General features: G+C 60.0%; 46 protein-coding genes, 1 other RNA gene and 2 pseudogenes (2 of these 49 running past the window's edge). 23 read left to right on the plus strand and 26 right to left on the minus strand.

Features of this window, described 5'->3' with window-relative positions:
* From ACI2KB_RS01845 to ACI2KB_RS01885, 9 genes are all read right to left on the minus strand, one after another.
* Positions 1 to 1,624 carry the 5' portion of a hypothetical protein gene (locus ACI2KB_RS01845; protein ID WP_404630821.1) on the minus strand. Its footprint begins 341 nt before the window's first position, so the window shows 1,624 of its 1,965 coding nt (coding positions 1–1,624); the start codon lies at positions 1,622 to 1,624; its stop codon lies off the left edge, out of view.
* Positions 1,625 to 1,630: 6 nt separating this feature from the next.
* Positions 1,631 to 2,038 carry a hypothetical protein gene (locus ACI2KB_RS01850; RefSeq protein ID WP_404630823.1) on the minus strand — a complete coding sequence of 136 codons (408 nt, stop codon included), beginning with the start codon at positions 2,036 to 2,038 and terminating at the stop codon, positions 1,631 to 1,633.
* 186 nt (positions 2,039 to 2,224) lie between these two features.
* Positions 2,225 to 2,321, minus strand: an RNA gene (ffs, locus tag ACI2KB_RS01855) — signal recognition particle sRNA small type.
* A gap of 146 nt (positions 2,322 to 2,467) precedes the next feature.
* Positions 2,468 to 4,273: a putative bifunctional diguanylate cyclase/phosphodiesterase gene (locus ACI2KB_RS01860; RefSeq protein WP_404630825.1), complete on the minus strand. Its 1,806-nt coding sequence runs from the start codon at positions 4,271 to 4,273 to the stop codon at positions 2,468 to 2,470.
* A gap of 165 nt (positions 4,274 to 4,438) precedes the next feature.
* Positions 4,439 to 5,605: a putative zinc-binding metallopeptidase gene (locus ACI2KB_RS01865; RefSeq protein ID WP_404630827.1), complete on the minus strand. Its 1,167-nt coding sequence runs from the start codon at positions 5,603 to 5,605 to the stop codon at positions 4,439 to 4,441.
* 284 nt (positions 5,606 to 5,889) lie between these two features.
* A complete protein-coding gene (gene ligA, locus ACI2KB_RS01870; RefSeq protein ID WP_404630829.1) occupies positions 5,890 to 8,250 on the minus strand; it encodes an NAD-dependent DNA ligase LigA in 2,361 nt (786 codons plus the stop codon).
* Positions 8,251 to 8,356: 106 nt separating this feature from the next.
* Entirely contained in the window at positions 8,357 to 9,214 is an 858-nt protein-coding gene (zipA, locus tag ACI2KB_RS01875; RefSeq protein ID WP_404630831.1) for a cell division protein ZipA, read from the minus strand.
* A 264-nt stretch (positions 9,215 to 9,478) separates the two neighbouring features.
* Positions 9,479 to 12,967, minus strand: a complete 3,489-nt coding sequence (gene smc, locus ACI2KB_RS01880) for a chromosome segregation protein SMC (protein ID WP_404630833.1) — start codon at positions 12,965 to 12,967, stop codon at positions 9,479 to 9,481.
* A 3-nt stretch (positions 12,968 to 12,970) separates the two neighbouring features.
* The gene (locus tag ACI2KB_RS01885; protein WP_404630835.1) at positions 12,971 to 13,630 is read right to left on the minus strand and encodes a GntR family transcriptional regulator; all 660 of its coding nucleotides are present in this window, start codon (positions 13,628 to 13,630) and stop codon (positions 12,971 to 12,973) included.
* Between the two features lie 309 nt (positions 13,631 to 13,939).
* On the opposite strand from ACI2KB_RS01885, the gene xdhA reads away from it, so the two are divergent.
* From xdhA to guaD, 4 genes are all read left to right on the plus strand, one after another.
* Positions 13,940 to 15,397 (plus strand): xanthine dehydrogenase small subunit, encoded by a 1,458-nt coding sequence (xdhA, locus tag ACI2KB_RS01890; RefSeq protein ID WP_404631713.1) that lies wholly within the window; start codon positions 13,940 to 13,942, stop codon positions 15,395 to 15,397.
* A complete protein-coding gene (xdhB, locus tag ACI2KB_RS01895) occupies positions 15,390 to 17,807 on the plus strand; it encodes a xanthine dehydrogenase molybdopterin binding subunit (RefSeq protein ID WP_404630837.1) in 2,418 nt (805 codons plus the stop codon). Before xdhA ends, xdhB begins: the two co-directional genes overlap by 8 nt.
* 88 nt (positions 17,808 to 17,895) lie before the next feature.
* Entirely contained in the window at positions 17,896 to 18,732 is an 837-nt protein-coding gene (xdhC, locus tag ACI2KB_RS01900) for a xanthine dehydrogenase accessory protein XdhC (RefSeq protein WP_404630839.1), read from the plus strand.
* 24 nt (positions 18,733 to 18,756) lie between these two features.
* A complete protein-coding gene (guaD, locus tag ACI2KB_RS01905; RefSeq protein WP_404630841.1) occupies positions 18,757 to 20,061 on the plus strand; it encodes a guanine deaminase in 1,305 nt (434 codons plus the stop codon).
* Between the two features lie 175 nt (positions 20,062 to 20,236).
* On the opposite strand, the gene ACI2KB_RS01910 is transcribed toward guaD, so the two are convergent.
* The gene (locus tag ACI2KB_RS01910) at positions 20,237 to 21,001 is read right to left on the minus strand and encodes a GntR family transcriptional regulator (RefSeq protein WP_404630843.1); all 765 of its coding nucleotides are present in this window, start codon (positions 20,999 to 21,001) and stop codon (positions 20,237 to 20,239) included.
* 374 nt (positions 21,002 to 21,375) lie between these two features.
* Between ACI2KB_RS01910 and ACI2KB_RS01915 the strand changes: the two genes are divergently transcribed.
* Positions 21,376 to 22,707 carry an NCS2 family permease gene (locus ACI2KB_RS01915; protein WP_404631715.1) on the plus strand — a complete coding sequence of 444 codons (1,332 nt, stop codon included), beginning with the start codon at positions 21,376 to 21,378 and terminating at the stop codon, positions 22,705 to 22,707.
* A 180-nt stretch (positions 22,708 to 22,887) separates the two neighbouring features.
* Positions 22,888 to 23,514 (plus strand): LysE family translocator, encoded by a 627-nt coding sequence (locus ACI2KB_RS01920; protein WP_404630845.1) that lies wholly within the window; start codon positions 22,888 to 22,890, stop codon positions 23,512 to 23,514.
* A gap of 195 nt (positions 23,515 to 23,709) precedes the next feature.
* On the opposite strand, the gene uraH is transcribed toward ACI2KB_RS01920, so the two are convergent.
* The gene (uraH, locus tag ACI2KB_RS01925; RefSeq protein WP_404630847.1) at positions 23,710 to 24,063 is read right to left on the minus strand and encodes a hydroxyisourate hydrolase; all 354 of its coding nucleotides are present in this window, start codon (positions 24,061 to 24,063) and stop codon (positions 23,710 to 23,712) included.
* 380 nt (positions 24,064 to 24,443) lie between these two features.
* Here uraH and puuE point away from each other — a divergent pair, with 380 nt between their 5' ends.
* From puuE to ACI2KB_RS01960, 7 genes are all read left to right on the plus strand, one after another.
* A complete protein-coding gene (gene puuE / locus ACI2KB_RS01930) occupies positions 24,444 to 25,370 on the plus strand; it encodes an allantoinase PuuE (RefSeq protein WP_404630849.1) in 927 nt (308 codons plus the stop codon).
* A complete protein-coding gene (gene uraD / locus ACI2KB_RS01935; protein WP_404630851.1) occupies positions 25,367 to 25,882 on the plus strand; it encodes a 2-oxo-4-hydroxy-4-carboxy-5-ureidoimidazoline decarboxylase in 516 nt (171 codons plus the stop codon). The genes puuE and uraD overlap by 4 nt, the downstream gene beginning before the upstream one ends.
* 42 nt (positions 25,883 to 25,924) lie before the next feature.
* Positions 25,925 to 26,920, plus strand: a complete 996-nt coding sequence (gene alc, locus ACI2KB_RS01940) for an allantoicase (RefSeq protein ID WP_404630853.1) — start codon at positions 25,925 to 25,927, stop codon at positions 26,918 to 26,920.
* 194 nt (positions 26,921 to 27,114) lie between these two features.
* Positions 27,115 to 27,615 carry an ureidoglycolate lyase gene (locus ACI2KB_RS01945; RefSeq protein ID WP_404630855.1) on the plus strand — a complete coding sequence of 167 codons (501 nt, stop codon included), beginning with the start codon at positions 27,115 to 27,117 and terminating at the stop codon, positions 27,613 to 27,615.
* Positions 27,616 to 27,665: 50 nt separating this feature from the next.
* On the plus strand, positions 27,666 to 28,958 hold the full coding sequence (locus tag ACI2KB_RS01950; protein WP_404630857.1) for a urate hydroxylase PuuD: 1,293 nt from the start codon (positions 27,666 to 27,668) through the stop codon (positions 28,956 to 28,958).
* Between the two features lie 217 nt (positions 28,959 to 29,175).
* The gene (locus ACI2KB_RS01955; protein ID WP_404630859.1) at positions 29,176 to 30,531 is read left to right on the plus strand and encodes a nucleobase:cation symporter-2 family protein; all 1,356 of its coding nucleotides are present in this window, start codon (positions 29,176 to 29,178) and stop codon (positions 30,529 to 30,531) included.
* A 359-nt stretch (positions 30,532 to 30,890) separates the two neighbouring features.
* On the plus strand, positions 30,891 to 31,679 hold the full coding sequence (locus ACI2KB_RS01960; RefSeq protein ID WP_404630861.1) for an outer membrane protein OmpK: 789 nt from the start codon (positions 30,891 to 30,893) through the stop codon (positions 31,677 to 31,679).
* Between the two features lie 47 nt (positions 31,680 to 31,726).
* Here the strand turns inward: ACI2KB_RS01960 and ACI2KB_RS01965 are convergent, their stop codons facing one another.
* Positions 31,727 to 32,020, minus strand: a complete 294-nt coding sequence (locus ACI2KB_RS01965) for a hypothetical protein (protein ID WP_404630863.1) — start codon at positions 32,018 to 32,020, stop codon at positions 31,727 to 31,729.
* A gap of 277 nt (positions 32,021 to 32,297) precedes the next feature.
* Between ACI2KB_RS01965 and ACI2KB_RS01970 the strand changes: the two genes are divergently transcribed.
* Complete coding sequence (locus ACI2KB_RS01970; RefSeq protein WP_404630865.1) at positions 32,298 to 33,056, plus strand: hypothetical protein; 759 nt, start codon at positions 32,298 to 32,300, stop codon at positions 33,054 to 33,056.
* A 164-nt stretch (positions 33,057 to 33,220) separates the two neighbouring features.
* Here the strand turns inward: ACI2KB_RS01970 and ACI2KB_RS01975 are convergent, their stop codons facing one another.
* Positions 33,221 to 33,442: a hypothetical protein gene (locus tag ACI2KB_RS01975; protein WP_404630867.1), complete on the minus strand. Its 222-nt coding sequence runs from the start codon at positions 33,440 to 33,442 to the stop codon at positions 33,221 to 33,223.
* A 185-nt stretch (positions 33,443 to 33,627) separates the two neighbouring features.
* On the opposite strand from ACI2KB_RS01975, the gene ACI2KB_RS01980 reads away from it, so the two are divergent.
* Positions 33,628 to 34,236, plus strand: a complete 609-nt coding sequence (locus ACI2KB_RS01980; RefSeq protein WP_404630869.1) for a TetR/AcrR family transcriptional regulator — start codon at positions 33,628 to 33,630, stop codon at positions 34,234 to 34,236.
* On the opposite strand, the gene ACI2KB_RS01985 is transcribed toward ACI2KB_RS01980, so the two are convergent.
* Positions 34,237 to 34,626, minus strand: a complete 390-nt coding sequence (locus tag ACI2KB_RS01985) for a response regulator (protein ID WP_404630871.1) — start codon at positions 34,624 to 34,626, stop codon at positions 34,237 to 34,239.
* Positions 34,627 to 35,458: 832 nt separating this feature from the next.
* Here ACI2KB_RS01985 and ACI2KB_RS01990 point away from each other — a divergent pair.
* Both ACI2KB_RS01990 and ACI2KB_RS01995 read left to right on the plus strand, forming a co-directional pair.
* Positions 35,459 to 36,145 (plus strand): annotated as a pseudogene (locus ACI2KB_RS01990) (cache domain-containing protein); the annotation flags it as partial.
* Positions 36,146 to 36,268: 123 nt separating this feature from the next.
* The gene (locus tag ACI2KB_RS01995; protein ID WP_404631717.1) at positions 36,269 to 37,003 is read left to right on the plus strand and encodes a methyl-accepting chemotaxis protein; all 735 of its coding nucleotides are present in this window, start codon (positions 36,269 to 36,271) and stop codon (positions 37,001 to 37,003) included.
* Positions 37,004 to 37,028: 25 nt separating this feature from the next.
* Here the strand turns inward: ACI2KB_RS01995 and ACI2KB_RS02000 are convergent, their stop codons facing one another.
* From ACI2KB_RS02000 to ACI2KB_RS02010, 3 genes are all read right to left on the minus strand, one after another.
* Entirely contained in the window at positions 37,029 to 37,415 is a 387-nt protein-coding gene (locus ACI2KB_RS02000) for a lysozyme inhibitor LprI family protein (RefSeq protein ID WP_404630873.1), read from the minus strand.
* A 156-nt stretch (positions 37,416 to 37,571) separates the two neighbouring features.
* On the minus strand, positions 37,572 to 38,174 hold the full coding sequence (locus ACI2KB_RS02005; protein ID WP_404630875.1) for a glutathione S-transferase family protein: 603 nt from the start codon (positions 38,172 to 38,174) through the stop codon (positions 37,572 to 37,574).
* A 49-nt stretch (positions 38,175 to 38,223) separates the two neighbouring features.
* Complete coding sequence (locus tag ACI2KB_RS02010; protein ID WP_404630877.1) at positions 38,224 to 39,390, minus strand: PLP-dependent aminotransferase family protein; 1,167 nt, start codon at positions 39,388 to 39,390, stop codon at positions 38,224 to 38,226.
* An 81-nt stretch (positions 39,391 to 39,471) separates the two neighbouring features.
* Between ACI2KB_RS02010 and ACI2KB_RS02015 the strand changes: the two genes are divergently transcribed.
* Positions 39,472 to 39,915 (plus strand): MarR family transcriptional regulator, encoded by a 444-nt coding sequence (locus ACI2KB_RS02015; protein ID WP_404630879.1) that lies wholly within the window; start codon positions 39,472 to 39,474, stop codon positions 39,913 to 39,915.
* A 146-nt stretch (positions 39,916 to 40,061) separates the two neighbouring features.
* Positions 40,062 to 41,249, plus strand: coding sequence for a benzoate/H(+) symporter BenE family transporter (locus tag ACI2KB_RS02020; protein ID WP_404630881.1), 1,188 nt, complete (start codon positions 40,062 to 40,064; stop codon positions 41,247 to 41,249).
* Positions 41,250 to 41,389: 140 nt separating this feature from the next.
* On the opposite strand, the gene ACI2KB_RS02025 is transcribed toward ACI2KB_RS02020, so the two are convergent.
* From ACI2KB_RS02025 to ACI2KB_RS02045, 5 genes and pseudogenes are all read right to left on the minus strand, one after another.
* Positions 41,390 to 42,271, minus strand: a complete 882-nt coding sequence (locus tag ACI2KB_RS02025) for a methyl-accepting chemotaxis protein (RefSeq protein WP_404631719.1) — start codon at positions 42,269 to 42,271, stop codon at positions 41,390 to 41,392.
* A pseudogene (locus ACI2KB_RS02030) lies at positions 42,251 to 43,360 on the minus strand (HAMP domain-containing protein); the annotation flags it as partial. The gene ACI2KB_RS02025 and the pseudogene ACI2KB_RS02030, both read right to left, overlap by 21 nt.
* 339 nt (positions 43,361 to 43,699) lie before the next feature.
* On the minus strand, positions 43,700 to 44,629 hold the full coding sequence (locus ACI2KB_RS02035; RefSeq protein ID WP_404630883.1) for an LD-carboxypeptidase: 930 nt from the start codon (positions 44,627 to 44,629) through the stop codon (positions 43,700 to 43,702).
* A 117-nt stretch (positions 44,630 to 44,746) separates the two neighbouring features.
* A complete protein-coding gene (locus ACI2KB_RS02040; RefSeq protein ID WP_404630885.1) occupies positions 44,747 to 46,219 on the minus strand; it encodes a mechanosensitive ion channel domain-containing protein in 1,473 nt (490 codons plus the stop codon).
* Positions 46,220 to 46,322: 103 nt separating this feature from the next.
* A complete protein-coding gene (locus ACI2KB_RS02045) occupies positions 46,323 to 47,084 on the minus strand; it encodes an SDR family oxidoreductase (protein ID WP_404630887.1) in 762 nt (253 codons plus the stop codon).
* 335 nt (positions 47,085 to 47,419) lie between these two features.
* Between ACI2KB_RS02045 and ACI2KB_RS02050 the strand changes: the two genes are divergently transcribed.
* The 3 genes from ACI2KB_RS02050 to ACI2KB_RS02060 all read left to right on the plus strand — a co-directional run bounded on the left by ACI2KB_RS02050 (position 47,420) and on the right by ACI2KB_RS02060 (position 50,670).
* Positions 47,420 to 48,424, plus strand: coding sequence for an NADP-dependent oxidoreductase (locus ACI2KB_RS02050; protein ID WP_404630889.1), 1,005 nt, complete (start codon positions 47,420 to 47,422; stop codon positions 48,422 to 48,424).
* 235 nt (positions 48,425 to 48,659) lie between these two features.
* On the plus strand, positions 48,660 to 50,003 hold the full coding sequence (gene pssA / locus ACI2KB_RS02055; RefSeq protein WP_404630891.1) for a CDP-diacylglycerol--serine O-phosphatidyltransferase: 1,344 nt from the start codon (positions 48,660 to 48,662) through the stop codon (positions 50,001 to 50,003).
* Positions 50,004 to 50,016: 13 nt separating this feature from the next.
* Positions 50,017 to 50,670, plus strand: coding sequence for a TetR family transcriptional regulator (locus ACI2KB_RS02060; RefSeq protein WP_404630893.1), 654 nt, complete (start codon positions 50,017 to 50,019; stop codon positions 50,668 to 50,670).
* A gap of 261 nt (positions 50,671 to 50,931) precedes the next feature.
* Here the strand turns inward: ACI2KB_RS02060 and ACI2KB_RS02065 are convergent, their stop codons facing one another.
* From ACI2KB_RS02065 to ACI2KB_RS02080, 4 genes are all read right to left on the minus strand, one after another.
* A complete protein-coding gene (locus tag ACI2KB_RS02065; RefSeq protein WP_404630895.1) occupies positions 50,932 to 54,501 on the minus strand; it encodes a molybdopterin cofactor-binding domain-containing protein in 3,570 nt (1,189 codons plus the stop codon).
* A 13-nt stretch (positions 54,502 to 54,514) separates the two neighbouring features.
* On the minus strand, positions 54,515 to 55,003 hold the full coding sequence (locus tag ACI2KB_RS02070) for a (2Fe-2S)-binding protein (protein WP_404630897.1): 489 nt from the start codon (positions 55,001 to 55,003) through the stop codon (positions 54,515 to 54,517).
* A 158-nt stretch (positions 55,004 to 55,161) separates the two neighbouring features.
* Positions 55,162 to 55,620: a MarR family winged helix-turn-helix transcriptional regulator gene (locus ACI2KB_RS02075; protein WP_404630899.1), complete on the minus strand. Its 459-nt coding sequence runs from the start codon at positions 55,618 to 55,620 to the stop codon at positions 55,162 to 55,164.
* A 200-nt stretch (positions 55,621 to 55,820) separates the two neighbouring features.
* A complete protein-coding gene (locus ACI2KB_RS02080; protein ID WP_404630901.1) occupies positions 55,821 to 56,870 on the minus strand; it encodes a 2,5-dihydroxypyridine 5,6-dioxygenase in 1,050 nt (349 codons plus the stop codon).
* 355 nt (positions 56,871 to 57,225) lie between these two features.
* On the opposite strand from ACI2KB_RS02080, the gene ACI2KB_RS02085 reads away from it, so the two are divergent.
* Positions 57,226 to 57,671: the start of an FAD-dependent monooxygenase gene (locus ACI2KB_RS02085; protein WP_404630903.1), read on the plus strand. Its footprint extends 703 nt past the window's final position; the window shows 446 of its 1,149 coding nt (coding positions 1–446); its start codon is at positions 57,226 to 57,228; its stop codon lies off the right edge, out of view.

The following is a 57,671-nucleotide window of genomic DNA, read 5'->3' on the forward strand; positions in this document are numbered from 1 at the left end:
TGGCGTCACGCACACGTTGCCAGTCGGCCATGTCACTGAAATAAGGATGCAACCCCAGAGCGCTGCGTTCGGGGGCGTAGAAATCCGGTTTGAACAGGCCGACTGCGGTGTTCATGAAATGCTCGACATCCCGCTGCGTCGCCGCATCCGGATACCCAAACGAACAGCGGGCGGCGTGCAACTCAATGGCCCATTTCATCGTGTCCCACGGCGAAGCGGTGAGGATCACACAGCCCTCGGGCGGCACGAAGCCTTGCGGGTACTCCTCAATACTGACGTCCGCATCCCGCGCCCCTTCGAACGGCAATTTGCCCTTCTCCGAATGCTGGTGGATCAACGGATTGACCAGTCGCTCCACATTGCGCCCCGAACGCACCGAGTAACTGATGTCAGTCTGGCGCACCCGCTGACCGCGTTTCACCATCGCCCGCCCGGGGTGCTGGTATTCGTCGCCCAAGGTGATCAGCACCTGCTTGCCACGCTCGATGATCTTCAACAGGGAGGGCGGGATGTCCTGACTCTCGTCGATCAGCACATGGGTGTAGCGATCCGGCATCACGCAGCCTTCCAGATTCGCGCGCTTGAGCAGCCATAACGCCTCGAAACCGGTCTGACCCGCCCACTCGGGATGCCGTTCCAGGTACACCCAGAGCCGACTGGCGTATTCCAGCAACACCTGATTTTCCAGGCTGCTCATAGCCAGATTGAAATGCGGAAGGTGCTTGCTCGACAGGCTGTGATCCCACGACTGGCAGTAGCTCTCCAGGGTTTTGAGGCACAGATCCAGCGTCGCCTGCGCTCCGTGATCGCGAAAGCCGAGAATGTTCAACTCCTGCGCCAACCCCAGCTTGCCCGGCCCCTTGAATGCCTCATGCTCAGGCTGAAAACGTGGTCCTCGCAACAATGCTTGAGCGAACGCCTTGAAGGTCGACCCCGGCCCCTTGCCCTTGTCTTGCGTGCCCTTCAATCGTTCACGCAGCGCACTGAGCTTGCCCGGCGTGCGCGCCAACAACAGTGTCTTGGCCGGTGGCAGGCACTCCATCAACACGCCAAGCAGATGGCTCTTGCCGATTCCCGCATAACCCTGAACATGCAGGTCTTCATCCAGATTGGCTCGAAACGTCCTGACCAGCTTGTCCTGCGCCGCGCTCAACCACCGCTCGCGATAACGCGGCGTGATCACCTGTTCACTGAACGGATCGTTCTGGCGATGGTGGCGAACCTTGTATTCAAGGTCCCACTGACCGTCAGGTAGCAAGTAATTGCGCGCCGCCACCTCCTCATCCAGCAACAAACGCAGATTCAACCCCTTGATCGCGTTGAGACCGAAATACAGCTGGCGCGGATCGAACAATCGCCGCGCCTCAGGCAGCAAAGCCGCTTCGGTAGATCGCCGCGCCGAGACCGACCACGCAAGCAACCGCGCCAGCACCTTCTCCGCCGCATCGCACGTCAGGTCTTTTTCCGCCGCCTGAGCCAGATTCTGGATGACCAGCACAGCGGCCAGTTCAGGATCGGTCAGGGTGTCAAGGGCAGCAGCGCCTTCGGCTTTCAAACGCTCACAGGTCTCGGCGGTGACGGGGAGAAAAACGGGGCTGTCGAGATTCTGATGTTCAGGTTGCATACAGCCTCAGGGCTCCGGAGAAACGGATGGCGCGCTCAGTTCGAAACGGTAGTCGCCCATCGAACCTGACATCCCGCCCGCCGAACGTCGCTGATCGCCCGCCCCCATCTCACGCTTTAACTCATGGACGGCCATGTCGAGCAGCCTGTGCAGGTCGTCGAGGCTGGTCGCCGAAATGCTCAATTGCAGCGCGAAGCCATCGGCCTCAGGAGCGACCGAAGGCGCAGCAGCGTCGGGGATTTCCTGGCGTGAAGAGGCCGCCAGAATCGCAGCGTGTTCCTCGTCCATCAGATCCAGCAACCGCGACAGCTCCAGCGTCCGCTCAGGCTGCGACTGCATCTGGTCTTTGATCTCCAGACGACGCATCTGCCATTCACGCAGCTTGGCTCGGGTCAGGTCGTCGATTTTTTCCACAAGTACGGCCTCAGGTTGTCAGGGGGTGAAGTATGACATTGTTCTGGACCAGGGCTGAGAGGGCGTACAGAGGGAGAGGGACAATACACAGAGACACAAGGTCGCACAGCAGAGACGAGAATTGCGGTACTGATGGATGTTTTTCGAAAGAAGCCTTGAGACCCAAGACTTAAAGACAGGTGGTGCCCCCACCAGCCACACCCCGGCACACAATGTCCCCGCTATGGCTGCTCCCTTCCGGGCCTGACCAGGTTGACGGGTAATCGTTGCGGGGGGACCGATGGGGTCACCATAACGACACTCGCCAGTCGGCGAGCGGGGCCATTGTACCGGTCTGGCGCGAAGTTACAACCTCTGGTTTCAGATAAAAAATCCGAGTTCACTCAAGCACTTGAGTGAACGTTTCCCTTTCCCCTTCGTTAAAGGCTGTTAACGGCCCAGTGCGAGCAGTTGGCTGACCTTGCTGTTGTGTTCGCCGTTGACCCAGTGTTCCAGCGCGCTGACGGTCATCGGGCGGGCGATGAGGTAGCCCTGCACTTCGTGGCAGCCGAGCTGGCAAAGGATTTCGTAGACGTCTTCGGTCTCAGCCCCTTCCGCGACAACGCGGTAGCCCAGGCGCCGGGCGAGGTCGACGATGGCTTCGACCAGTCGGCGGTCTTTTTCATTGGCATCGAGGTTTTCCACCAGCGACTTGTCGAGCTTGACGGTGGTGGCCGGCAACTGACGCAGGTAGGTCCAGTTGCTGTAGCCGGTGCCGAAATCGTCGATGGCGATGTCGATGTTCAAGGCGCGCAGGCGTTCGAGTTGCTGCCGCGTCAGGTCCGGGTTGTCGCACAGGGCGCTTTCGGTGAATTCCAGTTCGAAACGGCCTGGGTCCAGGCCGCTGATGTCCAGTTGTTCGAACAGCGCATCGCTGAAGTGCGAGTTGGCCAGGTCGATGGCCGAAACGTTCATTGCCACTTTGAAGGCGTACCCCTGCCGTTGCCAGGTGCGCGCCTGCTCGACGGCCTGGCGCAGCACCCACAGACTCAAAGTACGAATCAACGCGGTTTTCTCAGCCAACGGAATGAATTCGGCTGGGCTGATCGGCCCCAGCACCGGGTGTTGCCAGCGCAGTAACGCTTCGACGGTGACGATGCGCCCGGTGCTCACCTCCAGACGGGGCTGGAACACCAGTGACAGCTGATCCGGGCTGCGCACGGCGTCGGCCAACGAGGCGAGTAGCAAGAACGCCCGCTGCTGGGCGAAGTCCAGATGAGGTTCATACCAGCGCCAACCGGGGGCCTTGCCCCGCGCTTCATCAGCAGCCCCCACGACCAGCCTGATCCAGTCCTTTTCGTCGCTGCGTTCAAGGCCCAGTGGCAATACACCGATGCCCAGCTCCATTTGAATCGGGATGTTGCGGCACACCAAGGGGCGCTGAAAGTGTTTGATCAGGCGCCGAAACAGCATTTCGGCCTGCTCCGGCCCGGCATGGTGCGTGAGCAACGCGATGCGGGTCGGGCTGACCTTGTACAGCGCCGTGTCGGCGGGCAGTTGCTCGCGACAGGCGTCAACCATGCAACGCACCAGCTCTTGAGCAAAGTTGTAGCCCAGCGCCTTGATGATGCTGTCGAGAAACACCGGGTTGACCATGTCCAGGGCCACCAGGGCATAGTCGGCACGATTGGCCAGCGCGAGGATGTCCTCTTCCAGCCGCAGGCGATTGAACAGCCCCGTTGGCTGATCGACGTAGCTGGCGTTGCGCAGGTTGTTCAGGCGCTTCATCACCAGTTGGCCGTACATTTCCAGCATGGCGATGTCGCGGTCATCGAGGGGCGCACGGGTCTCATTGTCGATGACGCAGAGGGTGCCAAGGGCCAGCCCGTCGGCCGTCACCAGCGGCACGCCTGCGTAGAAGCGAATGTGCGGCTCGCCCACCACCAGCGGGTTGTCCATGAAGCGCGGATCGAGACGGGCGTCGGGCACCTGCAACACGTCAGGGGAGAGAATCGAGTAGGCGCAGAACGAGATTTCCCGAGGCGTTTCTTTTTCGTCCAGCCCGGTCCCGGCACGAAACCACTGGCGGTGTTCACTGACAATGGACACCAGCGCAATCGGCGCTTCGAAGTAATGCGCCACCATGTCGACGATGTGATCCAGCACGTCGTCGGAGGTGGAATTGAGCAAACCCATGTGAGTGATGCGGGACAGCCGCGAGGCCTCGTTCAACGGAAGTGGTGCGCTATTGGCCATAAATGCGGATCCCTGTGCAACTGCTCTACGCCAGTAGTATCAAAACGATATTGGTAGCCAAAGTAGCACCAGATCCACACCCGTGCAGGGTTTCGCAGACCGGCGGTGGCGACAGATACGGGGGCGCAAAGTTGCAGTCTGCGCCATTCCCCTCAAATGAATGATTCACTGCACCTGAAGCACTTCATCCGCCTTGCCGCCTATGCCTTGTACAACCAAATGAATGAAATGAAGCTTGGTGATGACGGCGGGCGGCAGCACGAACGGGTAGAAATCCGGCTGGCCCATGGCGCGAGACAACTCGTTGAGCATACCCGCTAGTTCGATCCACGCGTTGACGAACGCCAGAAACGACGGACCGCCCGGATGCTGGGGATCGTAGAGGGTGTTCAGCTCGAACGGCTGATAGTCGAGGTCCATGTCCCGGGCACTCATGCCCAGACTCAGCGCCGTATCAACGGCATCCATCATGTGCAGGTAATGGGCCCAGGTTTCGGCCCAGTCCTCCCAGGGGTGCATGGTGGCGTAAGCGCTGACGTAATGCTGTTGCCAATCCACCGGAGCACCGTGCTGGTAATGATGATCGAGGGCCTCGGCGTAGCTGGCTCGCTCGTCGCCGAACAGGTTGCGGAAACCGTCCTGCCAATAGGTGTCGGCGATCAGACGGTCCCAGTAGTAATGCCCGACTTCATGGCGGAAATGCCCCAGCAGCGTGCGATAGGGTTCATGCATCTGCACGCGAACCTTCTCACGGATCGCGTCGTCGGCTTCTTCGACATTCAGGGTAATGACGCCGTTGGCGTGGCCGGTGGTCGGCAGGTTGCCTTCCAGATCGACGCCCAGAAATTCGAACGCCAAGCCCTTTTCTTCATCAACGGATTTGGGAATGACAGGCAGCCCCAGCGTGATCAGTTGCGCGACCAGTCGCCGCTTGGCGATTTCGATCTTGCGCCAGCGTTCGGGGTTTTCCGGGACCGATAGATCGGGGATGGTGCGATTCAGGCTACAGGCCACGCAGAAATCTCCAGCATTTAGCGCCGGAAAAAGCCAATTGCAGGCCGCTGGCGTGTCGAGATTGGCGCATCGGCGGTAAAGCCCAGCCTGAGGATCGTCGCTCAGACGCCAGGTGCTGCCATCGGGGCCGGGGTCCAGCGCGGCGATCTTGCTCTGTTCGGGGAGGTAGCCCAGTGACGCCGAGCACGCCAGACACTGACTGTTGCGGAAGAACACCGACTGGCCGCATCGGCATTGCCAGACCTTGCTGTTGCGCGTGGTGTCTGCGGCAAAAGGCGCCGCGATCCGTGTGCTGAGTTGCTCGAAGAACCGGAACATGGCGATCTCCTGAATGGGCTGCAAGCACTAGATCATTGGCGTGTGTGGCGGTTCCGTGGATTTCCTGGAGATGCAGTGTAGGAGCGGTGATTCATTGCTCGACGCAGTGCCTGTAATGACGCCTTCGCCGCCAAAGCGGCTCCCACAGAATCGGCGTCGTTCCTGAATTCATGGCTCGACACAGATCAGTGTGGGAGCCGGCTTGCTGGCGAAAGCGTCGTGCCAGTCGCCCCAAGAAATACAGACAAACCGCTTTCGCCAGCAAGCGCGCTTTTACTCGGGCCTCAGTCAACGGCGACGTTGTGCTTTTTCAGAAACGCCACAAACGCCTCTTCATCCAGCACCTTGAGACCCAGCTCATTGGCCTTGGTCAGCTTCGACCCCGCCCCCGGTCCGGCGACGACGGTGTGGGTCTTGGCCGACACCGAGCCTGACACCTTGGCGCCCAGGCTTTCGAGTTTGTCCTTGGCGACGTCACGGCTCATCAGTTCCAGCGAGCCGGTCAGCACCCAGGTCTGGCCGGTCAGTGGCAATCCTTCGACGACCTTTTTCTCGCTTTGCCAATGCATGCCGAAGTCCTTGAGCTGTTGCTCGATCTTCAATGCGCGCTCGGCGTTTTCCTCAATATCGAAGAACGCTCTGACCGCCTGCGCCTGCTTTTCCGGCAGCGTCTGGCGCATGTCTAACCAGTCGGCCTTTACCACGCCTTCCAGCGTGCCGAACTTGTCTGCCAGCTTTTGCGCGGCACCCGGCCCGACCGAAGGGATGTTCAGCTTGTCGAGCATTGCACCCAAGGTCGCGCTGGCGGCAAATTCTGCACCCAGTTCGCCAACGTCCTGCAACGCCATCTGGCACTCGCCCAGCAGCGCGCCAATGACGTTCTGGTTGTGATCGTCTTCAAAGAAGCTGTGAATTTCGTGGGCGACTTCCAGGCCGATGTCCGGCAGGTAGGTCAGCACTTCCGGCAACGCGACTTTGACTTTCTCCAACGACCCAAGGGAACGAGCCAGCACCTTGGCCGTTTCCTCGCCGACGTCAGGAATCCCCAGCGCATAAATGAAGCGCGCCAAGGTCGGTTTCTTGCTGTCGTCGATGGCCTTGAGCAGCTTCTTGCTGGAGACCTCTGCAAAGCCTTCCAGATCGATGATTTGCTCGTACTCAAGCTTGTAAAGATCAGCCGGCGAACCGATGAGTTTTTCGTCCACCAACTGCTCGATGGTCTTGTCGCCCAGCCCTTCAATGTCCATCGCGCGGCGGGACACGTAATGGATGATTGCCTGCTTGAGTTGCGCGCCGCAGGCCAGACGACCGACGCACCGGTACACCGCACCTTCGCTGACGGTTTCCCTGCCTTTGCTGCGCTTGATCAATTGCGTGCGCTCGACCTGCGAACCACACACCGGGCAGGTCTGTGGAATCTCGACCGGGCGCGCATTTTCAGGACGACGTTCCAGCACCACCTGCACCACCTGCGGAATCACATCGCCTGCGCGGCGGATGATCACGGTATCGCCGATCATCAGGCCCAAACGCGCCACTTCGTCCATGTTGTGCAGCGTGGCATTGGCCACCGTGACACCTGCCACTTTGACCGGCTTCAGACGCGCCACCGGGGTGACTGCGCCGGTACGGCCGACCTGGAATTCAACGTCGAGCAGTTCCGTCAGTTCTTCCATCGCCGGAAATTTGTGGGCGATGGCCCAGCGCGGTTCACGGGCGCGGAAGCCCAGCTCGCGCTGCGCAGCGATGCTGTTGACCTTGAACACCACGCCATCGATTTCATAGGGCAACGACAGACGACGCTCGCCGATGTCGCGGTAATACGCCAGGCAGTCCTCAATGCCTTGCGCCACTTTCAACTCGCGACTGATGGGCATTCCCCATTCTTTCAGTTGCTTGAGGTTACCGATGTGAGTGTCAGCGATGTCGTGGGACACCTGGCCGATACCGTAGCAGCAAAACTCCAGCGGGCGGTTGGCGGTGATCTTGGAATCCAGTTGGCGCAAGCTGCCCGCCGCCGCGTTACGCGGGTTGGCGAAGGTCTTGCCGCCGATTTCCAGTTGGCTCTCGTTGAGGCGGTCGAACCCGGCCTTGGACATGAACACTTCGCCGCGCACTTCCAGCGTTTCAGGCCAGCCTTCGCCGTGCAGCTTGAGCGGGATGTTGCGCACGGTGCGCACGTTGACGCTGATGTCTTCGCCGGTGGTGCCGTCGCCACGGGTGGCACCACGCACCAGCGCGCCGTTCTGATAGAGCAGGCTCACGGCCAGGCCATCGAGTTTGGGCTCGCAGCTGTATTCAACCTTGGCACCGGCACCAAACAGATCGCCCGCCGGAAGGTCCAGCCCTTCGGTCACACGACGATCGAATTCGCGCATGTCGATTTCTTCGAAGGCGTTGCCCAGGCTGAGCATCGGAATTTCGTGACGCACCTGAGTGAATGCCGACAAGGCCGCGCTGCCGACGCGCTGAGTCGGCGAGTCCGGGGTGACCAGTTGCGGGTGCTCCGCTTCCAGCGCCTTCAACTCATGGAACAGGCGGTCGTATTCGACGTCCGGAATGCTCGGCTCGTCGAGGACGTGGTAGCGGTAGTTGTGCAGGTCCAGCTCTGCGCGCAGTTCCAGAATTCGTTGTTCGGCGTTCATAAAGGTGTTCTCGAAAAGCAAAAGAGCAGCCGGGGCTGCTCAATTCAGGTCTGTTGCAGTGCATCGTCGGCTCAACGTCGTCCCTCCCTGTGGGAGCGCATGTAGCTCAACGACGCTGTGTCAGTGCGCGGCGTTCGAATTCGACGATGCGCTGGCGGTAATGCTCGATGGTCTGCGCAGTCATGACGCTGCGCTGATCGTCCTTCAATTCGCCATTCAGTTCGTGAGCCAGTTTGCGCGCCGCGGCGACCATCACGTCGAACGCCTGTTTCGGGTGACGCGGGCCTGGCAAGCCGAGGAAGAAGCTCACGGCACGGGTGCTGAAATGGTCGATGTCGTCCAGATCGAACACGCCCGGTTTCACCGCATTGGCCATCGAGAAGAGCACTTCGCCGTTACCGGCCATGCTTTCGTGACGATGGAAAATGTCCATTTCGCCGAAGCGCAGACCACTCTCGAGAATATTTTGTAACAAAGCCGGGCCTTTGAAGCCGCTTTCGTCACGGGAAATCACACTGATGACCAGCACTTCTTCAACCGGGGCCTGATCCTTGTCTTCGGTGATGCGCTGTGGCGGCTTGTCATCCGGGAAGTCATCATCACGGGCGCTGAACAGGCTCGGGCCATCAGTGTCCAGATTCAGGTCGCCCTGCTGCGGTTCGTCCTTGCGCTTGTTGCGCTTGCTTTCGCGCTCAGGGCGTTCCGGCCGTTCGCGGGCCGCGCTCATGCTCGGCAAGTCTTGCTCGTCGAGTTGAGGTTCTTTCTGGGTTTCGAGCACGCGTGACGGACCGAGCACCTCGGCGGACGAGCTGTCATCGTCGTCCGGCAGGTTCGAGAAGCTGCGGTCCAGCCTGAATTTCAGTTTGCCTTTGCCGCCGCGCATCCGGCGCCAGCCGTCAAAAAGAATACCGGCAATGACAATAATGCCGATGACGATCAGCCACTCTCGCAGACCGATTTCCATGTAATCCCGTGCCTCTACTGAAAATTCTGAAAATTAAGGGCGTAAACCCCTTTAAAACGTGGAGCCAACTCTATGTTCTGAATGGCCTTTTACCCACGCAAATGAAAAAAGTGGACATTAAGCTAGCACGACCAAAGGTAACTTTACACCGTCAGTTACATCTGGCATGTCGCGTTCTTCTGTCGGGTCTCGCGAGATGTTTCTGTACTGAGCCATCACAACGCCACTTTTCTCTCGTTAATTCGTTGACTGCGAGGCAGTCCGCTATGCATCCACCAGCGCCATCGCCTCCTCTACGTCCACCGCCACAAGGCGCGAACACCCCGGCTCATGCATGGTGACGCCCATCAACTGGTCGGCCATCTCCATGGCGATCTTGTTGTGGGTGATGTAGATGAACTGCACGGTTTGCGACATCTCCTTGACCAGTCGGGCATAGCGGCCCACGTTGGCATCGTCCAGTGGCGCATCGACCTCGTCGAGCATGCAGAACGGCGCCGGGTTGAGTTTGAAAATGGCGAATACCAGCGCCAGTGCGGTCAGGGCTTTTTCGCCACCGGACAGCAAATGGATCGTGCTGTTTTTCTTGCCGGGCGGGCGCGCCATGATCGTCACCCCTGTATCGAGTAAATCTTCGCCCGTCAGTTCCAAATAAGCGCTGCCGCCACCGAAAACTTTTGGAAAAAGTGCCTGAATTCCGCTGTTTATCTGATCAAAGGTCTCTTTGAAGCGATTACGCGTTTCCTTGTCGATCTTGCGAATGACGTTTTCCAGGGTTTCCAGCGCTTCGACCAGATCGGCGTCCTGCGCGTCCAGATACCGCTTGCGCTCGGACTGTTGCTGGTATTCGTCGATGGCCGCAAGGTTGATCGCGCCCAAACGCTGAATCCGGCCGGCGATACGCTCCAGCTCTTCCTCGGCGTCCTTTTCGTTGGCCTCGGAAGTCAATGTGGCGAGGACGCCGTTTAGATCGTAGCCGTCTTCGTGCAATTGCTCCTGCAACGTCTTGCGTCGTACGGTCAGCGATTGCCATTCCAGGCGCTGCTGTTCCAGTTGCCCACGCAGTAACTGGGATTGCTGTTCGGCTTGAGTGCGACGCTTTTCCGCTTCACGCAGTTCGCGATCGGCGTCTTCCAGCGCATTTTTGGCGGTGCGCATTTCGTCGTCGACGACCATGCGTTTTTCCAGCAACTCTTCGAGTTTCAGGCGCAGCTCTTCCAGCGGTGCAGCGCCCTCCTCCAGCCCCAGGCTCAGTTGCTCGCGGCGCTCGGTGAGGCGCTCGGACTGCATCTCCAGACGCTCCAGCGCCTGACGCGTGGAATCGTGCTGGGCGCGCAGCGAACTCAGACGCACGGCCAACTGGTTGGCGTGGTCCTTGTGCTGACGGGCTTCCTGACGCACGCGGTCCAGACGCTCGCGCAAGCTGTCACGCTGGGCCAGCAGCAACTCACGCTGTTCGGTGTCCAGCGCCATGCTGTCGAGCGCGTCCTGCAATTGCAGACGGGATTCGCCCAGGCTTTCCTGCTCGATGGCGCGCTGCTCGCCCAGTTCGGCCAGTTCCTCGTCCAGACGAGTGCGACGCAGGGTCAATTGCTCGACCTTGGCCTTGGCGGCAGATAGCTGGGCCTTGAGCTCGCTTTGCTGGCGCGTCTCGTCTTGCAGGCGCCGACGCAGTTGCTCACGGCTGTCTTCCTGCAAGCGCTGCTGCTCGCGCAGGGTCAGCAGTTGTTCTTCCAGCACCGCGAGGGTCGCTTCGCGTTCATCCCGCTCGGCTTCCAGGCGCTGCAGTTCCTGCCCCCGGGCCAGAACACCGCTCTCGGCTTCACTGGCACGGCGCACCCGCAGAAAATCGCGGCCGACCCAATAGCCGTCGCGACTGATCAGGCTTTGTCCGGCGTCCAGCTGAGCACGCAAAGACAACGCGTCGTCAAGGGTTTCGACCGGTTTGACCTGGCCCAGCCAGTGAGTCAGGTCGATATCGGTGTCGACTTTGTCCAGCAGGCTACCGGGGATTCGTGCGAGATCTTTAGTAGGGCTGACCAGACGCAAATCGCCCTGATTGAACCCGGCCAGATCCAGCCCCGCGAAATCATCCACCAGCACCGCGTTCAGATCGGCGCCGAGCACGGTTTCCACTGCGAGCTCCCAACCGGCCTCGACGCGCAAGCCCTCGGCCAGTCGCGGGCGCTCGCTCAATTGATGATTGCGCAGCCATTCAGCGGTGCCAGCGCCCGGATCGAGGGCGGCTTGTTGCAAAGCCTCAAGCGAGGCGATGCGGCCGTTGAGGCGTTGAAGATCACCCTGCGCCTGCTGCTGGGCCTGCGTGGCCTGCTGCAATTCAAGGCGCAGTTGCTCAATGCGTTCGACGAGTTGCTCTTCTTCGGCAATCAGTTCCTCGAAGGCCATTTCCCGCGCCGCGAGGTCTTCGCTGAGGTCGAGAATCGCAGCATCTTCCGGGTCGGCAGCCAGTAACTGACGCTCTTCGGCCAGACGACGCTGACGCTCGGCCAGACGCTCCATGCTGGTTTCCAGTTGCTGGATGCGCGCCTGCTGAACCTCGGCCTGGCGCCTAGGCTCGGCGGACGACAGGTTGAAAGCGTCCCATCTTTCCTGCCAGCCGTGCATGGCCGCTTCGGCTTCTTCCAGCCCCGCTGCGGACTCCTCAGCGGCGGCCAGGGTCATTTCCTGCTCGGGTTCAAGCATTTCCAGCTCTTCACCAAGGGTCGCCAACAACGTGCGGTCATGACCCAAATGGGATTCGGTTTCCTGCCGCGCGCGCTCGGCTTCGCGCAGGTCGTCCTGCAGTTGGCGCAAACGCTGCTGGCCGTGCTGAATGCTTTGCTCGTTACGGGCGATGTCGCCGCCCACCGAATAGAAGCGGCCCTGCACCTGATTGAAGCGCTCGGACAAGTCGTGATGCCCATCGCGCAACCGTTCGATGGCCGCATCGGCGCTGCGCTGATCGGCCACCAGCGCTTCGAAACTGATTTCCTGATTGCCGATAATCGATTCGCGCTGGGCTACCTGCTCGTTCAACGCCTGCCAGCGCAGCGCCGACAGTTGCGCCTTGAGCTGACGCTCCTCGGCTTTATATTCCTGATACTTCTCAGCGGCCTGGGCCTGACGGTGCAGACGCTCCAACTGGCGCTCAAGTTCTTCGCGCAGGTCAGTCAGGCGCGCGAGGTTTTCGTGGGTGCGACGAATGCGGTTCTCGGTTTCACGACGGCGCTCCTTATATTTGGAGATGCCGGCCGCTTCTTCGATGAAGTTACGCAAGTCCTCGGGCTTGGCTTCGATCAGTTTGGAGATCATGCCCTGCTCGATGATCGAGTAGCTGCGCGGTCCCAAGCCCGTGCCGAGGAAAATGTCGGTGATGTCACGGCGACGGCATTTGGTGCCGTTCAGGTAATAGGTGTTCTGGCTGTCGCGGGTGACCTTGCGGCGAATGGAAATTTCCGCGTAGGCGGCGTATTCGCCGACCAGGGTGTTGTCCGAGTTGTCGAACACCAGCTCGATGCTGGCCTGGCTCACCGGTTTGCGACTGGTGGAGCCATTGAAAATGACGTCGGTCATCGACTCGCCGCGCAGGTTCTTGGCCGAGCTTTCGCCCATGACCCAACGCACCGCGTCGATGATGTTGGATTTGCCGCACCCATTGGGACCGACCACGGCCGCCATGTTGCTGGGGAAGTTCACCGTCGTCGGGTCGACGAACGACTTGAACCCGGCCAGCCTGATGCACTTCAGACGCATGGATCAGCCAGCCGCCAGGGCAGAGAGCACGGACTGGCAGCTGCGGTGGGCGTACGCGGCCAACACGTCGCGGATGCGCGACAGATCGCGGGCAATCACCGCTTCCAGCAACTGGGCGAACAGGGTCAGGTATTCGCTCATTTCCGCCTGCCGCTGATCCAGCGCCAGATAATAGAAGCGACTCATGGACGGCTGCAGGTTTTCGACGGTCTCTTCCAGGTACGGATTGTTGGCGAACGGATACGCCGCGCGCATTACGTTGAAGCTGTCTTCGACGAAACTTTTGATATCGCCGCGCTCGCAACTGGCAATCAGTCGCTGCTGGATTTGCAGGAATGGCGCGAGGTCGAGCTGTTCCTGCCAGCTCCTGGCCACCGCCAGGCCCAGCAAGATGTACAACTCGCTCATCAGCGCGCAGAGGCTCTGGATGTTGTGCGGCGTGAGGATCGACACCTGAGCGCCCCGGCGCGGCAGGATCACGATCAGGTGGCGACGTTCGAGAATCAGCAGCGCCTCGCGCACGGATCCACGGCTGACATTGAGCGCCTGCGTGACCTTCTGCTCCTGAATTCGCTCCCCTGGCTTGAGTTCGCCACGAATGATCCGCTCGGCGAGGTGATGAGCGATCTGCTCAGCGAGGCTGTCCGGTGCCTTGAACGTCATTTCTTTCCTTTCAACCAATAGCTGCACACAAGCGGCGCAGTGTATCGCACTGGATACCTGTGGCGCAGGGCCATGTCACGGAAAACTGGCACGAAATAAGCAAAACTTTGAGCATCGCCACAACGATTCATTGCAACGTCATGCTGCCGTTGATCGGTATGGGTTCGGAAAATCAGTTTTCTTGACTTAAAGGTCAGATTTTAATTGACCCAATAGTCAGAACTGATAGATTCATCGACAGGTTCGATGACAGATTCCGCAACACCTTTCCACGACAGCTTTCTATTACAAGAAGACGAGGCGCGACCCGTGATCCAGTTTTTGCTGAACCAAGAGCTGAAAACCGAGCATGCTCTGGACCCCAACATGACGGTGCTCAATTATTTGCGCGAGCACGTGCACAAATCCGGCACCAAGGAAGGCTGCGCCAGCGGCGATTGCGGGGCCTGCACCGTGGTAGTGGGCGAACTGAATACCGACGATGAAGGTCAGGACCGGCTGAGCTATCGCAGCCTCAACTCTTGCCTGACCTTCGTCGCCTCCCTGCACGGCAAACAACTGATCAGCGTCGAAGACCTCAAGCATCAAGGCCAACTGCACAGCGTGCAACAGGCCATGGTCGAGTGCCATGGCTCGCAATGCGGCTTCTGCACGCCAGGCTTTGTGATGTCGCTGTTCGCCTTGCAAAAGAACAGCACAGATGCCGACAGTGCACAGGCCCACGAAGCCTTGGCCGGCAACCTCTGCCGCTGCACGGGCTACCGCCCGATTCTGGCCGCCGCCGAACAGGCCTGTGGCCAACAACGCCAGCCCGATCAGTTCGACGCTCGCAAAGCCCAGACCATCGCTCGCCTGAAAGCCATCGCGCCCAAGGAAACCGCCGAATTGAACAGCGGCGACAAGCGCTGCCTGGTGCCGCTGACCGTGGCCGATCTGGCGGGCCTTTACGACGCCTATCCCCAAGCCCGTCTGTTGGCGGGGGGCACCGATCTGGCGCTGGAAGTCACACAATTCCATCGCACCTTGCCGGTGATGATTTACGTCGGTCACGTGGCCGAGATGAAGAAAATCGAGGACTTCGACGACCGCATCGAGATCGGCGCGGCCACCGCACTCACCGATTGCTATGACGCCCTGAGCCGCGAATACCCGGACTTCGGCGAACTTCTGCACCGTTTTGCGTCATTGCAGATCCGCAATCAGGGCACCCTGGGCGGCAACATCGGCAACGCTTCGCCAATTGGTGACTCGCCTCCCCTGCTGATCGCCCTCGGCGCGAAGATCGTCCTGCGCAAAGGCGAGAACACTCGCATGCTCGCACTGGAAGATTACTTCATCGATTACCGCGTGACCGCACGTCAGGAAAGCGAGTTTATCGAGAAGATCATCGTGCCCAAGGCCAGCGCCAAACAGGCGTTCCGCGCCTACAAGGTCTCCAAGCGACTGGACGACGACATCTCCGCCGTGTGCGCCGCCTTTCGCGTACAGGTCGAAAACGGTGCCATCGTCGATGCACGAGCGGCCTTCGGCGGTATGGCCGCGATTCCGAAACGCGCAGCCAATTGCGAACAGGCTCTGATTGGCCAGCCTTGGACGTCGGCCACCGTCGAACGCGCCTGCGCCGCATTGGAGCAGGATTTCACCCCGCTGTCGGACTTCCGCGCCACCAAGGAATACCGCCTGCTGAGTGCCCAGAACCTGCTGCGCAAATACTTCATCGAGCTGCAAACGCCGCACATCGAGACTCGGGTGACCGCTTATGTCTAACCACGCCCCGCAAAAAACTCAAGAAGAACTGGTGGCCCTGTTTCAGCAGGACCTCACCACCGGCGTTGGCCGCAGCGTCAAGCACGACAGCGCCGAAAAGCATGTGTCCGGCGAAGCGATCTACATCGATGACCGGCTGGAATTCCCCAATCAGTTGCACGTCTATGCACGGATGTCGGATCGTGCCCATGCGCGCATCGTCAGCGTCGATGTGTCGCCCTGCTACGACTTCGAGGGTGTGCGCATTGCCATTACCCACGAAGACATTCCGGGCCTGAAAGACATCGGCCCGCTACTGCCGGGCGATCCGTTGCTGGCCATCGACAAGGTGGAATTCGTCGGGCAGCCGGTGATCGCGGTCGCCGCTCGGGATCACGAAACCGCGCGCAAGGCGGCGATGGCGGCGATCATTGAGTACGAAGACCTGGAGCCGGTGCTGGACGTGGTCGAAGCCTATCGCAAGAAGCATTTCGTGCTCGACAGCCACACCCATAAACGTGGCGATTCGGATAGTGCCCTGGCCACAGCGCCGAACCGCATTCAAGGCACGCTGCACATTGGCGGGCAGGAGCACTTTTATCTGGAAACGCAGATTTCCTCGGTGATGCCCACTGAGGACGGCGGCATGATCGTCTATTGCTCGACGCAAAACCCCACCGAAGTACAGAAGCTGGTCAGCGAAGTGCTCGACGTGTCGATGAACAAAGTGGTCGTGGACATGCGCCGCATGGGTGGCGGTTTCGGTGGCAAGGAAACGCAAGCCGCCAGCCCGGCCTGCTTGTGCGCCGTCGTCGCGCGCCTGACCGGTCAGCCGACCAAAATGCGCCTGCCACGCATGGAAGACATGATCATGACCGGCAAGCGTCATCCCTTCTACGTGGAATACGACGTGGGGTTCGACAACGACGGTCGCCTTCACGGCATCCAACTGGAACTGGCGGGGAACTGCGGCTGCTCGCCGGATTTGTCGGCATCCATCGTCGACCGCGCCATGTTCCACGCCGACAACTCGTATTACCTGGGGGATGCCACGGTCAACGGCCATCGCTGCAAGACCCACACCGCGTCGAACACGGCCTATCGCGGCTTCGGCGGCCCGCAAGGCATGGTGGCTATCGAGGAAGTGATGGACGCCATCGCCCGGCATCTGGGCAAAGACCCGCTGGCGGTGCGCAAGGCCAACTATTACGGCAAAACCGAGCGCAACGTCACCCACTATTACCAAGAGGTCGAGCACAACCTGCTGGAAGAAATGACCGCCGAACTGGAAGAAAGCAGCCAGTACGCCGAGCGGCGCAAGGCGATCATGGCCTACAACGCCAACAGCCCGATCCTGAAGAAAGGCTTGGCATTGACCCCGGTGAAATTCGGCATCTCCTTCACCGCCAGTTTTCTCAACCAGGCCGGTGCGCTCATCCACATCTACACCGACGGCAGCATCCACCTGAACCACGGCGGCACCGAGATGGGCCAAGGGTTGAACACCAAAGTGGCGCAAGTCGTGGCCGAGGTGTTCCAGGTAGACATCAGCCGCGTGCAGATCACCGCCACCAACACCGACAAGGTGCCGAACACCTCGCCAACGGCGGCGTCCAGCGGCGCGGATTTGAACGGCAAGGCCGCGCAGAACGCGGCGGAAACCATCAAAAAGCGCCTGATCGAGTTCGCGGCGAAGCACTACAAGTGCGAGGAATCCCAGGTCGAATTTCGTAACGGCCATGTGCGTGTCGGCGAGCAGGTCATCAGCTTCGACACCCTGGCGCAGCAGGCGTGGATGGGTCAGGTGTCGCTGTCCAGCACCGGCTATTACAAAACGCCGAAAATCTATTACGACCGCAGCCAGGCTCGGGGTCGTCCCTTCTACTACTTCGCCTTCGGCGCGGCCTGCACCGAGGTGGTGGTCGACACCCTGACCGGTGAATACAAGATGCTGCGCACTGACATCCTCCACGACGTCGGCGCCTCGCTGAACCCGGCCATCGACATCGGCCAGGTCGAGGGCGGCTACATTCAGGGCATGGGTTGGCTGACCACCGAGGAGTTGGTGTGGAATGCCAAGGGCAAGCTGATGACCAACGGCCCGGCCGGTTACAAGATCCCGGCGGTGGCGGACATGCCAGCGGATTTACGCGTGAAACTGGTGGAAAACCGCAAGAACCCGGAAGAAACAGTGTTCCATTCCAAGGCCGTGGGCGAGCCGCCGTTCATGCTGGGGATCGCGGCGTGGTGCGCGATCAAGGACGCGGTGGCCAGTCTGGGCGATTACAAACACCAACCGAAGATCGACGCGCCTGCCACACCGGAGCGGGTGTTGTGGGGGTGTGAGCAGATGCGCAGGTTGAAGCGAGATCAGGAGATCGTTCCCACGCTCCGCGTGGGAATGCAGCCCGAGACGCTTCGCGTCGATTGATTCAACCGGCGTGACGCGGAGCGTCACAGGAGGCGTGCCCACGCAGAGCGTGGGTACGATCATCGTCTGACTCGATCAGGAGAACCCCATGAACAACTGGATCAGCGCCCTCGCCGAGTTGCAAACCCAGGGTGAAGCCTGCGTGCTGGTGACCATCATCGAAGAGCGTGGCTCGACGCCGCGTAATGCGGGGTCGAAGATGGTGGTCAGCGCCGAGCGGATCTACGACACGATCGGCGGCGGCCATTTGGAATACAAGGCCATGGAGATCGCTCGCGAGATGCTCGCCAGTGGCAGCCAGCAAACCCGCCTTGAGCGCTTCAGCCTCGGCGCCAGCCTGGGCCAATGCTGCGGCGGCGTGAATGTGCTGCTGTTCGAACCCATGGGCCAGCCGCAAGCGCAGATCGCCGTGTTTGGCGCAGGCCATGTGGGTCGCGCACTGGTACCGCTGCTGGCCAGCTTGCCCTGCCGCGTGCGCTGGATCGATTCGCGCGAGGCCGAATTCCCGGCGCACCTGCCCGAAGGCGTGAGCAAAATCGTCAACGAAGAAGTCGTCGATGAAGTGGATAATCTGCCCCCCGGCAGTTACTGCATCGTCATGACCCACAATCACCAACTGGATCTGGAGCTGACCGCCGCGATCCTCAAACGCGGTGACTTCACCTGGTTCGGCCTGATCGGTTCAAAGACCAAACGCGCCAAATTCGAACACCGCCTGCGTGATCGTGGCTTCGACCCGGCACTGGTGCAGCGCATGCGTTGCCCGATGGGGCTGGCCGAAGTGAAAGGCAAATTGCCGATCGAGATTGCTGTCTCGGTCGCCGCTGAAGTGATCGCCACGTACAACGTCAATTTCGGTGAGCAAGGCTCGACCTCTGAACCCGTTGCCAAGCTGCTGCCGGTATCGCGCCGCAATCTGGCCTAATTTTCAAAAGAACGAAACGTGAACATGACCCCACAGAAAAAAGCCTACCGCGCCGCCATCGTTCACAGCATCGCCGACCCGGCTGAAGTGGTGATCGAGGCGTCCTACGAGTATTTCGAAGACGGCCTGATGATCGTCGAGAATGGCAAGATCAGCGTCGTCGGCCACGCCAAGGACCTGCTGAGCACGCTGACCAGCGATGTCGAGGTGGTGACCTATGAAGACGCGCTGATCACCGCCGGTTTCATCGACACCCACATCCATTTGCCGCAGACCGGCATGATCGGCTCTTTCGGTGAGCAACTGCTCGATTGGCTCAACACCTACACGTTCCCCGTGGAGAGCCAGTTCGCCGATGCGGCCCACGCAGCGGAGGTGTCCGACATCTTCATTCAGGAACTGCTGCGCAACGGCACCACCACCGCACTGGTGTTCGGCAGCCGCCACAAGGAGTCAGTGGATGCGTTCTTTACCGCAGCGGAAAAGCTCAACCTGCGCATGATCGCAGGCAAGGTGATGATGGACCGCAACGCCCCGGATTATCTGGTGGACACCGCCGAATCGAGCTATGTCGACAGCAAGGCGCTGATCGAACGCTGGCATGGCAAAGGTCGCTTGCATTACGCGGTTACGCCGCGCTTCGCACCGACCAGCACCCCGAAACAGTTGCAACTCGCCGGTCAGTTGCTGAGCGAATACCCCGACCTCTATATGCAGACCCACATCAGTGAAAATCTGAAGGAAGTCGAATGGGTCAAAGCGCTGTTCCCGGAGCGCAAGAACTACCTGGACGTCTACGACCACTTCAAGCTGCTAGGCGAGCGCTCGGTGTTTGCCCACGGCGTACATTTGTGTGATCAGGAATGTCAGCGCCTGTCGGAAACCGGGTCGGCCATCGCTTTCTGCCCGACTTCCAACTTGTTCCTGGGCAGCGGCCTGTTCAACCTGCCGATGGCGGAAAAGCACAAAGTGAATGTGGGACTGGGCACCGACGTCGGCGGCGGCACGAGTTTTTCGCTGCTGCAAACGCTGAATGAAGCATACAAAGTGATGCAACTTCAGGGCGCCAGGCTGAGCCCGTTCAAATCGCTGTACCTGGCAACGCTCGGCGGCGCACGGGCGCTGCGTCTGGAGGACAAGATCGGCAACCTGCATGCAGGCACCGAAGCGGATTTCGTGGTGCTGGATTTCAACGCCACGCCGCTGCTGTCCTATCGCATGAAACAGGCGACCAGCATCGAAGAGCAGTTGTTCGTGTTGATGACGCTGGGGGATGACCGGACAGTGAGCGAAACGTATTCGGCGGGGGTTTTGGTGCATAAGCGCTGATACAACGCATCTCTGCTTCTTATGATCGTTCCCACGCTCCGCGTGGGAATGCCGAAATGGACGCTCCGCGTCCGCCGCTGAATGTGACGCAGAGCGTCACGGGATGCGTACCCACGCAGAGCGTGGGAACGATCAGTTCTCACAGCCTACGGCCAGAATCGAAAACGCCAGGGCATCAAACCGCCGTGCTGCGCCCCGGTTTTTTCTTCGGCAGCATCAGGTGCGAGAACACCGCGTGCAAATCGTCCGAGGCGCTTTCTTCATCAAGGTTGAGCTTGCTGTCGATGTGATCCATGTGGTGCATCATCAAGCTCACCGCCAGCGTCGCATCGCGGGCTTCGATGGCGTCGATCAACTGGGTGTGCTCATCGTAGGAACAGTGCGAGCGATTGCCGCTTTCGTACTGGGCGATGATCAACGAGGTCTGCGACACCAGGCTGCGCTGGAAGCTCACCAACGGCGCGTTCTTTGCCGCTTCCGCCAGCTTGAGGTGGAACTCGCCGGACAGACGAATACCCGCTCCGCGATCCCCTCGAGAGAAACTGTCGCGTTCGTCGCTGACCATCTTGCGCAGTTCATTGAGCTGTTCGGTGGTGGCGTGCTCGACCGCCAACTCAGTGATGGCCTTCTCGACCATGCGTCGGGCGAAGAACACTTGCCGCGCTTCCTCGACACTCGGACTGGCCACCACGGCGCCACGGTTCGGGCGCAACAGCACAACACCTTCATGGGCCAGCCGCGACAGCGCACGGCGAATGATCGTGCGGCTGACGCCGAAAATCTCACCCAACGCCTCTTCGCTCAGCTTGGTGCCGGGCGCCAGCCGCTGTTCGAGAATGGCCTCGAAAATGTGCGCGTAGACGATGTCGTCCTGGGTGCCGCTGCGGCCTGCCTTGGCGGCGCGAGGCTGTTTCTTGAGGGGTTGCAACTGATCGTTCATGGGCACTCGTGAGAACTGGATCCGGCATTGACGCCGTGACCGTGACTGCGGATGACAAAAGCAATAGCAGATATCAGTGCAAAGTCACAGTAAAAGTAATGGCGCATTGTACACAGTGCGCAACGTCTGAACACTTTTCTGCTCAGCCTTGCGTTATGCACACAATCCTCAAATTTCGCACGACAAAATCAAAAACATTATTTGCATTTTTTGTATACAAAAGGATAATCCACCCGTGCACGTTCCTGACCTTTCAGTCAACAAATTGAACTGACGGTCGACTCGCTACAAAGAGCAGTTACCGGCTCTGAAAAAAACAACAAAAACGTCCCGAGGATTTCACTGTGGAAAGTCGCAAAACCGAAGCCGCGCCGCTGGATGCCACTCAAAACGAACTCAGGTCTTCACGCACCGGTCTGCTCGAACGCCTGTTCAAGCTGAGCCTGCATGGCACGACCGTCCGAACCGAGCTGCTGGCAGGCCTCACGACCTTCATCACCATGGCCTACATCATCTTCGTCAATCCCAACATCATGGCCGACGCCGGGATCGATCACGGTGCGGCCTTCGTCGCCACCTGCATCGCCGCCGCCCTGGGTTGCCTGTTGATGGGCCTCTACGCCAACTGGCCGGTGGGTCTGGCACCCGGCATGGGACTGAATGCGTTCTTTACCTACACCGTGGTCGGCACCATGGGCTATAGCTGGCAAACAGCCTTGGGCGCGGTGTTCATCTCGGGCGTGATCTTCATGATCCTGACCCTTTCACGCATTCGCGAATGGCTGCTCAACAGCATTCCAGTGAGCCTGCGTTTCGCGATGGGTGCGGGAGTGGGCCTGTTCCTCGGCCTGATCGGTTTGAAAACCGCCGGCATCGTGGTGGACAGCCCGGCCACGCTGATCAAGCTTGGCTCGCTGCGTGAACCCGGCCCGCTGCTGGCCGCCGTGTGCTTTCTGATGATCGCGGTGCTCAGCTACCACCGTGTGTTTGGCGCGATCCTGATCAGCATCATCACTGTGACGCTGGCGGGCTGGGGTCTGGGGCTGGTGCATTACAACGGCATTTTCTCCATGCCGCCGAGTCTGGCGCCGACCTGGATGGCGATGGACATCGCGGGCGTGTTCAACGTCAGCATGATCAGCGTGGTGCTGGCGTTCCTGTTCGTGCACATGTTCGACACCGCCGGGACGCTCATGGGTGTGGCACAGCGCGCCGGTTTGGTGCGTGACGACGGCCGGATCGAGAACCTGTCTCGTGCGCTCAAGGCGGACAGTGCGTCGAGCGTGGCGGGTGCGATGGTCGGTGTTCCGCCCGTCACCAGTTATGTAGAGAGTGCGTCCGGCGTGGCTGCTGGCGGTCGGACGGGTCTGACCGCCGTGACCGTTGGCATCTTGTTCATCGCGGCGATGTTCTTCGCCCCGCTGGCAGGCATGATTCCTGCCTACGCCACCGCAGGCGCGCTGATTTACGTGGCCATGCTGATGATGGGTGGCATGGCGCACATCGACTGGGAAGAAGCCACCGACGCGATTCCGGCCATCGTCACGGCCATCATGATGCCGCTGACCTTTTCGGTCGCCGATGGTATCGCGCTGGGCTTCATCACTTACGTCGTACTCAAGGCAGGCACGGGGCGCCATAAAGAGATTTCGGTCAGCCTGTGGGCGCTGTGCGCGATCTTCATTGCCAAGTTTGTGTTCCTGTAAACGATCAGGTTGACACACCTGTGGGAGCGAATTCATTCGCGATGGCGTCTGAACATCCGACATTGATGTCGCCTGACAAACCGCATCGCGAATGAATTCGCTCCCACAGGCTGTTGCGCATACCCGTTCACAACGTCATCCATTGGATGACGTTGTGGCATTTCAGAAAAGGAGAAAAACATGACCCTGGAAACCTGGCTGCTGTTCAGCGGCGCGGCGCTGGTGGTGATCCTGATCCCCGGCCCGCTTTCGCTGCTGATGATCGGCAACAGCCTCAACTATGGCTTGCTGCGCGCCTACCCGGCGTTTCTCGGCGGTGTGTGCGCGTCGATCTGCCTGCTCAGCGCGTCGGCGCTGGGGCTGGGTGCCCTGCTGATGGCGTCGGAACACCTGTTCAGCGCGCTGAAAATCGTCGGTGGTCTGTACCTGTTCTACCTCGCCTGGCAAAGCTGGAAGCAGTCACGCCAACCCGCAACCGGCGCCGAAGTGCCTACTGCCGTAAGCAACCCAGGATTCGCCTCGTTGTTCGGACGGGCCTTCGTGCTGGGCGGGAGCAACCCGAAAGACATCTTGTTCTTCGCCGCTTTCCTGCCTCAGTTCCTCAAGGCTGACCAACCGTTTCTGAGCCAGTTGATCACCATGATCGTCACCTGGACCCTCCTGGACCTTGGCTGCAAATTGTTCTACGGCCTCAGCGCTCAGGCCGCCGCGCGCTACTTGCGCACCGGCAAGGGCCAGAGCTGGTTCAACCGCATCAGCGCCGGGTTATTTGGTGGCGCAGGGACTGCTGCATTGCTCAGCCGTTGATCCCTCCTCTGTGGCAGTCCGGCTTGTCGGCGGTGGCGGTGTCTCAGTGACAGAGGTGCCGCTGACCCACCGCCGGCAAGCCGGACTGCTACAAGTGCCATGCGTATGTCCAGGCGACACGCTTGAGCAGACGAAAAAAAGCCCGCAGTGTGGGGCGGGCAAGAGGAACAGGGGCAAAGCGATGAAGCGTATCGCTTAGCTGCCGCGATACGTGGAGTAGCTGTAGGGCGAAATCAGCAGGGGCACGTGGTAGTGATCCTGACTGCCGTCGATGCCAAAACGCAGCACCACTTCATCGAGAAATGCCTGATCGCCCAGCTTCACGCCCTTGGCGCGGTAATAGTCGCCCGCGCTGAATTGCAACTGGTAGACACCCGAACGGTAATCATCGCCCTGTAACAAAGGAGCATCGCAACGGCCATCGCTGTTGGTCTGTGTTTCGGCAATCTTTTCCAACTGGTCGCCCTCGACCCGATACAGGGCGATGCGAATGTCACTGCCGGGGCAGCCGTGCGCGGCGTCCAGTACGTGTGTGGTCAGTCTTCCCATGGCTTGTCGGAGCCTCGCTAGGTGATTGGATTCGAAGGTCGCACTGTTTCGGTGCCAAGGGGCATTGAAAAGGGCGAGCAATGAGCAATTAAGACACTTTCAAAGAAAATTGTACACAATAAAAATCATTTTTCTTACCACAAAGGCCGCGTCTCTGGCGAAACCCCTGAAATGGCGAGCGCAGCGGATAATATTGAAGTTTTTCGATAGTTTCTGACCACTCAGGCAAGTTTCTTGCAGTAACGTTCGTCATCAGAAAAGCGAAAAACAGGCTTACAAATCGCAAATAAAGTTGTATACAATCTATCCATCGCTGCGGTGGCCCTGCCAGATTCGAATCGACCACCGCCACAGACAACACGTAGATAAGGAAGATTGCAGTGAGCGCCGACTATCCACGCGACCTGATCGGTTACGGCAGTAACCCGCCCCACCCACACTGGCCAGGCAATGCCCGTATCGCGTTGTCGTTCGTACTCAACTACGAAGAAGGCGGCGAGCGCAACATTCTGCATGGCGACAAGGAATCCGAAGCCTTCCTGTCCGAGATGGTGGCGGCGCAACCGCTGCAAGGCCAACGCAACATGAGCATGGAGTCGCTGTATGAATACGGCAGCCGTGCGGGCGTGTGGCGCATTCTCAGGCTGTTCAAGCAATTCGACATCCCGCTGACCATCTTCGCCGTGGCCATGGCCGCTCAGCGTCACCCGGATGTGATCCGTGCGATGGTCGAAGCGGGTCATGAAATCTGCAGCCACGGCTACCGCTGGATCGACTACCAGAACATGGACGAGGCGCAAGAGCGCGAACACATGCTCGAAGCGATCCGCATCCTCACCGAACTGACGGGCGAGCGGCCACTGGGCTGGTACACCGGGCGCACCGGCCCGAACACCCGGCGTCTGGTGATGGAAGAAGGCGGTTTCCTCTACGACTGCGACACCTACGACGATGACCTGCCCTACTGGGAGCCGAACACCCCCACCGGCAAGCCGCATCTGGTGATTCCCTACACGCTGGACACCAACGACATGCGCTTCACCCAGGTGCAAGGCTTCAACAAGGGCGATGATTTCTTCGACTACCTGAAAGACGCGTTCGACGTGCTCTACGCCGAAGGGGCCGAAGCGCCGAAAATGCTCTCCATCGGCCTGCACTGCCGTCTGATCGGCCGCCCTGCCCGTCTGGCCTCGCTGCAACGCTTTCTGGAATACGTCAAAGGTCACGAGCAGGTGTGGTTCGCCCGCCGCGTCGAAATCGCGCGCCACTGGCATGACGTGCACCCGTTCAATGGAGATGCCAAGTGAGCCGCTTTCAGACCCTGACTCCGTCATCCATGAGCCGCGAAGCCTTTGTCAAAGCCTTCGCCGACATCTACGAGCATTCGCCCTGGGTCGCTGAAAAAGCCTACGACCTTGGGCAAGGCAGCGACATTGACGACATCGACGTCCTGCACGCCCGTATGAGCGACATCCTGTTGAGCGCCGATCACGCCTCGCAACTGGCGCTGATCAACGCTCACCCGGATCTTGCCGGCAAAGCCGCCGTGCAAGGCCAACTGACCGAAGCCAGCACCAACGAACAGGCTGGCGCCGGTATCCACCAATGCACGGCTGAAGAGTTTGCACGCTTCACCGAGCTGAACGACGCCTACAAGGCGAAGTTCAAGTTCCCCTTCATCATGGCGGTGAAAGGCAGCAATCGGCATCAGATCCTCGCGGCCTTCGAGACGCGCATTCACAACTCGGTCGAGACCGAGTTCGCCTGCGCCCTGGCCGAGATCAACAAGATCGCGATGTTCCGATTGCAAGCCCTCTGACCGACCTTCTCCCACGCCCATTACTCAAGGCAGACAAAAAGAATGAAAGCTTACGCCGTACCCTTCGAAAAATTCGTCAACCTGGCCGACGCCCGTCTGGGCACCAAAATCCTGTCCGTGACCGATGACTGGTTCGCCGACGCCAACCGCCTTTTTCAGCCGACCCCGGCGGTGTGGAAAGAAGGCGTGTTCGACGACAACGGCAAATGGATGGACGGCTGGGAATCGCGCCGCAAGCGTTTCGAAGGTTATGACAGCGCCGTGATCCGTCTGGGCGTAGCCGGTTCGATCAAGGGCGTGGACATCGACACCTCTTATTTCACCGGCAACTACCCGCCATCGGCCTCGCTGGAAGCCTGCTTCCTGGCCTCGGGCGAGCCGGACGAAAACACCGTGTGGACCGAAGTGCTGCCGGCCGTCGAGTTGAAAGGCGACAGCCACCACTACCACGAAATCAGCGACACTCAGGCTTACAGCCATCTGCGCTTCAACATCTACCCGGACGGCGGCGTGGCGCGTCTGCGCGTGTACGGCGTGCCGCATCGTGACTGGTCGGCCGTGGGTGACAACGAGCAAGTGGACCTGGCCGCCGCCCTGAACGGGGGTCGCGCACTGGCCTGCTCCGACGAGCACTTCGGGCGCATGAGCAACATCCTCAACCCGGGCCGTGGCGTAAACATGGGCGATGGTTGGGAAACTGCACGCCGCCGCACCCCTGGCAATGACTGGGTAATCGTAGCGCTGGGCCATGCCGGTGAAGTCGAGCAGATCGTCGTCGATACCCTGCACTTCAAAGGCAACTACCCGGACAGCTGCTCGATCCAGGGCGCGTTCGTCAAAGGCGGCACCGACAGCCAGATCGAAACCCAGAGCCTGTTCTGGCGCGAACTGCTGCCGAGCCAGAAGCTGGAGATGCACGCTGAACACACCTTCGTCGAGCAGATCAAGGCGCTCGGCCCGATTACCCACATCCGCCTGAACGTGTTCCCGGATGGCGGCGTGAGCCGTTTGCGTGTGTTGGGTAAGGTTGCGAAATAACGCAGGCGTGACTGGCCGATGATGAACCCTGTGGGAGCCGGCTTGCTGGCGAAGGCGGTGTGTCATTCAACACATCGGTGTCTGGTAAGGCGCATTCGCCAGCAAGCCGGCTCCCACAGGAAATGTGTCAGACCCCGGATCCGTGATTGGGCCTGACGCACATGAATCTTGAACCTGAGAACAGAAGAACCCGCATGCGCAAACTGATTATCGAGCCGTTGACCAAAGAAGCCTTCGCCCCTTTCGGTGATGTCATCGAAACCGATGGCAGCGATCATTTCATGATCAACAACGGCTCGACCATGCGCTTTCACAAGCTGGCGACCGTCGAAACGGCCATGCCGGACGACAGCGCGATCATCAGCATCTTCCGCGCCGACGCGCAAGACATGCCGCTCACCGTGAGCATGCTGGAACGCCATCCGCTGGGCAGCCAGGCGTTCATTCCGCTGCTCGGCAACCCTTTTCTGGTCGTGGTCGCGCCATTTGGCGATGTACCTGAACCAGAGCTGACCCGTGCCTTCATCACCAATGGCAGGCAGGGTGTTAATTACCATCGCGGCGTCTGGCACCACCCGGTGCTGACGATCGAAAAGCGGGATGACTTCCTGGTGGTTGATCGCAGTGGCAGTGGCCATAACTGCGATGAGCATTTCTTCGAAGAGAGTCAGAAGATGATTCTCGATCCCCACTAATAAGAAGGGCTTATCCCTCCGGCAAGAGGGACAAGCGAACGGTAAAGACTGTGGCTGCACATCTGATGGAATGGCTGAATCTGGGCGTGCGCTGGATTCACATGATCGTCGGGATCGCCTGGATCGGCGCATCCTTTTACTTTGTCTGGCTGGAGAACAACCTCAACCGCGCTAACCCCCGCGACGGCCTGTCCGGTGACTTGTGGGCGATCCACGGTGGCGGTATCTACCACCTGGAAAAATACAAACTGGCGCCGCCCAAGATGCCGGACAACCTGCACTGGTTCAAATGGGAAGCCTACTGGACCTGGATGTCGGGCATCGTGCTGCTGTGCATCGTGTTCTACTCCAACCCGACCCTTTACCTGCTGGCTCCGGGCAGCAGCCTGAGCGGCGCTGAAGGCATCGCCATCGGTGTCGGCGCGCTGATCGCCAGTTGGTTCATTTACGACGTGCTGTGCGATTCGCCCCTGGGCAAACGTCCTGGTCTGCTGGGTCTGGTATTGTTCGTGCTGATCATCGGCGCGTGCTATGGCTTCACTCAGGTGTTCAGCGGTCGCGGTGCCTATCTGCACACCGGCGCGATCATGGGCACGATCATGGTCGGTAACGTGTTCCGCATCATCATGCCTGCCCAGCGCGCGCTGGTGGCAGCCATCGAGCAGAACCGCACGCCAGACCCGACGCTGCCCGCCAAAGGCCTGTTGCGTTCCCGCCACAACAACTACTTCACCCTGCCGGTGCTGTTCATCATGATCAGCAACCACTTCCCGAGCACCTACGGCAGCCAGTACAACTGGCTGATTCTGGCGGGCATCGCGGTGTGTGCAGTGGTGGTGCGTCACTATTTCAACACCCGTCACGACAGCAACAAGTTCGCCTGGGCATTGCCGGTTGGTGCGTTGGGCATGATCTGCCTGGCGTACGTCACAGGTCCTGCGCAACTGAACAACGGCCCTGACGTGGCAAAGATCCAGTACCAGCCGTTGCCAGCGACCGCTATTGGTGGCCATCGCGCTGATGAACCTCAGCCGGAAAAAGCTCCTGCCGCTGCACCTGCCCAGGCCAGCAATGCCGGTGGCGTGGATTTCGGGAAGGTTCACAGCGTGATTCAAGAGCGCTGCGCGGTCTGCCACTCGGCAAAACCAACCAGCCCACTGTTCAGCAGCGCACCGGCCGGGATCATGTTCGACACCCCGCAACAGATCCAGCAACTGGCCCCGCGCATCCAGGCCCAGGCCGTCACTGCGCAGATCATGCCGCTGGGCAACATCACCCAGATGACCCAACAGGAACGTGATCTGTTGGGGCAGTGGATTGATAAAGGGGCGCAGACGAACTGATGTGACGGGGTGTCGCTGATGCCCCTGATGGACCCAACTCCTGTGGGAGCCGGCTTACTGGCGAAAGCGGTGTGTCAGTCGACAACCCTGTGTCAGATAGACCCCATTCGCCAGCAAGCCGGCTCCCACAGGGGACCGCAACAGCTTTACCTGATTCACACGTTTCACCGCCCAGCCGCAACGGGCGTACTCAACAATAAGAACAATGAGGTGTTGCATGTCCGAGTCAACTCACGCGCGCATCCCTGCTGCGCCACCACGACAGCCCCTGCCCTTGATGCAACTGATTCTGGTAGGCCTGCAACACGTCCTGTTGATGTACGGGGGTGCCGTTGCGGTGCCGCTGATCATCGGCCAGGCCGCTGGCCTCTCCCGTGAAGAAATCGCCTTTCTGATCAATGCCGACCTGCTCGTCGCAGGCATCGCCACCGTGGTGCAGTCATTCGGCATCGGCCCGTTGGGCATTCGCATGCCGATCATGATGGGCGCCAGCTTTGCCGCGGTCGGCAGCATGGTCGCCATGGCGGGCATGCCCGGCGTCGGCCTGCCGGGGATCTTCGGTGCGACCATCGCTGCCGGTTTCTTCGGCATGCTGATCGCGCCGTTCATGTCGAAAATCGTGCGTTTTTTCCCACCGCTGGTGACCGGCACTGTCATCACGTCCATCGGCCTGTCACTGTTCCCGGTGGCGGTAAATTGGGCCGGTGGCGGCAGTAAGGCCTCAAGCTTCGGCGACCCGCTGTACCTGGGCGTCGCGGCGCTGGTGCTGCTGACCATCCTTCTGATCAACCGCTTCATGCGCGGCTTCTGGGTCAACATTTCGGTGCTGATTGGCATGGGGCTGGGCTACATTCTGTCGGGCTTCATCGGCATGGTAGACCTGAGCGGTCTGGCGCAGGCCGACTGGGTCAAAGTCGTCACCCCGCTGCATTTCGGCATGCCGACCTTCAGCCTCGCGCCGATCCTCTCGATGTGCCTGGTGGTGGTGATCATCTTTGTCGAGTCCACCGGGATGTTCCTGGCGCTGGGCAAGATTACCGATCGTGAAGTCACGCCAGGCATGCTGCGCCGGGGCCTGCTGTGCGATGCCGCGGCCTCGTTCGTCGCAGGCTTCTTTAACACCTTCACCCATTCCTCGTTCGCCCAGAACATTGGCCTGGTGCAAATGACCGGCGTGCGCTGCCGTTCGGTGACCATGGTCGCCGGTGGCTTTCTGGTGCTGCTGAGCCTGCTGCCGAAAGCAGCGTATCTGGTGGCCTCGATTCCGCCCGCCGTTTTGGGGGGCGCCGCTATCGCGATGTTTGGCATGGTCGCGGCGACAGGCATCAAGATCTTGCAGGAAGCCGATATCTCCGACCGCCGCAACCAATTGCTGGTCGCCGTGAGCACCGGCATGGGCCTGATCCCGGTGGTGCGTCCGGAGTTTTTCAGCCAATTACCCCACTGGATGGGGCCCATCACCCACAGCGGTATCGCCATGGCAACCCTCAGCGCGGTGCTGTTGAACCTGCTGTTCAACGTACTCGGCGGGGCCGAACGCGCGGCCATGGCCGGGCCGCTGCACTCGCATTAATCAACGCTGCCCTGTTTTCGACTCGGGTGCTCTGTCGCAGAGCACTTGAGGGCGACGGCGTGAGTCAGTATCCTCCGCCGCCGCTCGAATTCAGTGCTCGACAACAACCATTCATAATCTGACTGACCGGACAACAAACCGATCAGCGCCTGCGACCTCGAAAAGGCAACGAAAAATTCCGTTATCGGTTGTTTTCACGACAACTGACGAGACTTTTTTGTCTTTTTTCAGGGTCTTGGCGCAGGTCTTGCTGTGCGTAACAAGTTGACCAAATGGACAACTAAATCAGCAAAAAAGAAGACGCCACGACAGAGCGTCAACCACCAGAAACAACGACTTTTAACGAAGGGAGTAAACAAATGAACCGCACGCTTTCCAGCCTTTTGGCCGCAGGTAGTCTGCTGGCCGCCGCCCCGGCAATGTCCGGCGATTTGCTGCAATGGCAGAGCAACAGCCTGACCTACCTCTACGGCAAAAACTTCGCCGTGAACCCGGAAATTCAGCAAACGTTCACCTTCGAACACGCGGACAGCTGGAAATACGGCGACAACTTCCTGTTCGTCGACAACATCTTCTACAACGGCAAGAAAGATGCGGGCGTGGGCAACAACACCCTGTACGGCGAATTCTCTCCTCGCCTGTCGATGGGCAAGATTTTCGACCGCAAGTTTGAACTCGGCCCGATCAAGGACGTGCTGCTGGCAGGCACTTACGAATTCGGCGAAGGTGATGTCGAGTCCACCCTGATCGGCCCGGGCTTCGACCTGGACATTCCCGGCTTTGACTATTTCCAGTTGAACTTCTACAAGCGCTACAACGATGGCCACCGTGCCGGTTACGGCGCCTGGCAGATCACCCCGGTCTGGTCGTACACCATCCCGGTGGGCAAGTCGGACATCCTGATCGACGGTTTCATGGACTGGGTCGTGGACAACAAACAGTCCAACACCAAAGGCGACTACCACTCCAACCTGCACTTCAACCCCCAGATCAAATATGACCTGGGCAAAGCGATGAGTCTGCCGGAGAAGCAACTGTACGTGGGTATCGAGTATGACTACTGGACCAACAAGTACGGGATCAATGACACTCGTTACTTCGATACTGACCAGAACACGGCGAGCCTGTTGGTGAAGGTGTTCTTCTGATCATGAGCGGCGTGGGTATCAACTACCCACGCCGCAAATGCGGCTTTTCAGCGGGTTTCTACAGAGAGATCCTTGCTCACCAGCCTGGCCCCCACAATCGGCATCCCGACGCCGACGACCGCCAGACTCCACAAAAGATATTCCAGCCCGAATAACAAAAACGCTCCGCCCACCATCACGGTCGCCAGACTCGGCACACCCAGCGCGCAGATCAACAACGCATGCGTGCCCAACTTGCGCTTGAGCGACATCTTTGCGTTGAACAAACAGACCAGCCACAAGTACAACCAGGCGACGATGGTCAGTAAATAAAACGCCAAGTGTAATAAATCACCGGACATGCCATATCCATGCATCGGTCTATCTCCTTTTTTATATCTTCGGTCGTGACGTGGCGCTCCGGTCCTTGGAAAGCCGTCGGTCAGTTTACACCCCACGCCCGCGTAATGAATGCCCTTGGTCTGGAACTGTAAGGCGCGGTTGAACGCATCTGTTCTTTCATGGGGTTTTCATGTTCGTACGACCTATTTTTAACACCCGCCCCCCGATCATGCGGCATCGTCAGCCATTGGCTGGCGGGCATTCTTGAAACGCTGTCGACCTTTGCGGGTATTAACAATGAATAAACTTCCACAGATCACGCTTGCGTTCTGGGTCATGAAAATATGCGCCACGACACTGGGCGAAACGGCGGGTGACTTGCTGTCGATGACGCTGGATGTCGGCTATTTGATGAGTTCGCTGATCCTGATCAGCGTGTTCGTCGTCACGCTGATCACGCAACTGGCGTCAAAACGCTATAACCCTGTGCTGTACTGGATCGTGATTTTGTCGACAAGCACCGCAGGCACCACGATGTCGGATTTCATGGACCGTACGCTGGGGTTGGGCTATGCCGCAGGTTCAGCGATTCTGGTGGCCATTCTGTTGGCGATTTTCAGCGTCTGGTACCTGAGCGAAAAATCCTTGTCGGTGACCCGCGTGACCACGCTCAAGGCAGAGTTGTTCTATTGGTTCGCGATTCTGTTTTCCAACACGCTGGGCACCGCATTGGGTGACTTCCTGGCCGACGACTCGGGGCTGGGCTTCATGGGCGGCGCCTCGCTGATCGGCACCGCCATCGCCGTGGTTGCACTGTTGCACTACACCACGCGCCTGTCGTCAGTGGCGCTGTTCTGGATCGCCTTTGTCCTGACACGGCCGTTCGGCGCGACGCTGGGCGACGTGCTGACCAAACCCTACGAAAAAGGCGGCCTGGACTTCGGCACGGTGGGTTCATCGCTGGTACTGCTGAGCATTCTGGTGGTGCTGGTGGGCATGGCGGCGTACTACAACCGCAAGCCAGAAACGGCTTATGGAGAAATCGCAGAGAATTGATCAGCACGCTTCGCCCACCAGCGGGAGTGAGCCAGTTGCCGGTACGCATGCCCACTGTGGGAGCCGGCTTGCTGGCGAACGTGGTGGTGCAGTCACAGATGAATCGCCTGACAGTGCGCATTCGCCAGCAAGCCGACTCCCACAGAGGACTGACGCGTAGTCCGTTAATTGACCTCCCACGGCAATGGTTTGCCCGCCCTGACCCGGGCGTTCAGCGAACGCAGTAGATCCAGCGGATCGGTATCTTTCATGGCATGGCTCTGTTCATCGACCCACGTCATGACCTGCTGCCGGTCCAGGCTCGGCCGGCGATGCAGAATTTCCACCAACTGCCGCTCGCAGTGCTGGGCATAGGCGACCACGCTGGAAAACAAAGGACTGTTCATACTCGCACCTCGTCACCCACTACCCGTTCAGGCCTTGAAAGGAGCCAGATTGTTCCGGCTTGCGCAACCATACCATTGGCGCTCACATGGATTACAGCGCAGCGTCATCAGGCCCCAATCTTGAGCCTGTCAGGAGGCCGGTGCTAACATTCGCCACCGCCGAGCAGGCAAGGACATTCCGCTTTATGAGCAGCATCCGCGAGCGCAACAAAGAACTGATCCTGCGCGCAGCCAGTGAAGAATTCGCCGATAAAGGCTTCGCCGCCAGCAAGACCAGCGACATCGCCGCCAAGGCCGGTGTGCCTAAGCCCAACGTCTATTACTACTTCAAATCCAAGGACAACCTCTATCGCGAGGTGCTGGAAAGCATCATCGAGCCGATCATGCAGGCGTCAACACCCTTCAATCGCGAGGGGGTTCCTGCCGAGGTGTTGAGCGGCTACATCCGCTCGAAGATTCGCATTTCCCGTGACCTGCCCTTCGCGTCCAAGGTGTTCGCCAGCGAAATCATGCACGGCGCGCCGCACCTGACGCCTGAGCAAGTGGCCCAGCTCAACGACCAGGCCCGGCACAACATCGAATGCATTCAGGGCTGGATCGACGACGGTCTGATCGCCCCGCTCGACCCTCATCACCTGATGTTCAGCATCTGGGCAGCGACCCAGACTTACGCAGACTTCGACTGGCAGATTTCCACCGTGACCGGCAAGGCGAAGCTGGACGACGCCGACTACGAAGCCGCCGCCCAAACCATCATCCGCATGGTGCTCAAAGGCTGTGAACCGGAGTGCTGATCAGGCCTTGCCTGCTTGCAGCGCCTTGTCCACGCCGTCGAGCAATTGACCGAAGCTCCACGGCTTGCGGATGAACGTCACGGGGTACTGAACGCCCGAACTCTCCGGTGTTTCGTGACCGGACATGATCAGGATCGGAATCTGAGGCCATTTGTTGCCAGACAGATTCGCCAGATCCGCACCGTTCAACGTGCCAGGCATGAGGATGTCGGTGAGCAGCAATGACACGCGGTCTGCATGATCGTCCAGAAACTTCGCGGCGTCGTCCGCGTTTTCCAGGGCGTAGGTGCTAAACCCTTCATCACCCAGAATTTCACAGACGAAATCACGAATGATCGACTCATCTTCCACCACCAGAATGAGTCCCTTTTGCTGTCCGTTCGCTGCCATTTGCGCTGCACCCACCATAATTCTTCCCATTGCCTGCCCGGTCGGCCCAATCCTGGACTCGGGTTGTTGTCGGTACTGTGAGCGACGCACGCGCCGGAAATTCCATCCGGTCGACAGATTTGTTCTAAAGAATGGGGGGTTGGAGATAAATGCGCCGTAGACACGGCTTGCTGACAACAGCGATTTTGAAGGCCTCGCCACCTGTAGCCGTCCGGCTTGTCGGCAGCAGCGGTGTTGAGGACCTCACCGCAGGCAACCCATGCTGCTACAGCGTACAACGTGGGCGTCCAGGAAATCCGCCACTTTCCTGCAGCCATAAAAAAACCCGCCGAAGCGGGTTTGTGCAAGACCGTCCAACTTCCTGTCGGCCGCCAATGCCTGGCAACGGTCGATCGTCCCTGATCCTGCAGCGGTCCGTTGCTGCAGTTGATGGATCCAATGTACTGCGCCGATGGGATCCAACATAGAGCAAAAATCTCCACTTCGTGTAAGCCTTTCGCCATACCTGTAAAAAATCTGACGTCACTTTTTGGTCACCCCTGAAGAACATATACGATGATTCGGCCTTACCCGACGACTAGCAGTCCAAATAGGGTCTGTGCGCTCAGGTTTGCCTCATCAACGCCGAGATGCTTTATGACAGCGGCGCTTTTATCAACGCTTCGCCGGGGAAGCGATTCGCTGTCGGTGAGCCGGTATCGAAACGGTTCGCGCCATAACAAGAACAATGAACGGAGTGACGGTCATGAATATGCGCAATCTCTCGATCAGTCGGCGTCTGTGGCTGATCCTCATCGTCGCTGTGTTGATGTTGTTCACGCTGGCCGTGGCCATGCTCAAACAAATCCATGACGACCTGTACGACGCCAAAGCCCAGAAGACCATGCATGTGGTTCAGACCGCCAGCGGCCTGCTCGACTACTACCATGGCCTGGAAACCGCCGGAACGTTAACCCGCGAACAGGCCCAACAGCAGGCCATGGATGCCATTCGCGGCCTGCGCTACAACCAGACCGACTACTTCTGGATCAACGATCTGCGCCCGGTGATGATCATGCACCCGGCCAACCCCAAGCTCGTGGGGCAGGACCTCTCGGGGGTGAAGGATCCCGACGGGTTTCAGGTCTTCAATGAAATGGTCACCCTGGCCAAAGCCAAGGGGGCGGGCGTAGTCAATTATCGCTGGCCGAAACCCGGGGCCAGCGATGCCGTGGAGAAGACTTCCTATATTTCGCTGTTCACGCCGTGGGGCTGGATCATCGGTTCTGGCGTGTATGTCGATGACGTACAGGCCGAATTCCGGCAACAAGTGATCAAGGCGCTGTCGATCAGTGCCGGGATTATTCTGGTCATGGCGCTGCTGCTGACCCTGATCGGACGCAGCATCGCCGGGCCACTGAAGGCCACGGTAGAGGCCATGGCCAACATTGCCAGCGGCGAAAGTGACCTGACCCGAAGCCTGCAAACCCAAGGCCGGGACGAGATCACGCAACTGGCGACCCATTTCAACGCCTTCACCGCCAAGTTGCGCCGAGTCATCCATGACCTGCAGTTGTCAGCCACTGAATTGGGGCAGGCTTCCGGGAACATGGGGAACAATGCAGTTCAGGCCCAGGAGCGCAGCCAGCAGCAATCGCTGCAGATGGAGCAAGTCGCAACGGCCGTGAACGAAGTGACCTACGGCGTGCAGGACGTCGCAAAGAACGCCGAACACGCCGCCAGCGAGATGCGTAACGCCGAGTCCCAGGCCCAGCAGGGTCAAGCCAATATCGAGAGCAGCCTGAAGCAGATCGGTCACTTGTCCGGGACCATCGACCAGGCCGTGGACGTGATTCGCACGCTGTCCAGTGAAAGTACGCAGATTGGCGGAGTGCTGGAGGTCATCAGCTCCATCGCCGAACAGACCAACCTGCTGGCGCTGAACGCGGCCATCGAAGCGGCGCGCGCAGGCGATCAGGGCCGCGGCTTCGCCGTGGTGGCAGACGAAGTGCGACTGCTGGCGCAACGCACCCAGAAGTCGACCGCCGAGATTCAAGCGATGATCGAACGCCTGCAATCCCACTCCGACGCTGCCGTGAAAGTGATCGGCGACAGCAGCCGCGCGTCGCAACTGACCATCGAACAGGCCAACCTTGCAGGCCAGAGCCTTACCTCTATCAGCCAGGCGCTGCGCAACCTCAATGGCCTGAACGCTTCGATTGCCAGCGCCACGTTGCAGCAGTCCCACGTGGTCGAGGACATCAACCAGAACGTGACGCAGGCGGCGCAACTGTCACAAAGCACGGCCGTCGCCGCCGAACAATCCAGCGCGGCCAGCGCGCAACTCAAAGGGTTGAGCGAGCAGTTGAACGGGCTGCTGCGACAGTTCCGCGTCTAAGCCCCGCCCTGTTCGGTTGCCCGCCTCAGCGCGGGCAGCCTTCCTGGCGACAGGCCACGAACGCCTTCAACTGCTCGACGCGAACCTTGGTGTGCTCAGCCAGACACTGCGCCTGCTCCATCGGCCAGATGGAACCTGAATCCTCACGTTTGCCAACTTGATACAGGCAGTCAGCATCACGAAAGGCGATCCACTTCTTCTGTGCGTCTTGCAGTGCCTTCTTCTGCGCCGGGCTCTTCAGAAAGGCCATCTGCGCCTTGTATTGCGTGTTCAACGCGGCATCCAGCGCTGCGTACTGTTGACCCGCGCACTGATTCATGGTGGTTTGCGTGTCATCGCACTCGGCGGCCTGAGCCGAGCAACCGATGCCCAGTGTCATGAATATGCCCATTGCCATCATCGCGTAGCGCATTTAAATCTCCCTGTTTCTTGATTGATCGTCCGGGGCGGCTGCCCAGCGGGCGCGCAGCTTAAACGCTTCAGTCACCTGACAGGTCAGGCACAACATTCAGACATAAAAAAACCGGCCACTGTTGCCATGGCCGGCTTTTTTAACTCGCGCCTGTAATCAGTCGAGCATGCCGACGTAACCCGGCTGCTCCTTCACCCGCTCAAGCCAGGCTTGAATCGCCGGGAACTGGCTCAGGTCGAAACCGCCCTGATGGGCGACGTGGGTGTAGGCGTACAGCGCGATGTCGGCGATGGAGAACTGTTCGCCCACCAGAAACGGCGTGCGCACCAACTGCTTTTCCATCACTTTCAGCGCCTTGTAGCCGCGCTTTTGCAGCACGCGGTATTCCTCCAGACGCTCTTCCGGCAGGCCCAGATAAAACTGGATGAAACGTGCCACGGCGATGGTCGGCTCGTGGCTGTACTGCTCGAAAAACTGCCATTGCAACATTTGCGTACGCAGGCGCGGTTCAGTCAGCAGGTACGGCGTGCCTTCGGCGAGAAAATTGAGGATCGCGTTGGACTCCCACAGACAAGTGCCGTCTTCAAGCTCCAGTACGGGGATCTTGCCGTTGGGGTTCTTTTCCAGAAACGCTTCGGTCTCGGTTTCGCCATTGAGAACGTCCACCGGCACCCATTCATAAGCTGCGCCCAGCAGGTTGAGCATCAGCTTGATCTTGTAGCAGTTGCCCGAGTTGTAATCGCCGTAAACCTTGTACATCTGCTGCTCTCCCCTCAATGCCGCTCAGATGGTGCGTGTGCGTAATGTATCAGGCCGCAAGGGCCGCTTGTGCCTGTCGGATGACCGCCGCCAGTCGCTTCAGCCCTTCGTCAAGTCGTGTCGGATCGATGTGGCTGAAATTCAGCCGCAAATAGCCGGGGTTGGCGTCCGGTTCGGTGAAGAAGGGCTCGCCGGGCATGAACGCGACGTTCTGTGCAAGCGCCGTGTTGAGCAGTGTGCGCGTGTCGAGTTTTTCTTTGAGTTCCAGCCAGAAAAACAGGCCGCCCCGAGGACTGTTCCACTCGGCCAAATCGCTGAAATGGCGCTGCAATGCCGCTTCGAACAGATCGCGGCGGGTGCGATAAAAGTCCCGCAGATCCGCCAAATGCCGCTCGTAGCGCTCGCTGCCGATCCACTGCAACGCCTGCCACTGGCCGACTCGATTGGTGTGCAGATCGGCGGCCTGTTTGAGTTTGAGCAGATGCGGGAACAGGTTTTTGGAGGCGATCAGGAAACCCACGCGCAGGCCGGGCATCAACGTTTTCGATACGGTGCCGGTGTAGATCCAACTGGCCTTCTTCAGACGCCCGGCAATCGGTCGAGCGCTGCCACCATCGAAGGTCAGGTCGCGATAGGGTTCGTCTTCGATCAGCGTAACGTTGAACTCGTCCAGCAAGGCCGCCACCGCGACCCGCGCCGTTTCGCTGTAACGCACGGCGGACGGGTTCTGGAATGTCGGAATCAGGTAGGCGAATGAGGGCTTGTGGCGCTCAAGACGCTGGCGCAGAACATCCAGATCCGGTCCGTCAGCGAGCAATGGCACGGTCAGGCAATCGGCGCCGAACAACTGGAAAATCTGCAGGGCAGCCAGATAGGTCGGGCCTTCCAGCAGGATTTCGGTGCCTTTGTCGATGTACAGCTTGGCCGCCAGATCCAGGGTCTGTTGCGAGCCGCTGACGATCATCACCTGACTCGCCTCGCACTCAATGCCCAGCGCTCGGGCCTGTGCTGCCAGCGCCTCGCGCAGTTGAGGCTCGCCTTCACTCATGCCGTATTGGCCGATGCTACGAGGCATTTCTGCCCATTCGCTTTGCGGCAACATCGCTTCGGCGGGCAGGCCACCGGCGAAGGACATCATCTCCGGGCGCTGGGCAGCCGCGAGGATTTCGCGAATCAGGGAACTCTTCAAACGGGTGACGCGTTCGGAAAAAGCCATGAGATCACCACTGGCGGACATAATTGGAAATACGTCAAACTGGTTGACCGAACTTACGACGACACACCCGGATACGTCAATATGCTTGACCTTAAAAATTCATCGACCCAGCAGATCGCCATGGAGGCGTTCTTTTTCGGGTATCAGGCGTTTACCGCCAAGGCCGACGAGATGCTCGATCGTCGAGGCCTGAGCCGTGTTCACCAGCGCATCGTGTTTTTCATCGCACGCTACCCCGGCCTGAGCGTGAAGGAACTGCTCACCGTTCTGGGCGTGAGCAAGCAGGCGCTGAACACGCCGCTGCGCCAATTAGTGGAAATGGAACTGGTGCTCAGCGTTGCCCCCGAGGACGACAAGCGCAAACGTCTGCTGCAGCTGACCGCGGAGGGGGCGAAACTGGAAGAGTCGTTGCGACGCGAGCAGGTGAAACTGCTGCAACGGGTGTTCGCGGAGGCCGGTCGTGAAGCGGTGGATGGCTGGCTGGCGGTGAATCAGGCGTTGGGTAAGACCTTAAGTCGCGGCTGACGGCTGTAGGAGTGAGCCCACAGAAGGGTATCGGCACGCCTGCTCAACTGTGCCGATCAATGCGTTTACGGCTGTATTGCAATGAATTGTGACAACTGCGTATAGGCTTGCCACTCCCCTCACTCATCGTCCCAAGGAAACACCGCATGACCGACGCGACCCACACGCCGCTGCGCCCTCTGGCCGATACCTCCCCTTCGGCCATCGTGGCAGGCTTCATCGCGATGATGACCGGCGTGACCAGTTCGCTGGTGCTGATCTTTCAGGCGGGCCAGTCCGCCGGGCTGACGTCGGGGCAGATTTCCTCGTGGATCTGGGCGCTGTTCATGGGCATGGCGGTGTGCAGCATCGGCCTGTCGCTACGTTATCGCTCGCCGATTTCGGTGGCCTGGTCGACGCCCGGCTCTGCCCTGCTGATCACAAGCCTCGGGCACGTGGCGTACCCAGAGGCCATTGGCGCGTACATCACAAGCGCAGCCTTGGTGTTCATTTGCGGCATCACCGGCAGCTTCGAAAAGATGGTCAAACGCCTGCCGACCTCCCTTGCGGCGGCACTGCTGGCGGGGATCCTGTTCAAGATCGGCAGCGAGATTTTCGTCGCTGCCCAGCATCGCACGGGCCTGGTGCTGAGCATGTTTTTCACCTACCTGATCGTCAAACGTTACTCGCCGCGATATGCCGTGTTGCTGGCATTGCTGGTCGGCGTGGGGCTGTCCGCGATGCTCGGCATGCTGAACTTCAGTGGTTTTACACTGGAAGTCGCCATTCCTGAATGGACCACACCGTCGTTCTCGCTAGGCGCGACCATCAGCATCGGCATCCCGCTGTTCGTGGTGGCCATGACATCCCAGAACATGCCTGGCATTGCCGTCTTGCGGGCAGACGATTACCACGTGCCCGCCTCACCGTTGATTTCCGCCACGGGCCTGGTTTCGATGCTCACCGCACCGTTCGGTGCCCACGGCATCACCCTGGCGGCAATCAGCGCCGCAATCTGCACAGGCCCCCACGCGCACGAAGACCGCAACAAACGTTACACGGCGGCCATCTGGTGCGGGATTTTCTACGCCATCGCCGGGGTGTTCGGCGCAACGCTGGCGGCGCTGTTCGCAGCGTTTCCAAAAGAACTGGTGTTGTCGATTGCCGCACTGGCATTGTTCGGTTCGATCATGAACGGCCTGACCGTGGCGATGAACGAACCCAAGGAACGTGAGGCAGCGCTGATCACCTTCATGGTGACGGCCTCAGGCCTGACGCTGTTCTCCATCGGTTCAGCGTTCTGGGGGATCGTGGCGGGGGTGTTGACGCTGGTGATCTTGAATTACCGGAAGTGATGCATTTCTGATTCTCATGCCCTGCGGTTGAACCTGTGGGAGCCGGCTTGCTGGCGAAAGCGGTGTGTCATGCAACACAGAAGTGACTGACCCAACGCCTTCGCCAGCAAGCCGGCTCCCACAAGGTGATGCGCTTGGTATCAAAGCCTGAAATGCCCCACCATCCCTTTCAATTCCATCCCCAGCGACGCCAGTTGAATACTCGACGCGGCGTTACCCTGCATGGCCAGCGCTGACTGGTCGGCACTGGCGCGGATGCTGGTGACGCTGCGGTTGATCTCTTCGGCCACCGAGCTTTGCTCTTCCGCCGCAGCGGCGATCTGCTGGTTCATTTGCTGAATCAACGACACGGCCGCCGCGATACTGCCCAGCGCACTTTCGGTCTGCAACGCGTCGCTGACCGCCAGTTTCACCAATTCGCCACTGCTCTGGATCTGGGTCACCGACGCTTGAGCACCGGTTTGCAGACGGGTAACCAGACGCTCGATTTCTTCGGTCGATTGCTGAGTGCGCTTGGCCAGTGCGCGAACCTCATCGGCCACCACCGCAAAGCCCCTGCCCTGCTCGCCCGCCCGCGCCGCTTCGATGGCCGCGTTGAGGGCCAGCAGGTTGGTCTGCTCGGCCACGCTTTTGATCACGCTCAGCACCTTGCCGATGTTCTGAATCTCAGCGCTGAGACTTTCGATGCTGTCGCTGGCCGAGTTCGCCGATGTCGCCAGTTGCTCGATACGCTGCATGCTCTGACGCACCACCGCCTGGCCGCTGTCGACCTTGGTGTCGGCGGTCTGCGCGGCCAATGCGGCTTCCTCGGCGTTGCGCGCCACATCGTGCACAGTGGCGGTCATCTGGTTCATGGCGGTCGCGACTTGCTCGGTCTCTTCTTTCTGGGTGCTGACTTCCAGATTGGTTTGCTCTGTCACTGCCGAGAGTGAATGCGCTTCAGTGGCCAGTTGCTCGATCCCCGCCTGTAACCCGCTGACGATGCCGCTCAGGCCCGCGCCCATCTGCTGCATGGCCTGCATCAACTGGCCGATTTCATCCTTGCGCGTGACCTGCACGTTGCCGCTCAGATCGCCCGCCGCAATGCGCTGAGCAATGGCAATCACGCTGCGCAACGGAGCAACGATGATCCGGGTAATGACGAATGACGCAATCAGGCCGACGAACAGCGCCAGAATCGATGAGCCGATGATCTTCAGCGAGTTGGCCTGCAACTCGCCGAGCATCGACTGGTCTTCGGCGTCGTAGGCTTGATTGACCTGCTGCACCACGGTTTTGGCATTGCTGGCCAATTGCTGGGAGACCTTGGCTTCGTCCGTCAGCAGGCCGGTGTATTCGTTGAGCTTGTCGCTGAAATTGGTGATGTGACCGATGACTTCCGTCAGCACGGTCAGGTAACCCGGGTCCTTGATCACGTCCTTGAGCTGATTGGCCATGTCCTGGGCCTGAACCGCCTGCTCGATCTTGCCGGTCTTGGCCTCTTCGCCGGACCCCGTCTTGCGGCTCTTGTCCAGACGCACCCGCGCCTCGTCCATGGCCTGCATCATCAACTTGGAGATCTGGCTGATCTGCCCGGATTGCTCAATGAATTCCGAGCCCTGCTGCCCCTGGGAGTCCTTGAGGTTGTAGGCGCCGTCATCGGCAAGACCGGCCTGCAACACGTCAAGGTTGTTGGCCACGCTGGACACCGACCAACTGGCCATTTCCAGCGCCAGGTCCTTGCTCTGGCTGATGCTGACGAATTCATCGAAGGACTTGCGATAGGCCGACAGCGCTTGCTGCACTTCGCCCATGACCCGCAAGTTGACGGCGGAGCTGGCCTTGAGTTGTTCGGCCTGTGTATTCAGCGCATCCAGCCCCGCATGCAGTGCGTCCGCCACTTTCGGGTCGCTGTGCAAGGCGTAATCCTGCTCCATCAGGCGCACGCGATTGAGGCCGGTGTTGAGCGCCGTCATCTCCTTGAGGCTGTCGAAGTGCACGCTGATCGAGCGCAGCGACCAGACACCAATCGCAGCGACCAGCGCGGTCAGCAGCAAAACGAGGACAAATCCGATACCCAGTTTCTTTGCCATACCGAGATTGGCAAAACGCGATTGCACGGCCGACATCATACGATCATCCCCAATCACAGCGTAAAAGGCGCCCAAGGCGAGGCCATGTTCAGCACGGCCATTCAATTTTCGTGCAGATTCGCAACGGGTCAGCGGCAAAACAAGAGTTTGACGTCGGATTAATGGCAAATAGCTACGCCAAGGTCGCTTCCAGAATGGTTATCGGCGTATCCGGAATGTTCAACAGGCCGTCAATGGCTCCCCATGCCCGGAAACAGCGGAAAAGCGACAGAAGGTGATGGGCGAAAGTGGCGCGCAAGCGGGCGTTTTAGTGACACCTGTGCGCAGGTAACGCTCGTTTTCGCCGGCCCATCACCCGAGGGCGATCAGGCCGGGACATCAGCGCGCTGCCGCAGCCACGGTCAGCGTTCCTGCATCGGCATCCAGCGTCGCCTCGCGACCCAGCGCCACGGCCAGATTGCGGTCGCCATGGCCGATGGAAAGTCCGCCCAGCAACGGGATACCCAGTGAGCCCAGGCGCTCCATCAATACGTCCGGCGGACGGATCGGGTTGTTGCCATGGCCCGGCTCACTGAACTGCCCAACGGCAATGCCCGCCACGCGCTGCAACAGCCCGCAATTGCCCAGATGAGTGAGCAGCCGATCGACTCGGTAAGCCAATTCGCCCACGTCTTCGATCAGCAGAATCGCGCCGTCCAGGTCGGGCATGAACGGCGTGCCCACGCAGGTGCTCAGGATGCTGAGATTGCCGCCCAGCAACGTGCCCCTGGCGACACCGGAGGTGCGGACGCGGTAAGTGGGTTCATCGGGATCGGCCTGTATCCGCGTCGGTTCGGTGCTCATCAGCGCATGCTTCAAGGTACTGGCGAATAGCCCGCCCCGCTCCAGTTGCGCGGCGACCGGACCATGGACAGTCGCCAGACCGGTGTGATGCCACAACGCGGCATGCAATGCAGTGATGTCAGAGAAACCCGTCACCAGTTTCGGATCCCGCCGCACGGCGTCGTAATCCAGGTGTTGAAGAATCCGTTGCACACCGTAGCCACCTCTGTTGCACAGCACGGCGCGAATCTCGGGATCGGCAAGGGCGTCGTTCAGGTCTGCCGTGCGGTGAGCATCGCTGCCCGCCAAGTAGTGCTCGGCATCCAGCGCGTGAGGATAAACCCTGGGCTGCAACCCCCACGACGTCAGTTCACGCACCGCGGCCTGCACCCTCGACTCGGCGACGGGTCCGGCAGGCGACACCAGCGCAACGGCATCGCCTGCACGGAGGACGGAGGGGTTCAGGACGGGACGGGAAACAGGCATTTCAACAACTCGGCTGATGTTCGAATGAGCTGGCAATTTAGAGCAGTCCCTGCATTGAATCCAGTGGCGAACGCCGCCGTGACAGTCCGGACATACCCAGAAACGGCGTGAGAAAAGTCAACTCATCCTGTCGTTCGGCCCAGGCCCACGGTTGACCTGAAAGCGCGTGACGTTTTTGCGCAGCCAGCCCATGAACCCTCTCGGGTCCACGACCACCGGCTTGGTTTCCAGCATCGCGGCCCGCGCCTTGCTACGAAATTTCGCCAGCCCCGCCAGAGCACCGACCAACTCACTGTGTTCCTGCAGCCAGGGTTCAAGGTCGGCCTTGTCAATCCGGTAGATCATGCAGTCGGTGTAGGCACAGAAGCGCCCGACGGTGGGCGTTCCGTCGACGAAACCGGTCTCGCCGAACAGCTCGCCCGGCCCCATGCGCCCGACTTCCAGCCAGCCATCGGGGCGCTGGATAGACACCGACATCACGCCGGACTCAATGATGTAGAGCGCCTCAGGGATGACCCCTTCGGCCAGCACCACGTCCTTGGCCGCATAAGCCCCCAGGTGCATGTGCTGCTCCAGTTGGGCGCGGTCATCATCGCCCAGCATGCGCAGCGCGCCCACCGTATTGAGCACGGCCGACTGGCGCGTGGCCGGGCGTGTCTGATCGGCCCGGTTCTCGGTGGCGGCCAGTTGCCGGTGGATCAGGTCATAGAGCTGATTGCGCACCGCTGAGCGCCGATCACGGGATTTCACATAGCCGGTGACTTCGTACTCCACGCTGCGCAGCCCCGACCTCACGACCACGGCTGAAGCCTTGGGCTGTGGCAGTAATTCGCGACAACCGAGGATGGCCTTGTCCAGCGAGTCGAGCACCAGACTGGGTCGCAAGCGGGTCGAAAGTTCAATGCTCAGGGTGATGGAATGAAAGTGGTCGGGGCGGCTGAAGTTGACGATTCGGGTCTTGGCCGCCATCGCGTTCGGAATGACCGCCATGCTGCCTTCAGAGGTGAGCAGGTGGGTGGAACGCCAGTCGATTTCGATGACCTTGCCCTCGATGTCATCGACGCGAATCCAGTCATCGACACGAAACGGTTTGGTGGCGTTGAGCACGATCCCGGAAAACACATCGCCCAACGTACTCTGCACCGCCAGACCAAAGATGATCGCCACCGCGCCAGAGGTTGCCAGCAGGCCTTTGACGGGCAGATCGAGCACGTAACCCGCCGCGGCCACCGCCGCGACGAGAAAGATGATGGCACCCATGACGTCCTGCAGCAGATGGCCCTTGCCGCCGATGCGGGGCTCCATGATCACCACGATCAACACCGTCAGTGCCCGCGCGCCGAACAGCCACCAGGCAATGGTCAGGATCGTCGCCAGCACATGCCGGGCCACCGACCATTCGGCGGGCACCTGATACAGCGGACTCAGGCCGCCGTCGAGCAGCGCCATGCTGAACAGCAGGAACAGCACCAGCCGACAGGCCAGCTTGCGCCGCAGAAAACGGGGGTGCATCCATTGCCAGAGCACCAGATCGATGATCAGCAAGACCGACGCACTGAGGAGTGGATAGGCGAACCACAGGTGATCCATCGAGGGACTCTGGCAGTGAATGGCTCATGCAGCGTAGCAGTCCGGCATACCCTCGGCGGTGCATTTGAATACAAGCCGTGCGGCGACAGGATTTTGCCGTGCTTCAGAACGCTGTTACGCCGCCATCCACCGCCAGCGAATGCCCGGTGGTGAACGCAGCCCCGTCGCTGCACAGGTACAACACCGCGCTGGCGATTTCCTCGACCTTGCCGATGCGGCCGACCGGGTGCATGGTGGCGGCGAATTCGGCCTTGCGCGGGTCCGCTTCGTGGGCGCGGCGGAACATGTCGGTGTCGATGACTGCCGGGCATACGGCGTTGACCCGGATGTGCTTCTTGGCGTATTCGATGGCCGCTGACTTGGTCAGGCCGATGACCGCATGTTTCGACGCCGCGTAAATGCTCATTTTCGGCGCTGCGCCGAGGCCCGCGACCGACGCGGTGTTGACAATAGCCCCTCCGCCCTGCGCCAGCATGACCGGCAACTGGTATTTCATACACAGCCAGACGCCTTTGACGTTGACCCCGATGATCGCGTCGAACTCCGCTTCGCTGCCTTCGGCCAGACGGCCTTTCTCGATCTCGATTCCAGCGTTGTTAAACGCGTAATCCACCCGGCCATAGGCATCGACGGCTTTGGCCGTCATTTGTTGCACATCGGCCTCTTTGGTCACATCGCAGCGCAGGAACAGCGCCTCGCCACCGGCCTGACGAATCTGTTCGACGGTCTGCTCCCCACCGTCGGCGTCCAGATCGACCGCTACCACTTTCAAGCCCTGTTCGGCAAACGCCAACGCGGTGGCCCGGCCAATGCCCGCCGCGGCGCCAGTGACGAGGGCGACCTGCCCGGAAAACGTCATGCTCATGGATGAGTCCTTTTTGTTATTGGGTATAGGCAACTCGATGTTGTGGGAGCCGGCTTGCTGGCGAATCCAGTTTGCCAGACACATCCCCGCTCAATGACACACCGCATTCGCCAGCAAGCCGGTTCCCACAAGGAATGACGTGAGTCTAGCGAGGGAGGTTGTATCTGCATCAGCACTATCAAAGACCCGGTTACCGGTTCATGCATTGTGGTGATAGCGCGACTGCGCTCACATCATTCCAATGGATCGGTGCGCATTCGCTGAACCGGCTTTGCTTGCGAGGCGCCCCGGAGCGGAGCTATGACTGGCTTTTCCTCTTCGCTCAGGACACTGCCATGACCGCTTTGAACAACCGCCAATTCCTGCTGGCCCGCCGCCCGAAAGGTGCGGCCAGTCGTGATGACTTCACTTTCCAGACTGTACCCGTCGCCGAAGCAGGCCCAGGTCAGGTGGTGGTGAAGAGCGAATACCTTTCGCTGGACCCGGCCATGCGCGGCTGGATGAACGAGGGCAAGTCGTACATCGCGCCGGTGGGTCTGGGCGAAGTCATGCGGGCGCTGGGGGTCGGCAAAGTCATCGAATCGCAGAACCCAAAATTCAGCGTGGGCGATTACGTGCAGGGCGTGCTGGGCGTGCAGGACTATTTCGTCGGAGAACCCAGAGGTTTTCATAAAGTCGACCCCAAATTGCTGCCGCTGCCGGTCTACCTTGCCGCGTTGGGCATGACCGGCATGTCGGCGTATTTCGCGCTGCTGGAAGTCGGCCAACCCAAGGCCGGGGAAACGGTCGTCATTTCCGGCGCAGCGGGTGCGGTGGGCAGCGTCGCCGGGCAAATCGCCAAAATCAAAGGCTGCCGGGTGATCGGTATCGCGGGCGGCCAGGACAAATGCCAGACCCTGATCGACGAGTTCGGTTTCGACGGTGTTATCGACTACAAGAACGAAGACATCCACGCGGGGCTGAAGCGCGAGTGCCCCAAGGGCGTGGACGTGTATTTCGATAACGTCGGCGGCGATATTCTCGATGCCGTGCTGACTCGTCTGGCGCTCAAGGCCCGCGTCGTCATCTGCGGCGCGATCAGTCAGTACAACAATAAAGAGGCAGTCAAGGGTCCGGCCAACTACCTGTCACTGCTGGTGAACCGGGCGCGTATGGAGGGGTTTGTGGTGATGGACCACGCCGAGCACTTCGGCAAGGCGGGCCTGGAAATGGCGGGATGGCTCGCGCAGGGCAAACTCAAGAGCAAGGAGCATGTGGTGGATGGGTTGGAGACGTTCCCCGAGACCCTGCAGATGCTGTTCAACGGCGAGAACCACGGGAAGTTGGTGTTGAAGGTCTGACGCGAGCGGGTTGTGGTGAGGGCGCGCTCGCCCGCGGATGTGACATGCCTGTGACATAGGCATTGGCTGACACCCGGCTGTCGCGGGCGAGCGCGTAACTATAGAGATCGAGGGTTCGCCTGTTCATTTGCTGAAATTGCGCTGAACACGTCACTGATACTGCTGCCAAAGCCACCACAAGGCGCACTCTGGTGTAAGCTCGTGCGCTGTTGATTTTCGATCCATCGAGAGGCTTATGCGGGCTCCCTTCCGACGTTCTACCCTTGCAGCGCTGCGCGGCTTCGAATCGTCCAGCGCGGCGATCACCCTTCTGCCGAGCGCTGCCGATTACCGGCGCACGCTGTTGGAGAAGATCGCTTCGGCGACCCGACGTATCTGCATCGTTGCGTTGTATTTGCAGCAGGACGAAGCAGGTCAGGAAATCCTCGACGCGCTCTACGCCGCCAAAGCGGCAAGACCCGAGCTGGAAATCGTTGTACTGGTGGACTGGTTCCGCGCTCAACGCGGGCTGATCGGCGCAGGCAAGCAGGCGGGGAACTCGGCGTGGTATCAGGCGCAGAACCTGGAGCACGATCAGGAGGTGCCGATCTACGGCGTGCCCGTGCAAACCCGCGAGCTGTTCGGCGTGCTGCACCTCAAAGGCAGCATCATCGACGACTGCGTGATTTATACCGGCGCCAGCATCAATAACGTGTACCTGCATAAACTGGGCAAGTACCGTCTGGACCGCTATCAGGTGCTGGAAAACAAGGACCTGGCCGACTCGTTTCTGCGCCTGGTGCACAAGGAGATTCTGCCGTCCGACGCCGTGCATCGCCTCGATCTGCCTTCGCCGCCCTCCTCGCGCAGCATTCGCGGGGAAATCCGTCAGTTCCGTCAGCGCCTCAAGCGCGCCAGCTATGACATCAACGAAGGTATTCGTGAAAATGGCGAATTCCGCCTGATTCCGCTGTTGGGCATCGGCAACAAGAACCCGCTGAGCAAGGTGCTGTGCGACCTGATCGCCGGAACGCGCCAGCAACTGACGCTGTGCACCCCATATTTCAACATGCCGCTGGTGGTCAAACGCGAGATCAACCGCGCCCTCAAGCGCGGCGTGAAAATCGACATCATCATCGGTGACAAGACCGCCAACGACTTCTTCATCCCGCCGCAAGAGCCGTTCAAGGTCATTTCGGCGCTGCCGTACCTGTACGAAATCAGCCTGCGCCGCTTCATGCAGAAGCATCAGACTGCTGTAGAGAAACACAAGCTGAACATTCACCTGTGGAAAGACGGCGACAATACCTTTCACCTCAAGGGCTTGTGGGCAGACGAGCGCTACACCCTGCTCACCGGTAACAACCTGAACCCGCGTGCCTTCCAGCTCGATCTGGAAAACGCGGTGCTGATCGACGACCCCAAAGGCGAGTGGCTCGCTCCTCGCGCCGAAGAAATCAGCCAACTGATGCGCAACACCCACCGCGTGGGCAAGTTCGACGAACTGGACACCCTCAGCGAATACCCCCTTGGCGTGCGCACGTTCTTGCGTCGTGTCAGCAGGGTGCGCGTCGAACGCCTGCTGTACCGGATTCTCTGATGAGCAAGGGCAGATGAGCAAAAACACAGGGGTGCGTGCGCAACAGGCCGAGGAAACCCGCGCGCGGATTCTGCAAGCGGCCATTACGGTGTTCACCCGCGACGGGTATTCGGGGGGCCGCATCGAGAAGATTTCGGCAGAGGCCGAGTCCAACGACCGGATGATCTATTACTACTTCGGCAGCAAGGAAAAGCTCTTCGTCAAAGTGCTGGAGCACACGTACGAGCGTTTCAACGTTGCTGAGAGCCAGTTGCAGCTCGACCCGTCGACTCCGGTTGAAACCTTGCGTCAAGTGGTGGCGTTCGTCTGGAACTACTACGTCACCCACCCGGAATTCGTCGCCATTCTCAGTATCGAGAACCTGCATAAAGGCAAACATGCCAAGCAGTCCAGCGAACTGCGTCGCTTGTCGGGTGAGGCGGTTGGCGTGTTGCGGCCGATCATTGAAGCGGGTCAGCAGCAAGGGCTGTTCCGCCACGACGTTGACCTCAAGCACGTGTACCTGATGATCGCCTCGCTCTGCTACTTCTATAACTCCAACCTGCACACCCTGACCTCATTTCTGGGACAGGACATGGGCGGTCAGGGGCAACGGCAGGACTGGCTGGCGTTCATTCAGGATCTGGTGGTGCGGGGGGTTCGGGTGTTGCCCGATGCCACGGCTTGACCCGATCGCGACACTTCAGGTACACCACCACACCCGTGGGAGATTCTATGTTGCATGGTCAACTGCCTTCGCCACCCAGTTGGCTCCCACAAGGTTTGCGGCGAATCCAGACCTTGATATCGACGCTAAAACTGTGGGAGCCGGCTTGCTGGCGAATGTGGTACATCAGTCGACACCTGCTTATCTGACCTAACGCTTTCGCCAGCAAGCCGGCTCCCACGAGAAGCGTATCCAACCGCGGATATCCAATAGCCACCGAAGTCAGTGAGTACCGGGATTGGCTTTTAGATACGCCACTTTCTCCTGCAACCCCGTCCACTGCGGCTCGTTCGGCGCGAAGCGGTTGCGCAGGTAGGCCGTCAGATCGCTGATCTGCGTGTCAGTCAGGCTGTCCTTGAATCCTGGCATGTAGCCCAAATCCCGCGTCGCCGGGTTGGCAATGCCCTGTTGAATCACTTTGATCAGGTTGTCCGGCAAGGCGCTGTGCACGTTGGTGTTGCTGGCCAGCGACGGGCTTACCCCAAACAGCTTTGGCCCCAACCCATCGGCGTGACACCCCTGACAAGCCCCTTCAAACACCCGCTGGCCGTTGCTCAGCGACTGGGCTGAAACGCTCGGCTTCGCAATAGGCTCGCTCGCGGTAATGGGTGCCGCATCCGCTGAACCATTCAACGACGCCAGGTACACCGCCATCGCCCGCACATCCGATTTCGGCAACTTCGACAGTTCAGACACCACCGGGCCCATCGGCCCTGCCGCCACGCCATGGGCATCGGAATAGCCCGTGCTCAGATAATTGAAAAGCTGATCTTCGGTCCACGGCGTTGGCGCTTTTGACAGGCTGTTGAGCGCGGGTGCCTCCCAACCATCGACCATGCCCCCGGCCAAAAACGACGTTCCGCCCTTCTCCGCCCCCATGAAATTGCGCGGCGAGTGGCACGCGGCGCAGTGGCCCAAACCGTTGACCAGATACTGCCCGCGATTCCACTGCGCGCTTTGCTGCGGCTGAGCCTGCACTTCGCCCTTGCGCAGAAACAGCGCGTTCCAGCCCGCCATCAAAGGCCGGACGTTGTACGGAAACTGCATGTCATTGGCCGGTTGCACCCGTTTGACCGGGGTTTGCGACATCAGGTAGGCATACAGCGCCTGCATGTCGGCATCGTCGATGTTGCGAAACGCGGTGTAGGGAAACGCCGGATACAGGTGTTTGCCATCGCGACTGATGCCGTCACGCATCGCCCGTTCGAAGGCCGGATAGGACCAGTTGCCGATGCCGGTTTCAGGGTCCGGCGTGATGTTGCTGCTATATAAGGTGCCGAACGGCGTGTCCATCGCCAGCCCGCCCGCATTCTTGACCCCGCCCGGCGCGGTGTGGCAAACCGCGCAATCCCCTGCCGAGGCCAGCAATCGCCCGCGCTCCAGCGTTGCGGCTGACCAGGTGCCCGCACTGGGCGGCGTGATCGGCGCAATCTCGGCGCGCCAAGGCAAGGCGGTTGCCGCCATGCCCAGGACCGCGCCGAACGCCGCGAACAACGAGCCAAACAGCCATTTCGAACGTTTGGCTTTCGGCGACTCGGGCGGCGCGCTGTTGGCCGCATCACCCGTGGCTTTTAATGCCGCGAGCACCCGCTCTGGCGTAATAGGCAACTCTCGAAACCGAATCCCGGTGGCGTCGTAAATCGCGTTGGCAATCGCCGCCGCGCTGGGCACCGACGCCGATTCACCCGCGCCCATGGGCGGTTCGGCCTGACGCGGCATCATCATGACGTCGACTTTCGGCACCTCGGGGAAGGTCAGGATCGGATAACCGCCCCACTCCTTGCTGGCGATGGTCGACTCCTCGAACGTCACCTGTTCCTTGAGCACGCGACTGGTGGACTGGATGACATTACCGTGAATCTGGTGCTGCACCCCTGCCGGATTGACCATCATCCCCGCGTCATGACCGATCACCACCCGCGTCACAGAGACATCGCCGGTGTGCTTGTCCACTGCCACATCCGCGACCCACGCCGCCCACGCTGCACCAAAGCCGGGGAACTTGCTATGGATGTAACGGGCGTACGCAAAGCCACGCCCGCGCAATACGCCATTTTCTTCAGGGGTTTGCATTGGCTGGGTGCGCGGCGACCATTGCGCCCGCTCGGCGGTGGCTTTCACCAGATCGGAGGCACGGTCGTCATGCAGGTAACGCAGTCGGTACTCGACTGGATCGACGCCTGCCGCGAAGGCCAGTTCATCGATATAGGATTCGTGAGCAAAAGTGTTGGGCAAGGCCGACACGCCACGCATCCACGAGGCGCGCACGATGGGCGCCATGTCGTTGATGGTCACGCGCATGTGGTCGATGTCGTAAGGCGGAATCGAGGTGCGGTCGCCCATTTCGAACATCACAGGCACCGGCTCCACTCGACCGGTCAACAGCAAGGCCAGGGTCGGCGAGTTATTGGAGGGGTAACTGGTGCTGAAGTCGTAACCGGCGATGCCGCCCTCGGCGCTGAGGCCGCCATCGACTTCCATCAACTGCGCAGTGCCTTTGGGCTCCCACGCGTGCTCTTGCTCGCGAGTCAGTTGCACGCGCACCGGCAGCCCGACCGCCTTTGACAACAGAACCGCATCGGCGCACACGTCATCGGCGCAGTTGCGGCCATAGCAGCCCGCCGCCTCCATGCGAATGATCTCGATCTGCTCTTCCGGGTATTCCAGCAGCCAGGCGATGTCGGCGCGCAGCATGTGAGGATTCTGCGTACCGGACCAGATGCGAATGCCGTCTTCGCGGTAGTCCGCCAACCCGCAAGAGGGGCCGATGGAGCCATGAATGTGATAGGGCCACAGGTAGGTGCGGGTTATCCGTTCGCTGGCGTTGGCCAGGGCTTCATCGACATTGCCTTTATCCAGCACCACCCGTTGAATGCGCGGGTTGTCGCGAATCGCCTGTTCAATGTCCGACAGGTCCGGCAATTGATGCTGCCAGGGCTTCCAGCTGACTTTCAGCTCCTTCGCCGCTTTGGCCGCCTGTTCTTCGCGCATCGCCACGATGCCGACGAAATCGCCGACCACCACGACTTTGACGATGCCCGGAATGTGAGCGATGGACGACTCGTCGACGCCCAGCAGGCTGGTGCCGACAAACTCGCCGGTGTCGTAACCGGCGTACGGTGGGCGCACGACTCGACCGTGGAGCATGTCGGGAAGGCGCATGTCGTGCACGTAGGTCAGTTCCCCGGTGGCCTTGCCCGGAATGTCCACCCGTTGTGCGACAGTGCCTACCAGCTTGTAGTCTTCAAGGCGTTTGAGCGGTGCGTCGCCGGAGATGCGCAGCTCGATGTGCTGACCGGTGATGAGTTCACCAAAGCGGCAGCTACGGCCGTCTTGCGTATTGATCACTCCGTTTTCGATCACCAGCGACTCGGCATCGACCGCCCAACGCTCCGCCGCTTCCTTTATTAGATAGCGGCGAGCCTCGGCAGCGGCGTTGCGCAACGGAATCGCAGAAATCTGCAAGGTGGCGCTGGCGATGGTCGCGCCCTGGTTCGGCGCCCGCTCCGTGTCGCCAAGGATCATGGTCACTTGATCCATTCGCAGGTCGAGCTCTTCAGCGACGATCTGCGCCAGCGAGGTGCGAATGCCGGTGCCAAGGTCAACGTGGCCATTGAAGGCGTAGACCGTGTTGTCTTCATCGATAGCGATGAACAGCCCCAGTTCCTTGGGTTTGACAGTGGGCGTGCCGCCTTTGGCGACCGGGCCGGACGGCGGCAGGATGTCATCGACGACGAGCAGGACGCCGTTTTTGGCCAACAGGGAATCGCGGGTGGGCGTGGTCTGGGTCATGAGTGCATCCGGTTCAAAGCGGGTGACGGGCGGCCCGCATGACCGCACGCAGAATTTCGATGTGGGTGCCGCAACGGCAGAGGTTGGACGAGAGTTCGTTGCGGATCTCGGCTTCGCTGGGATGCGGGTTGCGGTCGAGCAAGGCCTTGGCGGTCATGATCATGCCGTTCATGCAGTAACCGCATTGCGCAGCCTGCTCGTCGATGAACGCCTGCTGCACCGGGTGCGGGCATGCACGGGAGCCGATGCCTTCGAGGGTGGTGATTTCCCGGTTTTCGGCGCCTGCCAGCGGGAACACGCACGAGCGCGCGGCCACGCCGTCGATGATCACCGTGCAGGCGCCACATTCGCCCAGACCGCAGCCGTATTTGGGGCCGTTGAGCTGAAAATCATTGCGCAACACCAGTAACAGCGGCGTGTCCGCCATGGCCGTGACCGACGCGGCCTGACCGTTGACCTGTAGCGTCAGGGTCTTCTCCCCCGCCACCTGTTGCTCGCTCATTCTGCTTCCCCATGTGTTACTGGCCGTATCCGGCTTTTAATGAAGTGCTTACTTCATGAAAAGAGAGCAGGAAGCGTGCCAGCGGGGAAATGGCCGTAAGAAATGGGAGGCTCCGCTGCTGAAACGCAGACCGTTCCTACAAACGGAACGCTCCGGCCTTACTCTTCCGGCTCATCAATCAACTTGCGCAGCAAAAACAACACCGCCACGCGTTCGGCGGGGTTGAGCTTGCCGAGGGTGATTTCGCTGATCTGCGCTGCGCGGGGGACGGTTTCCTGCACCAATTGGAGGCCGCTGTCGGTCAAGCTGCAAATGACCTTGCGCCGGTCCTGCGGATCCGGGTCGAGGCTGATCAGGTCGCGGGCCTTGAGCCGGTCGACAATGCCGCGAATGGTCGCCTGGTCCACCGCTGTGGCCTTGACCAGTTCGGTCTGTGAGCTGGGACCGTGATCGCGCAAGGCGCAGAGGGTGACGAATTGCACCGCCGTGAGCTGTGAATCGCCAACGTTCTGTTGAAAGATCGCCAGGTGCCGCTGGTAGGCCTTGCGCAGCAAATGGCCGACCTGCTCGGAAAAGGTGTAGGACTGATCGTTATTGAAAGGGTTGTCAGTGGACACAGATGACTCGTTCGGCGGGCTGTGGGGAATGGTGGGTACATTAGCGGGTGTGGGGTGACAGGGGAATCTTCGTTGCCGGAAAAGCCGTTCGCCAGCAAGCCGGCTCCCACAGATCTTGCGTCTCAAGCAGATCTGTTTCTGGCCGAAGGCCGTGGGAGCCGGCTTGCTGGCGAATGCCGCGACGCAATGCCAAGTCTCGATCAGGCCTTCGACGCCTCCGGCGCCACCACATCCCCACCCAGCACCACGGCCTGATCATCCAGATAGATGTCGCAATGGCGCAGCGGAATGTCCAGGTGACACGGCGTTTTGCGCGTCCCGCCGACCTCAGTGTTCGGCCCGGTGGAGAACAGGAAGTTGCCGTAGAACGCCCGGGCGTCCATGCACATGCCGTCGTTCTTGTCGTGCAGGCCCATGGCAGTCCACTGCGCGCGAGGTTGCAGGCCCCAGCCGATGTGGGAAATGCCGTAAACCTCCGGATCGTTGAAATACTTCATGTAATCGCGCAGGTATTCGGCTTCGAAACCACCGTGAATCCTGGTGATGAAGCCCTTTTCGATCTCCAGCGTGATCTGCTCGCGAGCGTAGTTCTTGAACGGCAGCACGATGTCGCCGACGTCGATGACCAACGTGCCCTCAGCGGTTTCTTCATTCGGCCAAGAGAAGAGAAAGCCGCTCGGCCAGTGGTCCCAACGCCCCGGCTCATCGGCGAAACCGTATTCGGTGACTGAAGGATACTGCCCCAGTTGCGCACGGAAATCGCTGCCTGCGCGGGACTTCACATGAATCGAGCGTGCCCCTTTCAGCACCTGCTCTGCCGCCAACACCCGCTCTTTGTCGGCCAGGGTCGGCAACATGCGCGCCAGCACTTCCGGCGGCTCGACGGCCAGCAGAATCCGCGTACCCGTCTTGAGGATCTGCTCCTGCTCCGGCGAATGCAGCAGCATCATGGTGTCGACGATCAGGTCCGCCGCTTCCAACGCCCGTTGCGCAGCGAGATTGCCGGTCAAGGCGGTGTCGCCGCAGTAGGCGGTCATGTCGTTGCCCATCGCCTTGGGATGGTTGAACGATGGCAGTTCCACCGCATACACCTTGGCGCCCAGGCGCTGGGCGGCATCCATGGCGGCACGCACGGTGCGCGCATCGGAGTAGTGGCTCTTGAGCACTGCAACGCTCTGGGTCGTGTCGACTTTCGACAGTTTCAGCACGTGCTCGAACATCTGGGTCAATTCGCAATCGCTTACCGGCATCTCTCGTCTCCTCGTCATTCGGCCTTATTTATCTATACAGCCCAAATGCACCATTGAAAGGCATCGCGCTTCAGACTAGTGCGTTTTTAAAGCGTACACACTAATTAAAAGCGATAAGACATCAATTGAAGGCCGTCTGCAATAGGCGCGCCAGTTTGTTACTCATGCACACATCCCGCGTAATTTGAGGGTTACAAAGGGTGACATACCTATTTGCGACGTCATAAGGTCTTTTTTGAAATACCTATTCACATTTCAAAAAAACAGCGTATACACTTTAAAAACGCAAAACGGCGATGACCCGATTCGCCACTCCGTCCATCACTGATTCACGAAATACGAAGGAATGCGCGCCATGCCAAATTCTCAAAAAATCGCCATCGTCGGAGCCGGTCTGGGGGGCGCTGCCGCCGCCACGCTGTTGCAGCAAGCGGGCTTCCAGGTGGATGTCTACGAACAGGCACCGGCGTTTTCGCGTATTGGCGCAGGGATCCACATGGGTCCGAACATCATGAAAATCTTTCGCCGCATGGGCATCGAGCAGCAACTGAGCGACATGGGCTCGCACCCGGATTTCTGGTTCAGCCGCGATGGCGCCAGCGGTGACTACCTGTCGCGCATCAAACTGGGCGAGTTCTCACGTAAGGAATACGGCGCGGCCTACATAACCGTGCACCGTGGCGACCTGCACGCGCTGCAAATGTCGACCCTGGCACCGGGCAGCGTGCACTTCAGCAAATGCCTGACCACCCTTGAAGAACGCGACAACGGCGTGCGCCTGAACTTCGCCGACGGCACCCA

This window comes from Pseudomonas sp. NPDC088444 (assembly GCF_044900175.1).
Taxonomy (GTDB): Bacteria; Pseudomonadota; Gammaproteobacteria; order Pseudomonadales; family Pseudomonadaceae; genus Aquipseudomonas.

Bases quoted from the DNA above. Each gene is read 5' to 3' on its own strand.
- ACI2KB_RS01955 (WP_404630859.1), top strand. From the start codon at position 29,176: ATGTCCGAGTCAACTCACGCGCGCATCCCTGCTGCGCCACCACGACAG.
- pssA (WP_404630891.1), top strand. From the start codon at position 48,660: ATGCGGGCTCCCTTCCGACGTTCTACCCTTGCAGCGCTGCGCGGCTTC.
- ACI2KB_RS02000 (WP_404630873.1), bottom strand. From the start codon at position 37,415: ATGCGCTACGCGATGATGGCAATGGGCATATTCATGACACTGGGCATC.
- ACI2KB_RS02040 (WP_404630885.1), bottom strand. From the start codon at position 46,219: ATGGATCACCTGTGGTTCGCCTATCCACTCCTCAGTGCGTCGGTCTTG.
- guaD (WP_404630841.1), top strand. From the start codon at position 18,757: ATGACCCCACAGAAAAAAGCCTACCGCGCCGCCATCGTTCACAGCATC.
- ACI2KB_RS01920 (WP_404630845.1), top strand. From the start codon at position 22,888: ATGACCCTGGAAACCTGGCTGCTGTTCAGCGGCGCGGCGCTGGTGGTG.
- ACI2KB_RS02045 (WP_404630887.1), bottom strand. From the start codon at position 47,084: ATGAGCATGACGTTTTCCGGGCAGGTCGCCCTCGTCACTGGCGCCGCG.
- ACI2KB_RS01945 (WP_404630855.1), top strand. From the start codon at position 27,115: ATGCGCAAACTGATTATCGAGCCGTTGACCAAAGAAGCCTTCGCCCCT.
- ACI2KB_RS02065 (WP_404630895.1), bottom strand. From the start codon at position 54,501: ATGACCCAGACCACGCCCACCCGCGATTCCCTGTTGGCCAAAAACGGC.
- ACI2KB_RS01970 (WP_404630865.1), top strand. From the start codon at position 32,298: ATGAATAAACTTCCACAGATCACGCTTGCGTTCTGGGTCATGAAAATA.
- ACI2KB_RS02015 (WP_404630879.1), top strand. From the start codon at position 39,472: ATGCTTGACCTTAAAAATTCATCGACCCAGCAGATCGCCATGGAGGCG.
- ACI2KB_RS02080 (WP_404630901.1), bottom strand. From the start codon at position 56,870: ATGCCGGTAAGCGATTGCGAATTGACCCAGATGTTCGAGCACGTGCTG.
- ACI2KB_RS01985 (WP_404630871.1), bottom strand. From the start codon at position 34,626: ATGGCAGCGAACGGACAGCAAAAGGGACTCATTCTGGTGGTGGAAGAT.
- ACI2KB_RS01965 (WP_404630863.1), bottom strand. From the start codon at position 32,020: ATGTCCGGTGATTTATTACACTTGGCGTTTTATTTACTGACCATCGTC.
- ACI2KB_RS01885 (WP_404630835.1), bottom strand. From the start codon at position 13,630: ATGACGTTCAAGGCACCGGACAGCCTCGCTGAGCAGATCGCTCATCAC.
- ACI2KB_RS01995 (WP_404631717.1), top strand. From the start codon at position 36,269: ATGGAGCAAGTCGCAACGGCCGTGAACGAAGTGACCTACGGCGTGCAG.
- xdhC (WP_404630839.1), top strand. From the start codon at position 17,896: ATGAACAACTGGATCAGCGCCCTCGCCGAGTTGCAAACCCAGGGTGAA.
- ACI2KB_RS02005 (WP_404630875.1), bottom strand. From the start codon at position 38,174: ATGTACAAGGTTTACGGCGATTACAACTCGGGCAACTGCTACAAGATC.
- ACI2KB_RS02010 (WP_404630877.1), bottom strand. From the start codon at position 39,390: ATGGCTTTTTCCGAACGCGTCACCCGTTTGAAGAGTTCCCTGATTCGC.
- ACI2KB_RS01960 (WP_404630861.1), top strand. From the start codon at position 30,891: ATGAACCGCACGCTTTCCAGCCTTTTGGCCGCAGGTAGTCTGCTGGCC.
- ACI2KB_RS01910 (WP_404630843.1), bottom strand. From the start codon at position 21,001: ATGAACGATCAGTTGCAACCCCTCAAGAAACAGCCTCGCGCCGCCAAG.
- ACI2KB_RS01980 (WP_404630869.1), top strand. From the start codon at position 33,628: ATGAGCAGCATCCGCGAGCGCAACAAAGAACTGATCCTGCGCGCAGCC.
- ACI2KB_RS02035 (WP_404630883.1), bottom strand. From the start codon at position 44,629: ATGCCTGTTTCCCGTCCCGTCCTGAACCCCTCCGTCCTCCGTGCAGGC.
- ACI2KB_RS02050 (WP_404630889.1), top strand. From the start codon at position 47,420: ATGACCGCTTTGAACAACCGCCAATTCCTGCTGGCCCGCCGCCCGAAA.
- ACI2KB_RS02060 (WP_404630893.1), top strand. From the start codon at position 50,017: ATGAGCAAAAACACAGGGGTGCGTGCGCAACAGGCCGAGGAAACCCGC.
- ACI2KB_RS02025 (WP_404631719.1), bottom strand. From the start codon at position 42,271: ATGCAGGCCATGCAGCAGATGGGCGCGGGCCTGAGCGGCATCGTCAGC.
- ACI2KB_RS02070 (WP_404630897.1), bottom strand. From the start codon at position 55,003: ATGAGCGAGCAACAGGTGGCGGGGGAGAAGACCCTGACGCTACAGGTC.
- ACI2KB_RS01975 (WP_404630867.1), bottom strand. From the start codon at position 33,442: ATGAACAGTCCTTTGTTTTCCAGCGTGGTCGCCTATGCCCAGCACTGC.
- zipA (WP_404630831.1), bottom strand. From the start codon at position 9,214: ATGGAAATCGGTCTGCGAGAGTGGCTGATCGTCATCGGCATTATTGTC.
- uraH (WP_404630847.1), bottom strand. From the start codon at position 24,063: ATGGGAAGACTGACCACACACGTACTGGACGCCGCGCACGGCTGCCCC.
- ACI2KB_RS02020 (WP_404630881.1), top strand. From the start codon at position 40,062: ATGACCGACGCGACCCACACGCCGCTGCGCCCTCTGGCCGATACCTCC.
- smc (WP_404630833.1), bottom strand. From the start codon at position 12,967: ATGCGTCTGAAGTGCATCAGGCTGGCCGGGTTCAAGTCGTTCGTCGAC.
- xdhB (WP_404630837.1), top strand. From the start codon at position 15,390: ATGTCTAACCACGCCCCGCAAAAAACTCAAGAAGAACTGGTGGCCCTG.
- ACI2KB_RS01865 (WP_404630827.1), bottom strand. From the start codon at position 5,605: ATGTTCCGGTTCTTCGAGCAACTCAGCACACGGATCGCGGCGCCTTTT.
- ACI2KB_RS01860 (WP_404630825.1), bottom strand. From the start codon at position 4,273: ATGGCCAATAGCGCACCACTTCCGTTGAACGAGGCCTCGCGGCTGTCC.
- alc (WP_404630853.1), top strand. From the start codon at position 25,925: ATGAAAGCTTACGCCGTACCCTTCGAAAAATTCGTCAACCTGGCCGAC.
- ligA (WP_404630829.1), bottom strand. From the start codon at position 8,250: ATGAACGCCGAACAACGAATTCTGGAACTGCGCGCAGAGCTGGACCTG.